The organism is Delftia sp. (genome assembly GCF_059499305.1).
On the sequence record NZ_JCABYI010000038.1, the window covers coordinates 111,781 to 166,975 of the forward strand.

Annotated in this window: 53 protein-coding genes, 1 tRNA gene and 1 other RNA gene (1 of these 55 cut by a window edge); 27 read left to right on the plus strand and 28 right to left on the minus strand. The window is 66.3% G+C overall.

The window, feature by feature from the left end; translation table 11 throughout:
* Positions 1–22, plus strand: a tRNA-Asn gene (locus AC5I49_RS27255); it begins 154 nt to the left of the window's first position.
* Between the two features lie 44 nt (positions 23–66).
* On the opposite strand, the gene AC5I49_RS27260 is transcribed toward AC5I49_RS27255, so the two are convergent.
* Positions 67–393 carry a hypothetical protein gene (locus AC5I49_RS27260; protein ID WP_016447407.1) on the minus strand — a complete coding sequence of 109 codons (327 nt, stop codon included), beginning with the start codon at positions 391–393 and terminating at the stop codon, positions 67–69.
* Between the two features lie 237 nt (positions 394–630).
* On the opposite strand from AC5I49_RS27260, the gene aat reads away from it, so the two are divergent.
* From aat to AC5I49_RS27275, 3 genes are all read left to right on the plus strand, one after another.
* Positions 631–1,416 carry a leucyl/phenylalanyl-tRNA--protein transferase gene (gene aat / locus AC5I49_RS27265; RefSeq protein WP_495790162.1) on the plus strand — a complete coding sequence of 262 codons (786 nt, stop codon included), beginning with the start codon at positions 631–633 and terminating at the stop codon, positions 1,414–1,416.
* Positions 1,413–2,162: an arginyltransferase gene (locus AC5I49_RS27270; protein ID WP_495790163.1), complete on the plus strand. Its 750-nt coding sequence runs from the start codon at positions 1,413–1,415 to the stop codon at positions 2,160–2,162. The genes aat and AC5I49_RS27270 overlap by 4 nt, the downstream gene beginning before the upstream one ends.
* Positions 2,163–2,289: 127 nt before the next feature.
* Entirely contained in the window at positions 2,290–3,114 is an 825-nt protein-coding gene (locus AC5I49_RS27275) for an IclR family transcriptional regulator (RefSeq protein ID WP_016447410.1), read from the plus strand.
* Between the two features lie 88 nt (positions 3,115–3,202).
* Here the strand turns inward: AC5I49_RS27275 and AC5I49_RS27280 are convergent, their stop codons facing one another.
* From AC5I49_RS27280 to AC5I49_RS27310, 7 genes are all read right to left on the minus strand, one after another.
* A complete protein-coding gene (locus tag AC5I49_RS27280) occupies positions 3,203–4,300 on the minus strand; it encodes a serine hydrolase (protein ID WP_016447411.1) in 1,098 nt (365 codons plus the stop codon).
* Positions 4,301–4,419: 119 nt separating this feature from the next.
* On the minus strand, positions 4,420–5,958 hold the full coding sequence (locus tag AC5I49_RS27285) for a 2-isopropylmalate synthase (protein WP_016447412.1): 1,539 nt from the start codon (positions 5,956–5,958) through the stop codon (positions 4,420–4,422).
* Positions 5,959–6,056: 98 nt separating this feature from the next.
* Positions 6,057–7,742, minus strand: a complete 1,686-nt coding sequence (gene leuA, locus AC5I49_RS27290; RefSeq protein ID WP_203400596.1) for a 2-isopropylmalate synthase — start codon at positions 7,740–7,742, stop codon at positions 6,057–6,059.
* 226 nt (positions 7,743–7,968) lie between these two features.
* On the minus strand, positions 7,969–8,802 hold the full coding sequence (pssA, locus tag AC5I49_RS27295) for a CDP-diacylglycerol--serine O-phosphatidyltransferase (RefSeq protein ID WP_012206663.1): 834 nt from the start codon (positions 8,800–8,802) through the stop codon (positions 7,969–7,971).
* Positions 8,803–9,012: 210 nt separating this feature from the next.
* On the minus strand, positions 9,013–10,029 hold the full coding sequence (gene ilvC, locus AC5I49_RS27300) for a ketol-acid reductoisomerase (protein WP_016447414.1): 1,017 nt from the start codon (positions 10,027–10,029) through the stop codon (positions 9,013–9,015).
* A 73-nt stretch (positions 10,030–10,102) separates the two neighbouring features.
* Positions 10,103–10,594 (minus strand): acetolactate synthase small subunit, encoded by a 492-nt coding sequence (ilvN, locus tag AC5I49_RS27305; RefSeq protein WP_012206665.1) that lies wholly within the window; start codon positions 10,592–10,594, stop codon positions 10,103–10,105.
* A 154-nt stretch (positions 10,595–10,748) separates the two neighbouring features.
* Entirely contained in the window at positions 10,749–12,530 is a 1,782-nt protein-coding gene (locus AC5I49_RS27310) for an acetolactate synthase 3 catalytic subunit (protein ID WP_016447415.1), read from the minus strand.
* Between the two features lie 276 nt (positions 12,531–12,806).
* On the opposite strand from AC5I49_RS27310, the gene AC5I49_RS27315 reads away from it, so the two are divergent.
* From AC5I49_RS27315 to AC5I49_RS27340, 6 genes are read left to right on the plus strand one after another with little or no spacing between them, the layout of a single operon-like run.
* Positions 12,807–13,379 carry an RNA polymerase sigma factor gene (locus AC5I49_RS27315; protein ID WP_016447416.1) on the plus strand — a complete coding sequence of 191 codons (573 nt, stop codon included), beginning with the start codon at positions 12,807–12,809 and terminating at the stop codon, positions 13,377–13,379.
* Positions 13,376–13,834 (plus strand): DUF3619 family protein, encoded by a 459-nt coding sequence (locus AC5I49_RS27320; protein ID WP_016447417.1) that lies wholly within the window; start codon positions 13,376–13,378, stop codon positions 13,832–13,834. Before AC5I49_RS27315 ends, AC5I49_RS27320 begins: the two co-directional genes overlap by 4 nt.
* Positions 13,835–13,854: 20 nt before the next feature.
* Complete coding sequence (locus AC5I49_RS27325) at positions 13,855–14,706, plus strand: DUF3106 domain-containing protein (protein ID WP_016451365.1); 852 nt, start codon at positions 13,855–13,857, stop codon at positions 14,704–14,706.
* Between the two features lie 22 nt (positions 14,707–14,728).
* Positions 14,729–15,271, plus strand: a complete 543-nt coding sequence (locus tag AC5I49_RS27330; protein ID WP_016447419.1) for an RDD family protein — start codon at positions 14,729–14,731, stop codon at positions 15,269–15,271.
* Between the two features lie 38 nt (positions 15,272–15,309).
* Positions 15,310–15,723, plus strand: a complete 414-nt coding sequence (locus tag AC5I49_RS27335; protein WP_495790164.1) for a diacylglycerol kinase — start codon at positions 15,310–15,312, stop codon at positions 15,721–15,723.
* Complete coding sequence (locus tag AC5I49_RS27340; RefSeq protein WP_016447421.1) at positions 15,720–16,313, plus strand: LOG family protein; 594 nt, start codon at positions 15,720–15,722, stop codon at positions 16,311–16,313. The genes AC5I49_RS27335 and AC5I49_RS27340 overlap by 4 nt, the downstream gene beginning before the upstream one ends.
* A gap of 88 nt (positions 16,314–16,401) precedes the next feature.
* On the opposite strand, the gene AC5I49_RS27345 is transcribed toward AC5I49_RS27340, so the two are convergent.
* Together AC5I49_RS27345 and AC5I49_RS27350 are read right to left on the minus strand one after the other, a co-directional pair.
* Complete coding sequence (locus AC5I49_RS27345) at positions 16,402–16,740, minus strand: P-II family nitrogen regulator (RefSeq protein WP_012206673.1); 339 nt, start codon at positions 16,738–16,740, stop codon at positions 16,402–16,404.
* A 71-nt stretch (positions 16,741–16,811) separates the two neighbouring features.
* Positions 16,812–18,461 carry an NAD+ synthase gene (locus AC5I49_RS27350; RefSeq protein ID WP_016451363.1) on the minus strand — a complete coding sequence of 550 codons (1,650 nt, stop codon included), beginning with the start codon at positions 18,459–18,461 and terminating at the stop codon, positions 16,812–16,814.
* Positions 18,462–18,547: 86 nt separating this feature from the next.
* Here AC5I49_RS27350 and AC5I49_RS27355 point away from each other — a divergent pair, with 86 nt between their 5' ends.
* Positions 18,548–19,774 carry a GNAT family N-acetyltransferase gene (locus tag AC5I49_RS27355; RefSeq protein WP_046988015.1) on the plus strand — a complete coding sequence of 409 codons (1,227 nt, stop codon included), beginning with the start codon at positions 18,548–18,550 and terminating at the stop codon, positions 19,772–19,774.
* A 3-nt stretch (positions 19,775–19,777) separates the two neighbouring features.
* Here the strand turns inward: AC5I49_RS27355 and AC5I49_RS27360 are convergent, their stop codons facing one another.
* From AC5I49_RS27360 to AC5I49_RS27375, 4 genes are all read right to left on the minus strand, one after another.
* Positions 19,778–21,604, minus strand: a complete 1,827-nt coding sequence (locus AC5I49_RS27360) for a methyl-accepting chemotaxis protein (RefSeq protein ID WP_016447424.1) — start codon at positions 21,602–21,604, stop codon at positions 19,778–19,780.
* A 500-nt stretch (positions 21,605–22,104) separates the two neighbouring features.
* Positions 22,105–23,865, minus strand: coding sequence for a methyl-accepting chemotaxis protein (locus tag AC5I49_RS27365; protein ID WP_495790165.1), 1,761 nt, complete (start codon positions 23,863–23,865; stop codon positions 22,105–22,107).
* A gap of 180 nt (positions 23,866–24,045) precedes the next feature.
* Positions 24,046–24,573 carry an inorganic diphosphatase gene (gene ppa, locus AC5I49_RS27370; RefSeq protein ID WP_013801496.1) on the minus strand — a complete coding sequence of 176 codons (528 nt, stop codon included), beginning with the start codon at positions 24,571–24,573 and terminating at the stop codon, positions 24,046–24,048.
* Between the two features lie 147 nt (positions 24,574–24,720).
* Positions 24,721–25,263: an Mpo1 family 2-hydroxy fatty acid dioxygenase gene (locus tag AC5I49_RS27375; protein WP_016451358.1), complete on the minus strand. Its 543-nt coding sequence runs from the start codon at positions 25,261–25,263 to the stop codon at positions 24,721–24,723.
* A 62-nt stretch (positions 25,264–25,325) separates the two neighbouring features.
* Here AC5I49_RS27375 and AC5I49_RS27380 point away from each other — a divergent pair, with 62 nt between their 5' ends.
* The 9 genes from AC5I49_RS27380 (at position 25,326) to AC5I49_RS27420 (ending at position 33,595) form a co-directional block, all read left to right on the plus strand.
* On the plus strand, positions 25,326–26,165 hold the full coding sequence (locus AC5I49_RS27380) for a Crp/Fnr family transcriptional regulator (RefSeq protein ID WP_495790166.1): 840 nt from the start codon (positions 25,326–25,328) through the stop codon (positions 26,163–26,165).
* Positions 26,166–26,226: 61 nt separating this feature from the next.
* Positions 26,227–27,660, plus strand: coding sequence for an aldehyde dehydrogenase family protein (locus AC5I49_RS27385; RefSeq protein ID WP_016447428.1), 1,434 nt, complete (start codon positions 26,227–26,229; stop codon positions 27,658–27,660).
* 73 nt (positions 27,661–27,733) lie between these two features.
* The gene (locus AC5I49_RS27390) at positions 27,734–28,333 is read left to right on the plus strand and encodes a DUF2889 domain-containing protein (RefSeq protein ID WP_016447429.1); all 600 of its coding nucleotides are present in this window, start codon (positions 27,734–27,736) and stop codon (positions 28,331–28,333) included.
* A gap of 24 nt (positions 28,334–28,357) precedes the next feature.
* Positions 28,358–29,143 carry an SDR family oxidoreductase gene (locus tag AC5I49_RS27395; protein ID WP_016447430.1) on the plus strand — a complete coding sequence of 262 codons (786 nt, stop codon included), beginning with the start codon at positions 28,358–28,360 and terminating at the stop codon, positions 29,141–29,143.
* 65 nt (positions 29,144–29,208) lie between these two features.
* A complete protein-coding gene (gene moaA / locus AC5I49_RS27400) occupies positions 29,209–30,345 on the plus strand; it encodes a GTP 3',8-cyclase MoaA (RefSeq protein ID WP_016447431.1) in 1,137 nt (378 codons plus the stop codon).
* A gap of 62 nt (positions 30,346–30,407) precedes the next feature.
* Positions 30,408–31,103, plus strand: coding sequence for a molybdenum cofactor guanylyltransferase MobA (gene mobA, locus AC5I49_RS27405; protein WP_074921390.1), 696 nt, complete (start codon positions 30,408–30,410; stop codon positions 31,101–31,103).
* 29 nt (positions 31,104–31,132) lie between these two features.
* Complete coding sequence (gene moeA / locus AC5I49_RS27410; protein WP_495790167.1) at positions 31,133–32,470, plus strand: molybdopterin molybdotransferase MoeA; 1,338 nt, start codon at positions 31,133–31,135, stop codon at positions 32,468–32,470.
* 14 nt (positions 32,471–32,484) lie between these two features.
* Entirely contained in the window at positions 32,485–32,817 is a 333-nt protein-coding gene (locus tag AC5I49_RS27415; protein ID WP_034365530.1) for a thioredoxin family protein, read from the plus strand.
* Positions 32,818–32,863: 46 nt separating this feature from the next.
* Positions 32,864–33,595 (plus strand): TetR/AcrR family transcriptional regulator, encoded by a 732-nt coding sequence (locus AC5I49_RS27420; protein ID WP_223275354.1) that lies wholly within the window; start codon positions 32,864–32,866, stop codon positions 33,593–33,595.
* A gap of 47 nt (positions 33,596–33,642) precedes the next feature.
* Here the strand turns inward: AC5I49_RS27420 and AC5I49_RS27425 are convergent, their stop codons facing one another.
* The 7 genes from AC5I49_RS27425 to AC5I49_RS27455 form a co-directional block, all read right to left on the minus strand.
* Positions 33,643–34,620 (minus strand): Bug family tripartite tricarboxylate transporter substrate binding protein, encoded by a 978-nt coding sequence (locus AC5I49_RS27425; protein WP_026062757.1) that lies wholly within the window; start codon positions 34,618–34,620, stop codon positions 33,643–33,645.
* A 54-nt stretch (positions 34,621–34,674) separates the two neighbouring features.
* On the minus strand, positions 34,675–35,496 hold the full coding sequence (locus AC5I49_RS27430) for a TauD/TfdA dioxygenase family protein (protein ID WP_016451352.1): 822 nt from the start codon (positions 35,494–35,496) through the stop codon (positions 34,675–34,677).
* Positions 35,497–35,537: 41 nt separating this feature from the next.
* Positions 35,538–37,781: a xanthine dehydrogenase family protein molybdopterin-binding subunit gene (locus AC5I49_RS27435; RefSeq protein WP_495790168.1), complete on the minus strand. Its 2,244-nt coding sequence runs from the start codon at positions 37,779–37,781 to the stop codon at positions 35,538–35,540.
* Positions 37,759–38,205 carry a (2Fe-2S)-binding protein gene (locus AC5I49_RS27440; RefSeq protein WP_017404538.1) on the minus strand — a complete coding sequence of 149 codons (447 nt, stop codon included), beginning with the start codon at positions 38,203–38,205 and terminating at the stop codon, positions 37,759–37,761. The genes AC5I49_RS27435 and AC5I49_RS27440 overlap by 23 nt, the downstream gene beginning before the upstream one ends.
* A gap of 51 nt (positions 38,206–38,256) precedes the next feature.
* On the minus strand, positions 38,257–39,342 hold the full coding sequence (locus tag AC5I49_RS27445; RefSeq protein ID WP_495790169.1) for a porin: 1,086 nt from the start codon (positions 39,340–39,342) through the stop codon (positions 38,257–38,259).
* A gap of 223 nt (positions 39,343–39,565) precedes the next feature.
* Positions 39,566–40,012: a ribonuclease HI gene (gene rnhA / locus AC5I49_RS27450; RefSeq protein WP_016447441.1), complete on the minus strand. Its 447-nt coding sequence runs from the start codon at positions 40,010–40,012 to the stop codon at positions 39,566–39,568.
* Positions 40,009–40,818: a class I SAM-dependent methyltransferase gene (locus tag AC5I49_RS27455; protein ID WP_017404536.1), complete on the minus strand. Its 810-nt coding sequence runs from the start codon at positions 40,816–40,818 to the stop codon at positions 40,009–40,011. The genes rnhA and AC5I49_RS27455 overlap by 4 nt, the downstream gene beginning before the upstream one ends.
* Positions 40,819–40,837: 19 nt before the next feature.
* Between AC5I49_RS27455 and gloB the strand changes: the two genes are divergently transcribed.
* Both gloB and AC5I49_RS27465 read left to right on the plus strand, forming a co-directional pair.
* Positions 40,838–41,611: a hydroxyacylglutathione hydrolase gene (gloB, locus tag AC5I49_RS27460; protein WP_016447443.1), complete on the plus strand. Its 774-nt coding sequence runs from the start codon at positions 40,838–40,840 to the stop codon at positions 41,609–41,611.
* On the plus strand, positions 41,611–43,149 hold the full coding sequence (locus tag AC5I49_RS27465) for a transglycosylase SLT domain-containing protein (RefSeq protein ID WP_016451348.1): 1,539 nt from the start codon (positions 41,611–41,613) through the stop codon (positions 43,147–43,149). The genes gloB and AC5I49_RS27465 overlap by 1 nt, the downstream gene beginning before the upstream one ends.
* A gap of 67 nt (positions 43,150–43,216) precedes the next feature.
* On the opposite strand, the gene AC5I49_RS27470 is transcribed toward AC5I49_RS27465, so the two are convergent.
* The 5 genes from AC5I49_RS27470 to dnaX all read right to left on the minus strand — a co-directional run bounded on the left by AC5I49_RS27470 (position 43,217) and on the right by dnaX (position 48,167).
* On the minus strand, positions 43,217–44,302 hold the full coding sequence (locus tag AC5I49_RS27470) for an ABC transporter substrate-binding protein (protein WP_016447445.1): 1,086 nt from the start codon (positions 44,300–44,302) through the stop codon (positions 43,217–43,219).
* Positions 44,303–44,386: 84 nt separating this feature from the next.
* The gene (locus AC5I49_RS27475) at positions 44,387–44,818 is read right to left on the minus strand and encodes an MAPEG family protein (RefSeq protein ID WP_016447446.1); all 432 of its coding nucleotides are present in this window, start codon (positions 44,816–44,818) and stop codon (positions 44,387–44,389) included.
* 45 nt (positions 44,819–44,863) lie between these two features.
* Positions 44,864–45,454 carry a recombination mediator RecR gene (recR, locus tag AC5I49_RS27480; protein ID WP_374007285.1) on the minus strand — a complete coding sequence of 197 codons (591 nt, stop codon included), beginning with the start codon at positions 45,452–45,454 and terminating at the stop codon, positions 44,864–44,866.
* 146 nt (positions 45,455–45,600) lie between these two features.
* Positions 45,601–45,933, minus strand: coding sequence for a YbaB/EbfC family nucleoid-associated protein (locus AC5I49_RS27485; RefSeq protein WP_012206701.1), 333 nt, complete (start codon positions 45,931–45,933; stop codon positions 45,601–45,603).
* Positions 45,934–45,980: 47 nt separating this feature from the next.
* The gene (gene dnaX, locus AC5I49_RS27490; RefSeq protein ID WP_495790170.1) at positions 45,981–48,167 is read right to left on the minus strand and encodes a DNA polymerase III subunit gamma/tau; all 2,187 of its coding nucleotides are present in this window, start codon (positions 48,165–48,167) and stop codon (positions 45,981–45,983) included.
* 100 nt (positions 48,168–48,267) lie between these two features.
* Here dnaX and ffs point away from each other — a divergent pair.
* Positions 48,268–48,364: signal recognition particle sRNA small type (gene ffs, locus AC5I49_RS27495), an RNA gene on the plus strand.
* A 64-nt stretch (positions 48,365–48,428) separates the two neighbouring features.
* Here ffs and AC5I49_RS27500 read toward each other — a convergent pair.
* Complete coding sequence (locus AC5I49_RS27500; protein WP_495790171.1) at positions 48,429–49,805, minus strand: TIGR03862 family flavoprotein; 1,377 nt, start codon at positions 49,803–49,805, stop codon at positions 48,429–48,431.
* A 271-nt stretch (positions 49,806–50,076) separates the two neighbouring features.
* Here AC5I49_RS27500 and trxA point away from each other — a divergent pair, with 271 nt between their 5' ends.
* Positions 50,077–50,409, plus strand: coding sequence for a thioredoxin TrxA (gene trxA, locus AC5I49_RS27505; RefSeq protein ID WP_016447450.1), 333 nt, complete (start codon positions 50,077–50,079; stop codon positions 50,407–50,409).
* Between the two features lie 266 nt (positions 50,410–50,675).
* Complete coding sequence (gene rho / locus AC5I49_RS27510) at positions 50,676–51,938, plus strand: transcription termination factor Rho (protein ID WP_016447451.1); 1,263 nt, start codon at positions 50,676–50,678, stop codon at positions 51,936–51,938.
* A 66-nt stretch (positions 51,939–52,004) separates the two neighbouring features.
* Here the strand turns inward: rho and AC5I49_RS27515 are convergent, their stop codons facing one another.
* A complete protein-coding gene (locus AC5I49_RS27515; RefSeq protein ID WP_495790172.1) occupies positions 52,005–53,414 on the minus strand; it encodes a CoA transferase in 1,410 nt (469 codons plus the stop codon).
* A 100-nt stretch (positions 53,415–53,514) separates the two neighbouring features.
* Between AC5I49_RS27515 and AC5I49_RS27520 the strand changes: the two genes are divergently transcribed.
* The gene (locus tag AC5I49_RS27520) at positions 53,515–54,708 is read left to right on the plus strand and encodes a citrate synthase family protein (RefSeq protein WP_074921382.1); all 1,194 of its coding nucleotides are present in this window, start codon (positions 53,515–53,517) and stop codon (positions 54,706–54,708) included.
* Positions 54,709–54,822: 114 nt separating this feature from the next.
* Entirely contained in the window at positions 54,823–55,068 is a 246-nt protein-coding gene (locus AC5I49_RS27525; RefSeq protein ID WP_012206708.1) for a type B 50S ribosomal protein L31, read from the plus strand.
* The last annotated feature ends 127 nt before the right edge of the window (positions 55,069–55,195 follow it).

A 55,195-nucleotide genomic window follows, 5' to 3' on the forward strand; every position in this document is an offset into this window, starting at 1 on the left:
TCGAGCCCAGGTTGAGGAGCCAGATGAAAAGCCCGCATGCCAGCGCATGCGGGCTTTTTTGTTTGCTCAGGCTGCGCGCACCATGCCGACAGTCGGCGTGCTCGGCGCTGCGGCAGGGGCGGCCGACTCCACGGTGACAGGCTTGCCGTGCTTGGCATGTGCGCGACGCGCACCGTGCGCAGCGCGCGCTTGCTCCACGCCCTCTTCCCATGCACGCAGCTCTTCTTCCAGCCGCGCAGCCCGCTCCGCATACATGTCCGCAGAGGACTTGTAGTATTCGGCAGCAATGGTGTGCTCCAGCATCGCCATGCGTGCCTCCTGCAGGTAGGCCCGGGTGCGACGGATATAGCGCGGCTCGGCAAGGCTTGCGCCAAAGATTTTGCTGAAAAACATCGCTCATCCTCCTTCGATGTCTTCGCAGCGAAAGCCATGCATCCGCAAGAAGACAAGCCCAGGATAGCCAACCCGGCCTGGCGGCGCTGTCCCCTGGCGGGACAAGGCCGCGTAGGAGGTTCACTTACCCCGGCCAGGCGATGCTCTCGCATCCACGCAACCCTCTTCACCATGGTTTGTGCAAGACTGCGGCTGCAGAGAAGCACGAATCCATTATTTTTCAGTCCGCACCCGATCATGTCCCACCCCCTCCCATGGCTCATTCCCCACCAGGCCTTCCCTCCTGTGGAAACGGCATGGGGCCCCAACGACCCGATTCCGGGCCTGCTGGCCGCAGGCGGCACGCTGGATGCGGCGCACCTGCGCATCGCCTACAGCCAGGGCATTTTTCCCTGGTTCAGCGAAGGCCAGCCCACGCTATGGTGGTCGCCCGATCCACGCATGGTGCTGCAGACATCGCAGTTCCGGCTGCACCGCAGCCTGCGCAAGACATTGCAGCGCTTTCGCTCCACCGCCGGCTGCGAGATCCGCATCGACAGCGCTTTCGAGGCCGTGATGCAGCACTGCGCCCAAACGGTGCGCCGTGATCAGGATGGCACCTGGATCGTGCAGGAAATTCTCGATGCCTATACCGAACTGCACCGCCAGGGTGCAGCCCACAGCGTGGAAACCTGGATCGACGGGCGCCTGGTGGGCGGCCTGTACTGCGTGGCGCTGGGCCGCGCCGTATTCGGCGAGTCCATGTTCGCGCATGCCACAGACGCATCCAAGATCGCACTGTCGGCACTGGTGGCGCTGTGCCGGCACCAAGGCGCCGCGCAAATCGATTGCCAGCAGGCCACGCAGCACCTGGCTTCGCTGGGCGCGCGCGAGATGCCCCGCTCCCAGTTCCTGCGCACCGTGGCAGAGCAAAGCCAGCTGCCGCCCATGCACTGGCAATTCGAAAACGTATACTGGAACGAGTTGATGCCGCCGTCCGGTGACGCCGGCAGCACATCACCGGCTGCCGCCAGCACACCATGACGCACCCGAACGATCTTCCGCTGCAGGCCCTGCAGTTCTACGCCACAGCCGCCTATCCCTGCAGCTACCTGGATGGCCGGCTGGCGCGTTCGCAAGTGGCCACGCCCAGCCACCTGATCCAGAACAGCGCCTATTCGGAGCTGGTCTCCCTGGGGTTTCGCCGCAGCGGAATGTTCACCTACCGGCCGTATTGCGATGGTTGCCGGGCCTGCGTGCCCATGCGCATCCTGGTCCACGATTTCCGCCCGGACCGCAGCCAGCGCCGCGCCGCCGTGCGCCACGCCGATCTCACGGCATCGATCCAGCGCCTGCATTACTCGAACGAGCATTACCAGCTGTACCTGCGCTACCAGCAAAGCCGTCACAGCGGCGGCGGCATGGACCACGACAGCGTGGACCAGTACACGCAGTTCCTGCTGCAAAGCCGCGTCAACTCACGGCTTGTGGAGTTCCGCGCACCGGCGGCCGACGGCGCAGTCGGCAGGCTGAAGATGGTCTCCATCCTCGATGTGCTGGAAGACGGGCTGTCCGCCGTCTACACCTTCTACGAGCCCGATGACCAGGCCAGCTACGGCACGTTCAACGTGCTGTGGCAGATCGATCAGGCACGCTCCATGAGCCTGCCCTATGTCTATCTGGGCTACTGGATCGTCGACAGCCAGAAGATGAATTACAAGGCGCGCTTTCTTCCCCATGAAGTGCGCGTGGACGAGCGCTGGCAGCGCGTGGATCAGTTGCCACGCTGATATGGCGCCACCGCGCCCCTTTCAGCGACATTTCTTATGCACATGGCCGCTGTTTGCAGGCGGCACATATGCCGCCAAGCCATGCCCGCCGCTAGAATGACCGAATCCCGAAATCCCCTTGCGCCTCATGAAAAAAGACGATAACGCGGCCTCGCCCAAGCCCAGCGTCCAGGTCCTGGAACGCATGTTCACGTTGATCGACGTGTTGGCCTCGCGTGAGGAAGCGGTATCGCTCAAGGAGATCAGCGAGCGCACCGGCCTGCACCCCTCCACCACGCACCGCATTCTCAACGACCTGGCCATCGGCCGCTTCGTCGACCGCCCCGAATCGGGCAGCTACCGGCTGGGCATGCGTTTCCTGGAGCTGGGCAACCTGGTCAAGGCCCGCCTGAGCGTGCGGGAAGCAGCCCTGATTCCCATGCGCCAGCTGCACAAGCAGATCCAGCAGCCGGTCAGCCTCAGCGTGCGCCAGGGCGATGAAATCGTCTATGTGGAACGCGCCTACAGCGAGCGCTCGGGCATGCAGGTGGTGCGCGCCATCGGCGGCCATGCGCCGCTGCACCTCACATCCAATGGCAAGCTGTTTCTGGCGGCCGATGATGCGCAGCAGGTGCGCGCCTACGCCACACGAACCGGCCTTCCCGGCAAGACGCACTTCAGCATCACGCGGCTTGCCGACATGGAAAACGAGCTGGACAAGGTACGCCACCATGGCGTCGCCCGCGACAACGAGGAGCTGGAGCTGGGTGTGCGCTGCATGGCCGCCGGCATCTATGACGACCAGGGCAAGCTGGTGGCCGGCCTGTCCATCTCCGCTCCCGCCGACCGGCTGGACGAAAGCTGGTTGTCCAAGCTCCAGGCCACCGCGCAGGAGATCTCGGGCGCCCTGGGCTTCAATGCGGTCCGCCCTGCAGCCCCGCCCCCCAATCCCTACGCGCGCAGCAGCCACTGATCTGCAAGCAGCCATCCGCAAGCAGCAAGACCGGTCATCAAAAACAACAAAGGCGCCCAGGGCGCCTTTGTTGTTGAGGGGAAGAAACTCAGCCCTTGACCTTGTGGATCATGGAATCGCCGGCCACCTGCCCCATGGATTCCACCCAGTGGCGTACGCGCTCGGCATCGCCCAGGCGGCTGAACTTTCCGGCGGAGTCCAGGAAGACCATGATGATCTTGCGGCCAGCCACCTGCGCCTGCATGACCAGGCAACGACCCGCTTCGGAGATGTAGCCGGTCTTTTGCAGGCCGATATCCCAGGTCGGGCTCAGCACCAGGCGGTTGGTGTTGTTGTACTGCAGCGTGCGGCGGCCCACGGCCACTTCATAGCCGGGCGAAGTGGTGTACTCACGCACCAGCGGATCACTGTGCGCCACATTCACGAGCACGGCCAGATCACGGGCGCTGGACTGGTTGCGGCTGGACAGCCCGGTGGGCTCCACGTAACGGGTATCGGTCATGCCCAGCAGGCGCGCCTTGGCATTCATCTGCTGGACGAAGGCATCCAGGCCACCTGGGAAGGTGCGACCCAGCGCATGGGCAGCACGGTTTTCGCTGGACATCAGGGCCAGGTGCAGCATTTCGGCACGGGTGAGCGTGGTGCCCACGGCCAGGCGCGAACTGCTGCCCTTTTCGGTATCCACATCATCCTGCGTGATGGTGATGGATTCATCCATGGGCAGATGGGCCTGGGAAATCAGCAGACCCGTCATCAGCTTGGTCAGCGAGGCGATGGGCAGCACGGCATGGTCGTTCTTGCTGAGCAGCACTTCGTGGGTGTCCTGGTCCATGACCAGGGCCACGCTGCTCTTGAGATCAAGAGGATCGGCCACTGCATGCAGCCCGGCCATCTGCCCGAACGACAGGCGTGGCTCGTAGGCAACGGCACGAATGGGGCTGGCAGCGCTGCGGGCGGCCACGCGGCTGGGCTGGCGCGCGCTCTTGGCAACGCGCTTGCCCTGGGGAGCCGCCGTGGCGCGCTCCTTCACGGCCTTCTTCTTGACAGGGGCCACGGCCACCTGTTTCTTGGCAACTTTCTTGGCCGGTGCGGCATGCGCGCCCGGGGCAGTGAGAGCACAACTCAGGGCCAGCAACGAGAGAACCTGAGCAAATCGACCGAGGCGGGCACGGCGTAGGGTGGGCATGAGAAATGCTCCAAGCAGCAAGAATTTGTGACTAGACCTTACATTAATCGAAAAAGTCGCACTGTGACAATAACTTGTGCGACTTTTCGATAATTTAAATGAAATTATAAGGCGAGTGCTTACCCCTGCGCAGCCACGACCTCTGCATTGCTGTGTAATTTGTTCAACGCGCTCAGATAGGCCTTGGCCGAGGCCACGACGATGTCCGGGTCCGCTCCCACGCCGTTGACCACGCGCCCGCTGCGCTGCAGGCGAACGGTCACTTCGCCCTGGCTCTCGGTGGAGCCGCTGATGGCGTTGACCGAGTACAGCAGCATCTCGGCACCGCTCTTCACCTCGGACTCGATGGCCTTGAACGAGGCATCGACCGGGCCATTGCCGTCGGACTGGGCCTTGATCTCACGGCCATCGCGGCTGAACACCACCGACGCGTGTGGGCGCTCACCCGTTTCGCTTTGCTGGGCCAGCGAGATGAACTGGAAGGGATCGGCCTGCTGATGCGCATCCTGCTCGGTCACCAGGGCCAGGATGTCCTCGTCGAAGATTTCACTCTTGCGGTCGGCCAGTTCCTTGAAGGCCGCAAAGGCAGTGTTGATCGCGGCCTCGCTGTCGAGTTCCACGCCCAGCTCCTGCAGGCGCTGCTTGAAGGCATTGCGGCCGCTGAGCTTGCCCAGCACGATCTTGTTGGCGCTCCAGCCCACATCCTCGGCACGCATGATTTCGTAGGTGTCGCGCGCCTTGAGCACGCCATCCTGATGGATGCCCGAGGCGTGGGCGAAGGCGTTGGCGCCCACGACGGCCTTGTTGGGCTGCACCACGAAGCCTGTGGTCTGGCTGACCATGCGGCTGGCAGCCACGATGTGCTGGGCGTCGATGTTGACGTCAAGGCCGAAGTAGTCCTTGCGCGTCTTGATGGCCATCACCACCTCCTCGAGCGAGCAGTTGCCCGCGCGTTCGCCCAGGCCGTTGATGGTGCACTCGATCTGGCGCGCCCCGCCAAGCTTGACGCCGGCCAGCGAGTTGGCCACGGCCATGCCCAGGTCGTTGTGGCAATGCACGCTCCAGACGGCCTTGTCGCTGTTGGGCACGCGCTCGCGCAGGTTCTTGATGAAGGCGCCGTACAGCTCCGGAATGGCGTAGCCCACGGTGTCGGGCACGTTGATGGTGGTCGCGCCTTCGGCAATCACCGTCTCGATGACGCGGCACAGAAAGTCCGGGTCGCTGCGGTAGCCGTCTTCGGGGCTGAACTCGATGTCGGCGATCAGGTTGCGCGCAAATCGCACCGACTGGCGCGCCTGCTCCAGCACCTGCTCGGGCGTCATGCGCAGCTTTTTCTCCATGTGCAGCGCACTGGTGGCGATGAAGGTGTGGATGCGCGCGCGGCTGGCGTCCTTCAGAGCCTCGGCCGCACGGGCGATGTCGCGGTCATTGGCACGGGCCAGCGAGCAGATGGTGGAGTCCTTGATGGCGCGCGCAATGGCCTGCACCGACTCGAAGTCGCCATTGGAACTCGCCGCAAAACCGGCCTCGATCACATCGACCTTCAGCCGCTCGAGCTGGCGCGCGATGCGCAGCTTTTCGTCGCGGGTCATGGAGGCACCGGGCGACTGCTCGCCGTCACGCAAGGTGGTGTCGAAAATGATCAATTGGTCGGTCATGGGAGTCTCGTCTTTCTTGTGGATGCGAATCTCCTGCCCACGGGCAGGTGATGAAAAAAGCCGGTGCGCTTGTGGCTGCACCGGCTAGGCAATGGAATTTAAGCGGCAACCGCCTCCTGCACCGTCACCTTCTCGGCAGAGGGCACGCGCTGCAAGCCCGACATGATGGCCCGGAACGAAGCGGAGACGATATTCGCATCAACCCCGACGCCGTAGCACACGTGCAACTCGTCCACGCGCAGTTCCACGTAGGCAATGGCCTTGGCATTGGCACCCTCGCCGATGGCATGCTCGTTGTAGTCCAGCACGCGCACGGTCCGGCCGCTGTGCTCGCTCAGCGCCTGCACGAAGGCATCGATGGGCCCCGTGCCTTGCGCCTCGACCGTGCGCTTGCCGCCGTCAACGGACAGATCGGCCGACAGGCTGACCACGCCGTCGTTCTCGCTCAGGCGGTAATGCGGGGCCTGTACGGATTGCAGGCCGTACTCGCGCTGGAACAGCGCCCACAGGTCGGCCGCGGCCAGCTCCTTGCCGCTGGCGTCCATCTCGCGCTGCACCACCTGGCTGAACTCGATCTGCAGGCGGCGCGGCAACTGGAGGCCATACTCGCTTTCAAGCAGATAGGCGATGCCGCCCTTGCCGGACTGGCTGTTGACGCGGATCACGGCCTCGTAGCTGCGGCCCAGGTCCTTGGGGTCGATGGGCAGATAGGGCATGTCCCAGATGTCGCCGTCCTTGCGATCGGCGAAGGCCTTCTTGATGGCATCCTGGTGCGAGCCCGAGAACGAGGTGTAGACCAGATCGCCCACATAGGGATGGCGCGGATGCACGGGCAGCTGGTTGCAATGCTCGACCGTGCTGCGGATGCCGTCGATATCGGAGAAATCCAGGCCAGGAGACACGCCCTGGATGTACATGTTCAACGCCACGTTGACCACATCGAGGTTGCCCGTGCGCTCGCCATTGCCGAACAGGCAGCCTTCAAGGCGGTCCGCACCGGCCATCAACGCCAGCTCGGCCGTGGCCGTGCCCGTGCCGCGGTCATTGTGCGGATGCACGGACAGCACGATGGAGTCGCGGCGCTGGATGTGGCGATGCGTCCACTCCACCATGTCGGCGAAGATGTTGGGCGTGGAGTGCTCCACGGTGGTGGGCAGGTTGATGATGCACTTGCGCTCGGGCGTGGGCTGCCATACATCGGTGACGGCATCGATGACGCGCTTGGAAAACTCCAGCTCGGTGTCCGAATACATCTCGGGCGAGTACTGGAAGGTCCACTGCGTCTGGGGATAGCCGGCAGCGATCTCGTTGAACATGCGGGCATTGGTGGTGGCCAGCTCGACGATCTCGTCCTCGCTCATGTTCAATACCACGCGGCGCATCACGGGCGCGGTGGCGTTGTAGAGGTGGACGATGGCCCGGGGCACGCCTTCGAGCGCCTCGAAGGTACGGCGGATGAGGTGCTCACGGGCCTGGGTCAGCACCTGGACGGTCACGTCATCGGGAATGCGGTTTTCCTCGATGAGCTTGCGCATGAAGTCGAACTCGACCTGGGACGCGGAAGGAAAGCCGACCTCGATTTCCTTGAAGCCGATCTTCACCAGCTGCTCGAACATGCGCATCTTGCGATCGATGTCCATGGGCTCGATCAGCGCCTGGTTGCCATCGCGCAGGTCCACGCTGCACCAGACCGGGGCCTGAGTGATCACCGCATCGGGCCAGCGACGGTCTTGCAGGCGGACCGGAGCGAACGGACGGTACTTGGTCGAAGGGTTTTGCAACATGGCTGAAGTGCTTTCTATCGTCTAGGTAAAAACAAGACCCACCTGCTCCAGCGACCCCACAAACGCAAAACGGCCCGTCGCTGGTGCAAACGGGCCGTGAAAGTAGGAATGTACGCGCGCGCTACTGTCTCTGCCCGTGGGACATCAGTAGTAGAGCTAGCGACAGGTATTGCATGCGGGTCACTTTAGCACAGGTTCTCAGGCGCTGTGAAGATGCTGCGGCGCATCATTTGTGCAGGCCGCGCTCTTCAGGCTCATCGGTCGAGGTGCTGATGACGCTGGTGCGCTGGCCCTTGGCCTTGCGCCATGCATAGACGCCGTAGCCCGAGAAACCGTAGAGCAGGAACACGCCGAACAGCACGATGGGCGGATGGATATTGATGATGGCGATGCCCAGGGCGATCAGCACGATGGCCGCAAAGGGCACGCTCTTCTTGAAATGCACGTCCTTGAAGCTGTAGAAAGGCACGTTGGTGACCATGGTCAGGCCCGCGTACAGCGTCAGGAAGAACATGATCCAGGTGATCTGCGTCCAGCTCAGCCAGGCATCCTGGCCGCGCAGCAGGCCCGCCTCGTCCAGCAGCCAGATGAAGCCGGTGACCAGCGCTGCAGCGGCGGGCGAAGGCAGGCCCTGGAACCAGCGCTTGTCCACGGTGCCGGTGTTGACGTTGAAGCGCGCCAGCCGCAGCGCAGCGCAGGCGCAATAGACGAAGGCTGCAATCCAGCCCCAGCGGCCAATGCCCTTGAGCGCCCACTCATAGGCGATCAAGGCGGGAGCGGCCCCGAAGGACACCATGTCCGACAGCGAGTCCATCTGTTCGCCAAAGGCGCTTTGCGTATTGGTCATGCGTGCCACGCGGCCGTCAAGACTGTCCAGCACCATGGCGCAGAACACGCCTGCGGCAGCCAGTTCAAAGCGGCCATTCATGGCCATCACGATGGCGTAGAAGCCACCGAACAGCGCAGCCAGCGTGAACAGGTTGGGCAGGATGTAGATACCCTTGCGGCGCTTGCGCACCACCACGCCTTCGATTTCGTTGGACTCATTGTGGTTTTGCATCAATCCGGCCTCCAGCACAGCGCACGCAAGCGTGAGCAGCTATTAAAACGATAGTATTCTAAGGGAGCGGACAGTGCCGCCCCGAAAGGGTCAGTGTACCTGCGCGCTGCCCCCCTTCTGTGCACGAAAAAGGCCACCCGTCGGGGTGGCCTTGTCCTGCACCTTGCGTAGGCCGCATGCGCGACCCATGCAAGATGGAATGCAGCAATCTCAGTTGCGGCTCTGGTCAACCAGCTTGTTCTTGGAGATCCAGGGCATCATGGCGCGCAGCTGACCGCCCACCTTTTCGATGGCGTGTTCGGCGTTCATGCGGCGGCGGGCCGTCATGCTCGGGTAGTTGGTGCGGCCTTCCTGGATGAACATCTTGGCGTATTCGCCGGTCTGGATGCGCTTGAGGGCAGCACGCATGGCTTCGCGCGACTTGTCGTTGATGACTTCTGTACCCGTCACGTACTCGCCGTATTCGGCGTTGTTCGAGATCGAGTAGTTCATGTTGGCGATGCCGCCTTCGTACATCAGGTCCACGATGAGCTTGAGCTCATGCAGGCACTCGAAGTAGGCCATTTCGGGAGCGTAGCCGGCTTCGGTCAGGGTCTCGAAGCCCATCTTCACCAGTTCCACCGCGCCGCCGCACAGAACGGCCTGCTCGCCGAACAGGTCGGTCTCGGTTTCTTCCTTGAAGTTGGTTTCGATGATGCCGCCCTTGCCGCCACCGTTGGCCATGGCATAGGACAGGGCCAGGTCACGGGCCTTGCCGGACTTGTCCTGGTACACGGCGATCAGCGAAGGCACGCCGCCGCCCTTGAGGTATTCGGAGCGCACGGTGTGGCCAGGGCCCTTGGGGGCGACCATGATCACGTCCAGATCGGCGCGCGGCACAACCTGGTTGTAGTGGATGTTGAAGCCGTGGGCAAAGGCCAGCGTGGCGCCTTGCTTGATGTTGGGGGCCACGTTGTTGGTGTAAACCTCGGGGATGTTCTCATCCGGCAGCAGGATCATGACCAGATCGGCGGCCTTCACGGCGTCGTCGACTTCAGCGACGGTCAGGCCAGCCTTGGCGACCTTGTCCCAGGAAGCGCCGCCCTTGCGCAGGCCGACCACGACCTTCACGCCGCTTTCGTTCAGGTTTTGAGCGTGTGCGTGGCCCTGGCTGCCGTAGCCGATGATGGCAACGGTCTTGCCCTTGATCAGGCTCAGGTCACAGTCCTTGTCGTAGAAAACTTTCATGTTGGCTCCAGGCTTCGTGTGTGTGTAGGGGTTGAAAGGGGAAGGGGACAGGTTTCAGGTGCGTTGCAGCGCATCAAACGCGCAGAATGCGTTCGCCGCGGCCGATGCCGCAGGAGCCGGTACGCACGGTTTCCAGAATGGCCGTGCGGTCCAGCGCCTGCAGGAAGGCGTCGTTCTTGGATTGGTCGCCGGTCAGCTCGACCGTGTAGCTCTTTTCGGTCACGTCGATGATGCGACCGCGGAAGATGTCGGCCATGCGCTTCATCTCCTCGCGTTCCTTGCCCACGGCGCGGACCTTGACCATCATGAGCTCGCGCTCGGTATAGGAGCCTTCCGTCAGGTCCACGACCTTGACGACCTCGATCAGGCGGTTCAGGTGCTTGGTGATCTGCTCGATCACGTCTTCGGAGCCATTCGTCTGAATGGTCATGCGTGACAGCGATGCGTCTTCCGTGGGAGCCACGGTCAGCGATTCGATGTTGTAGCCGCGGGCCGAGAACAGGCCCACCACGCGCGACAAGGCTCCCGGCTCGTTTTCGAGCAGCACGGCAATGATGTGTTTCATGAAAGAAAGATTCCTCTTTTCGCTGCCCTCCCCCGGCGCCGGTAAACGTCGGGCTTGGCAGGCAATAGATTCGTCAAGGGGTTGCCGCCTTGAAGGCGGCTACTGAAGAAGATGCGGCAGGAGCAGGCCCTGGCGAACCCGGCCAAGGGTTCGCTCAGAGGTCGTCAGCTCCCAGCAGCATCTCGGTGATCCCACGGCCGGCCTGCACCATGGGGAACACATTCTCGGTGGGATCGGTGCGGAAGTCCATGAACACCGTCCGATCCTTGAGCTTGCGGGCCTCGCGCAGGGCGGGCTCCACGTCCTCGGGGCGCTCGATCAGCATGCCCACGTGGCCATAGGCCTCGGCCAGCTTCACGAAGTTGGGCAGCGAGTCCATGTAGCTGCTGCTATAGCGGCCCGAGTACTCGATCTCCTGCCACTGGCGCACCATGCCCAGGTAGCGGTTGTTCAGCGACACCACCTTGACCGGCGTGTTGTACTGCAGGCAGGTGGCCAGCTCCTGGATGTTCATCTGGATGGAGCCTTCGCCCGTGATGCAGAACACCTCGGATTCAGGCTTGGCCAGCTTGATGCCCATGGCGTAGGGCAGGCCCACACCCATGGTGCCCAGGCCGCCGGAGTTGATCCAGCGGCGCGGCTCGTCGAAGCGGTAGTACTGCGCGGCCCACATCTGGTGCTGGCCCACGTCGGACGTGATGTAGGCATCGGCGTCGCGGGTCATGTTCCACAGCGTCTCCACCACGTACTGGGGCTTGATGACCGAGCCGTCGCCACGGCTGTACTGCAGGCAGTCGCGGCTGCGCCAGCCTTCGATGGTCTCCCACCACTGGCCCAGGGCCGCAGCGTCGGGACGGGCGCTGGCCTCGCGGATCATCGAGATCAGCTCGGTCAGCACTTCCTTGACGTCGCCCACGATGGGCACGTCCACCTTCACGCGCTTGGAGATGGAGGAGGGATCGATGTCGATATGGATGATCTTGCGCTCCACCGACATGAAATGCTTGGGGTTGCCGATCACCCGGTCGTCAAAGCGCGCACCCACGGCCAGCAGCACATCGCAGTTCTGCATGGCGTTGTTGGCTTCGATGGTGCCGTGCATGCCCAGCATGCCCAGGAACTTGCGGTCGCTGGCCGGATAGGCACCCAGGCCCAGCAGCGTATGCGTGACCGGGTAGCCCAGCATGTCGACCAGGGTGCGCAGCTCGTTGCAGGCATTGCCCAGCAGCACGCCGCCACCCGTGTAGATATAGGGACGCTTGGCAGCCAGCAGCAACTGCAGCGCCTTGCGGATCTGGCCGGCATGGCCCTTGCGCACCGGGTTGTAGGAGCGCATCTCCACCTTTTCGGGGTAACCGGTGTAGAGAGCCTTCTTGAAGGACACATCCTTGGGGATGTCCACCACCACGGGGCCGGGGCGGCCGGTGCGCGCAATGTGGAAGGCCTTCTTCATGGTGTCCGCCAGCTCGCGCACATCCTTGACCAGGAAGTTGTGCTTGACGATGGGGCGGGTGATGCCGACGGTGTCGCACTCCTGGAATGCATCGGTGCCGATGTAGGCCGTCGAGGTCTGGCCGCTGATCACGACCAGGGGAATGGAATCGGTGTAGGCGGTGGCAATGCCGGTGACGGCGTTGGTCAGGCCGGGACCCGAGGTCACCAGGGCCACGCCGACTTCACCCGTGGCACGGGCAAAGCCGTCTGCCGCATGCACAGCCGCCTGCTCGTGGCGCACCAGCACATGCTGAATGGTGTCTTGCTTGTAGAGGGCGTCGTAGATGTACAGGACCGCACCGCCCGGATAGCCCCAAAGCTGCTTGACGCCTTCGGCCTGCAGGGACTTGACGAGGATCTCGGAGCCCATCAGCTCCTGGGATGCATGGGACTGCGACGCCGCTGCTGCCGCGCTGGAGTACTCGGCTTTGGAAATTTCCATGATCAACCTTTGTGAATTTCTCTAACGAAAAACCTTGGGTGCCCCTTGCCTGAAGCCCTTGTGAGGCCGGTGCGGGACTTAGGACCAACAGACATGGGCGAGTGAGTAAACGCCGGACCGTGACCCGTTTGCCTTTTTGAATTGCAGCAGACATTATCGCACTGCAACAAGCCTGTGCGCCATCGTGCGAAAAAAATTGACACTGCGGTGCGATAATCGGGTCCCGCGTCCGTTCAGCCCCCCTCAACGAGCCCCTCATCCGGGCCTGCGTTCCTTTTGGCAACCGAGCAAGAACTATCCGACTTCCTCAAAAGCGTAGAAAAGCGTGCCTTCAAGCGCAGCTTTTTCCACGTCCGGGACGAGGAGGCGGCGCTGGACATCGTGCAGGACAGCATGCTCAAGCTGGCGCAGCACTATGGCGACAAGCCCATCACCGAGCTGCCCATGCTCTTCCAGCGCATCCTGTCCAACAGCACCCTGGACTGGTTTCGCAGGCAAAAGACGCAGAACGCCCTCTTCACCCGCATGAGCGATCTGGAGGCCTCGGCCGGCGACGATGCGGACTTCGACTGGCTCGAGACCTACGCCGACTCCGCACAGAACGGCGAAACCGCCCGCAGCGCCGAGGATCTGACCGAGCGGGCGCAGATTTTGCAAAGCATTGAAAAAGAGATACAGGAGCTGCCGGCGCGTCAACGCGAAGCATTCCTGATGCGTTATTGGGAAGAGATGGACGTTGCGGAGACCGCTGCCGCGATGGGGTGTTCCGAAGGAAGTGTAAAAACACATTGTTTCCGCGCCATCCAGACATTGAGCAAGGCACTGAAGGCCAAAGGAATCGAGCTATGAAGACTGCGCCCACTCTCACTCTCCACAGCGAAATGGCGGCCGACCGCATCGCACGCCGGATCACCGCGCGCCTGGGTGACGGCGAGGCGTTGCTGCCATACGACATCACCGAGCGGCTGCGCGCTGGGCGCGAGCGCGCCCTGTCCGTTCGCCGGCGCGAACTGCGCGCTGCGCCCGTGCAGGCTGCCAGCGCAACCCAGGCTCAGGGTGGCGCCATGACGCTGGGCTCTGGCGACGAAGGCGGCACCTGGTGGCGCGCGCTGATCTCGGCCGTGCCGGTGCTGGCCCTCATCATTGGCCTGGTGGTCGTCAACGTGCAGACCGATCAGATTGGCCTGACCGAGGTTGCCGAGGTCGATACGGCCCTGCTGACCGATGACCTGCCCCCTGCCGCCTATGCCGACCCCGGTTTCATCCAGTACCTGAAGACTTCGGCCACCAACACGGAACGCTGATACCCGCCTTGCCTGCCTGCATGCCCACTGATTCACGCGCCGCGTTCCACCGATCACCCGCCGCCATCCTGGCGGCGGTGCTGTTGATGGCGCTGGCCTGGACCGGCTGGCGCGTCGTGCAACAGGTGCGGCTGGCGCCCAGCACGGTGTCGCCGGCCACCATTGCGGCCTCCAAGACCCTGCATGGCGACGCAGCCACGCGCCAGCGCGCCACGGCCCTGGCCTCAGGCCCACGCTGGGCCGAGCTGACGCCTGCGCAAAGCAGGGTGCTCGAGCCCCTTTCCGAGCGCTGGTCCATGATGGACGCGCTGCAAAAGCGCCGCTGGATGGCATTGGCCGAAGGCTGGGACAAGCTCAGCGAAAAGGAGCAGGAAAAGCTGCGCGACCGCATGCAGACCTGGTCCAGCCTCAGCGCCCAGCAGCGCAGCCAGGCCCGCCTGAATTTCGCCCTGACCAACCGCCTTGCCACGGACAAGCGAGCCCAGTGGGAGGCCTACCAGGCGCTCAGCGACGAAGAAAAACGCCTTCTGGCTGCACGCGCCGCGCCCAAGGTCAAGGGCGCCGCCAACGCCATACAGCCCGTGGCGCCCAAGCGTCTGGCGCGGATTCCTGCGGCCTCGGTGGCACCGGCCACCATTCCGAATCCCCCCAAGATTCCACCAGCCACCATCTACAATCCGCCGCCTCCGGTTCCACCGGTCGCGCCGCCTTCGGCCGTGGAAACCCATCCCGTGCGCCCGCCTGCGCTGGTGGAGACAGCCCCGGTGGAAGTGCCTTCGGCCACACCCATGCCCTTGCCGCCCATGGAACTGCATGACGGCGCCGAGGCCACCCCACAGCCCTCGCACGGCGAAGCAGCCCCTTCGCATTGATGCAGCGCCCCGACACGCCCGCATGACGAACGCCACCTCCCCCGCCTCCACGGCAGCCGGCTCCGCCGCCGATCCACGGATGGCCCCGCGCCTGGCCCGGCGCATGGCCTGCTGGCTATATGAGGGCATGCTGCTGTTCGGCGTGGTCTTCATCGCCGGATATCTGTTTGGCACCTTGTCTCAGACGCGCAACGCCATGGACAACCGCCATGCGCTGCAGGCCTTCATGTTCGTGGTGCTGGGCATCTATTTCGTCTGGTTCTGGTCCAAGGGGCAGACATTGGCCATGAAGACCTGGCACATCCGCCTGGTGGATGCTGCAGGCCAGCCCGTCAGCCAGCTGCGCGCCCTGCGGCGCTATGTGCTGAGCTGGATCTGGCTACTGCCACCGCTGGCGGCCTACTCCACCGGCGTGCCGGCCTTGACCACCTTGGTGCTGCTGGTGCTGTGGGTGGCACTTTGGGCCCTGCTCAGCCGCCTTCATCCGCGCCGCCAGTTCTGGCATGACGCCTGGGCCGGCACACAGCTGATCCACCAGGCCCCGCCGCCCAGGAAAAAACGCTGAGCGGCAAAGGCAGCATCGCATCTCCTACACTCCCCAGCATGCCCGCCGCTTCACCCAAGCCCAACGACAGCACGCCTGTCAATCCCCAGAAAAGCCGCACGGGCCTGAACCGTGTCTGGCACGCTGCGGGTTATTCGCTGTCCGGCCTTCGTGCCGGATGGAATGAGAAAGCCTTCCGCCAGGAAGCGCTGGCCGCCATCGTGCTGGTCCCTGCCGCTTTCTGGCTGGGACGCAGCTGGATCGAGGTCTCGCTGCTGGCGGGCACGGTCTTGCTGGTGCTGATCGTGGAATTGCTCAACAGCGGCATCGAGGCCGTGGTCGATCGCATAGGCCCCGAATGGCACGCCCTGTCCAAGCAAGCCAAGGACATGGGCAGCGCCGCCGTGCTGCTGGCGCTGCTGCTGTGCACGGGTGTCTGGCTGGCGGCTCTCTATCAACGGTTCATTGCATGACAAATCCCACGTTTTCCATTTGTGTGTATTGCGGCTCGCGCCCCGGCGACCAGCCCGGTTTCATCGAGGCCGCCCGCGCCACCGGCCGCTGGATTGGCGAGCACGGCGGCCAGTTGGTCTACGGCGGCGGGCGCAGCGGCCTGATGGGCGAGGTGGCCGAGGCCACGCGGCAGGCCGGTGGCCGCGTCGTGGGAGTGATCCCGCAGGCGCTGGTGGACAAGGAGCTGGCCAACCATGCCTGCGACGAACTGCACATCGTCCAGACCATGCACGAGCGCAAGGCCATGATGGCCGAGCGCAGCGATGCCTTCGTCGCCCTGCCCGGCGGCATAGGCACCTTCGAGGAATTGTTCGAGGTCTGGACTTGGCGCCAGCTGCGCTACCACGACAAGCCCATCGGCCTGCTCAATGTGGACGGCTACTACGACAGCATGCTGCAGTTCCTGCAGACCTGCGTGGGCCATGGCTTCATGGGCGAGTGGCAGATGGGACTGATAGAAAGCGGCAGCGACATCCCCGCACTGCTGCAATCCCTGGTGCAGAACGCGGGCACGGGCCTGGAAACGGCCCCCTTGCGCGCCGTGATCTGAAACGGAAACGGCCACCCGTTCAGGGGTGGCCGCTGGAATCCGGATGTCGAGCCCAGGGCGCCGCGTGCGCCCTGCACTGCTGCCGGGTTCAGATGGCTCCGTCGTCGAGTTCGCCGGTACGGATGCGCACCACGCGCTCCACGGCGGTGACGAAAATCTTCCCGTCACCGATCTTGCCCGTGCGGGCCACGTTGACGATGGCATCCACGCAGCGGTCCACGTCTTCCGTGCGGACTACCACCTCGATCTTCACCTTGGGCAGGAAGTCCACCACGTACTCGGCGCCACGGTAGAGCTCGGTATGGCCCTTCTGGCGACCAAAGCCCTTGACCTCGGTGACGGTCAGGCCGTTGACGCCGCAGTCGGCCAGTGCCTCGCGGACCTCTTCCAGCTTGAACGGCTTGATGATGGCGGTGATCATTTTCATGGGGTGAACTCCTCAGTGCATGCAATACGGGGCAAGACGGCTGGCCAGGAAACCCCGCCGCCTCAGGTGCTTCAAGCGCGAAAGCGGTTGGTGATCGGGTAGCGCCAGTCCTTGCCGAAGCTGCGGCGCGTCAGCCGCGGCCCCACGGGCGCCTGGCGGCGTTTGTATTCGTTGATCTGGATGAGGCGCGTCACTCGCTCCACATCGGCGCCGGCATATCCGTCGGCCACGATGGAGGCGATGCTTTCGTTATTTTCCATGTATCGGCGCACGATGGCGTCGAGCACCTCATAAGCGGGCAGGCTGTCCTGGTCTTTCTGGTCCGGGCGCAGTTCGGCGCTGGGCGGGCGCGTGATGATGCGATCCGGAATGGGGTCCAGCCCCGTGCCGAACGGATCGTTGGCATTGCGCCAGCGCGCCAGCGCAAAAACCTCGGTCTTGAGCACGTCCTTGATCACGGCAAAGCCGCCGGCCATGTCGCCATAGAGCGTGCAGTAGCCGGTGGACATCTCGCTCTTGTTGCCGGTGGTCAGCACCACGGAGCCGAACTTGTTGGACAGGCCCATCAGCAAGGTGCCGCGGATGCGGGCCTGCAGGTTCTCTTCGGTCGTGTCCTCGGCGCGGCCCGCGAATGCCGGGGCCAGGGCAGCCTTGAAGGCCTCGAACTGGGGCGCGATGGAGATTTCGTCATAGCGCACGCCCACACGCTCGGCCATGTCGCGCGCATCGATCCAGCTGATGTCCGCCGTATAGGGCGAAGGCATCATCACCGTGTGCACCTTGTCCGCGCCCAGCGCATCGACCGCAATCGCCAGCACCAGGGCAGAGTCGATCCCGCCCGACAGGCCCAGCAGCGCGCCGGGGAAACGGTTCTTGCCCACGTAGTCGCGCACGGCCAGCACCAGGGCGGACCACAGCGCCGGCAGGTGCTCCACCGGTGGCTGCACATCGGCGGCCAGCGTCAATTCCTGCGCGCCGGCACGCACTTCCACCAACGGCAGCGCCTCGGCAAAGGCCGCCGCGCGTGCGGCAATGCTGCCGTCGGCGTGCACGGCAAAAGAGCTGCCATCGAAGACAATTTCATCCTGGCCACCGACCAGATGTGCGTAGACCAGGGGCAGGCCGGTCTCACGCGCACGTGCAGCCAGCGTGGCTTCACGTTCGGCCTGCTTGCCCTCATGAAAGGGCGAAGCATTGATCACGGCCAGCAATTGCGCACCCGCCGCGGCAGCCGCGCTTGCCGGCCCGGGATGCCAGGCGTCCTCGCAGATCAGCAAGCCCACGCGAACTGCCTGGACCTCGACCACGCAAGGCGACTGGCCGGCCACAAAGTAGCGCTGCTCGTCGAACACGCCGTAGTTGGGCAGGCATTGCTTGGCGTAGCTGCATTCCACGCGCCCGTCGCGCAGCACGCTGGCTGCATTGCGCAACGCGCCACCAGCGCCGGGGTCGCGCCAGGGATGGCCCAGCACCAGCGCCAGGCCCGGCCATTGCGCGGTCTCCAGCGCCAGCTGCTGCACGGCCTGATCGCAGGCGTCCAGAAAGGCGGGACGCAGATAGAGGTCTTCGGCCGCATAGCCGCACAGGGCAAGCTCGGGAGTCAGCAGCAAGCGCGCTCCCGTGGCATAAGCTTCACGGGCTGCGGCAATGATTTTCTGGACATTGCCGGGCAGATCGCCCACGACAAAGTTGAGCTGGGCAGTGCAGATGGAGAGCGTCATGGAATGCAATGGAGCCAACAGGGCCGACAAGGCCACCCCACAGCGCAAGGCGGCAGCGCGCGTCACACGGGCCTGCAAGGAATGGCATGGCTGAAACCGCAATTATCACCCGCGTGCTGGACAGCGTGCAGCAGCTCGATGCCCAGGCCTGGAATGCGCTGCTGGCATCGCAGGCTGCGCCCACCCCCTTCATGCGCCACGAGTACCTGAGCGCGCTGGAATCCAGCGGCAGCGCCGTGCCGCAAACCGGCTGGGCCGCCCGCGTGGTCACGCTCTGGCAGGGCGGCGAGCTGGTCGCCGCCTGCCCGGTCTACGCCAAGGCGCATTCCTATGGCGAGTACGTGTTCGACTTTGCCTGGGCGCGTGCCTACGCCCAGCATGGGCTGGATTACTACCCCAAGGGCGTGCTCGCCGTGCCTTTCACGCCTGTGCCGGGCAGCCGGCTGCTGGCACGCACGCCGCTGCTGCGTGCGGCCCTGGTGCGCGCCGTGCGCGAATGGGCCCAGGCGCAGAAGCTGTCTTCCCTGCATTTGCTGTTCAGCGATGCCGAGGATCTGGCAGCCTGCGACGCCGACGGCTGGATGCAGCGCAGCACCGTGCAGTTCCACTGGAGCAACCAGAACGCCGGGGGTGCGGGCCACCGGGACTTCGACCACTTTCTTTCCACGCTGAACCAGGAAAAGCGCAAGAAGATTCGCCAGGAACGGCGCAAGGTGCACGAGGCCGGCGTGCGCTTTCGAGCAGTGCACGGCCCCGACATGAGCGCCCAGGACTGGGCCTTCTTCTACCGCTGCCACGAACGCACCTATCTGGAACACGGCAACGCCCCGTACCTCCAGCCGGCCTTCTTCGAGGCCATGGCGCACCAGATGCCCGAGAACTGGCTGATGTTCGTCGCCGAGCGCGACGGCCAACCCATGGCCTGCAGCCTGATCGCACTCGACGCGGCAGCCGCACGGCTTTCGGCCGGCAGTTGCGACCGCGACACGCCGCAGATCCCGCACATCCCGCAGGGCACGGCCTACGGCCGCTACTGGGGCGCGCTGGAGCGCGTGGACTGCCTGCATTTCGAGGCCTGCTACTACCAGCCTATCGCCTGGTGCATAGAACGCGGGATTGCGCACTTCGAGGGAGGCGCCCAGGGCGAACACAAGATGGCGCGGGCGCTGCTGCCCGTGGTGACGCCCAGCGCCCACTGGATTGCCCACCCGTCCTTCGCCGACGCCATCTCGCGCTTTCTGGACCGCGAGGGCGAAGGCATGGCCGGCTACCTGCAGGAGCTGCAGGCGCACAGCCCGCTGCGCCAGGACTGAGGCTCAGAAGGTTTCCCAGTCGTCATCGCCCTGACCGGGCTGGCGCGGAGCCGGCTTGCCTGTTGCTGCGGGCCCAGGGCGTGGCTGGATGGGAGGCGTGGCATCGCGCTCAAGCCGGCGGGCCAGTGTCTCGCCACCCGCTGCAGCACCGCCGCCCCCCAAGGCCGCAGGCCGTGCGGGGCTGGCCGGCGGGTTCGGCCGGACAGGCTGCGCTGCGGCGCGTGGCGCGGCGCTGGCCTGCGCCACCATCCTGTTGGGCACATGCGCATGGCTGTCCATGGCACCGCGCGGCAGCTGGAACACGGCCACGGCCTCGACCAGGTCCTGCGCCTGCTTGCGCAGCGAGGCAGCGGCGGCCGCGCTTTCCTCGACCAGGGCAGCGTTTTGCTGCGTGGTCTGGTCCATTTGCGTGACGGCTTCGCTGACCTGGGCGACGCCGGAGCTCTGCTCGGTACTGGCCGCGCTGATCTCGCCCATGATGTCGGTGACCTGGCCGATGGCAGCCACCACTTCGGTCATGGTCGTGCCTGCGCGGTCCACCAGTTGCGAGCCCTGCTCCACACGCTCCACGCTGGCCGTGATCAGCGCCTTGATTTCCTTGGCCGCCTCGGCGCTGCGCTGCGCCAGCGAGCGCACCTCGCCCGCAACCACGGCAAAGCCCCGGCCCTGCTCACCGGCACGCGCAGCCTCCACCGCGGCATTGAGCGCGAGGATGTTGGTCTGAAAGGCAATGCCGTCGATCACGCCGATGATGTCGCCGATGCGCCGGCTGCTGTCATTGATGCCCTTCATGGTTTCCACGGCCTCGGCCACCACGTCGCCGCCGCGGCGCGCAACGCTCGATGCATTGAGCGCCAGCTGATTGGCCTGGCGTGCGTTGTCGGCGTTCTGGCGCACGGTGGAGCCCAGCTCTTCCATGGATGCCGCCGTCTGCTCCAGCGCGCTGGCCTGCTCTTCCGTGCGACTGGACAGGTCGGCATTGCCGGAGGCAATCTGCGCGCTGGCCGAGGCCACGCCTTCGGCGTTCTGGCGCACGCTGCGCACGGTCTGCACCAGGCTCGATTGCATGCGCTGCAGCGCGCCCAGCAGCAGGCCGGTTTCGTCATGGCGGTCGATGTGAATGGTCCCGCCCAGATCGCCATTGGCCACGCGGTCTGCGGCATCGACCGCATGGGCCAGCGGCGTGCGGATGGAGCGCGTCAGCCACAGCCCGGCCAGCACGGCCAGCAGCACGGCGGCCAGCGCCGCCACGCTGAGGACGACGACCGAGCGCCCATAGACAGCCTCGGCATTGCGGCTTTCCTGCACGGCCGCATCGCTGTTGAGCTTGACCAGCAGGTCCAGCGTGTTCGACGAATCGTTGTAGAGCTTCAGCGACTCGCCGCCCAGCACGGCCTGGGCCTTTTCCTTTTCGCCCTGGCGTGACAGCGCCAGCACCTGCTGGCTCAGTTGCTGGTAGCGCTCGCGTTCCTGGAGCAGTTGGGCGTAGAGCCTTCGCTCTTCGTCGGAGGACAGCAGCGGCTCGTAGGCCTTCTTGCGCTCGGCCAGGCGGCGCTGCAGTTGCTCCAGCTGCTTTTCCGAATCGGTCTTGTAGGCGACATCATCATTGTTGACGTGCCGCACCTCCAGCAAACGGGTACGCACGACATCGGTGCCTATCTGGTTGATCACTTCCACGCTGGGCATGGCATTGCCGGTGATGACTTCCATGCTGGTGCGCATGGAGCGCAGTTGCACCAGGGCCGCGGCCACCACGGCCAGCAGCAGCAGCACCAGCAGGCCGAAGGTGCCCAGCATGCGCGTTGAAATCTTGAGGTTTTTCACATTCATCTCTCTTGTAGAGGTCCCGTCATCTTGTTGCGTCTTGCTCTGTCTCGCGCCATGGGCAGGCTATCAGCCAGGCCCGGCGCGAACCTTGCAGAAACAGGCCAGCCGCACCGGCCGATGGCAGCTGGCAGGCAAGGCTTGGAGAGGGGGAGGACGGGACCCCGCGGGAGCGCGGTCTGCTGGATGGCCGATGGCCGCCAGGCCAGGCGGCCATGAGAACAAGGTAATCATGGGATATCCCTTCGTTCCGAGCGAACGAGGCCAGGAGCGGCCGTTCCTCAATCTGTAAGAATAGGACTACATCTATTTACATTCTGCCAGTATCCAAGCATTGTTCAGGACAAGTTCAGGTACTTGCAGTAGGCAGAAACCTTCACTGGAGGATTTGCGCCACAGCCTCCTGCCACCCGGCGTGCGCAAGCTCAACGCAGCACGCAAAAAGAAAGCGGCCCCATGCAGGGCATGGGGCCGCCAGAGGATGGGGCGCAGCTGCGGGCAAGGCCTCAGAACGCGGCCCACTCCTCGTCGTCGGCGGTCGCGGTCCTGCTGACCTGGGCTGGCGTGGCATGTTTCGCTGGCCGGGCTGCGATGGGCGCCAGGACCGGCGGTGATGCCAAAGGGGCGGTCGCCGTTGCGCGCGGCGCCGCCACGGCCGCCTCAGCCGCCTCGGGGACCGCTGTCGAGTCTCCCGGCGCCGTGCGAAACACCGATACCGATGCCACCATGGCCCGCGCCTGCTGCTGCAGCGACTGGGCAGCGGCCGCACTTTGCTCGACCAGGGCGGCGTTCTGCTGGGTGGCCTGGTCCATTTGCGTGATGGCATCGCCCACCTGGGCCACGCCCGCGCTCTGCTCGCTGCTGGCGGCGCTGATCTCGCCCATGATGTCGGTCACGCGCCGGATGGCGGCGACGATTTCGGACATGGTCTCGCCGGCCTTGTCCACCAGCTGCGTGCCCTGCTCCACACGCTGCTCGCTGGCCTGGATCAAGGCCTTGATCTCCTTGGCCGCCTCGGCACTGCGCTGGGCAAGCGTGCGCACCTCGCCGGCCACCACGGCAAAGCCCCGGCCCTGCTCGCCTGCGCGGGCCGCCTCCACGGCGGCGTTCAGCGCCAGGATATTGGTCTGGAAGGCAATGCCGTCGATCACGCCGATGATGTCGGCGATCTGGCGGCTGCTGTCGTTGATGCCCTTCATGGTGTCCACCACCTGGGCCACAACCTCGCCGCCACGCGCGGCAATGCCCGAGGCGGAGGCAGCCATCTGGTTGGCCTGGCGCGCGTTGTCCGCGTTCTGGCGCACGGTCGCGCCCAGCTGCTCCATGGAGGCCGCGGTTTCTTCCAGAGCACTGGCCTGGCTTTCGGTGCGCGCCGACAGGTCCGCATTGCCCTGGGCGATCTCGCCAGCGGCCAGCGCCACGCCGTGCGCATTGCCGCGCACATCGCCCACCAGCTCGGCGAGCTTGCGGCGCATGTCCTCCTGTGCGTTGATGAGCTGGCCCATTTCATCCCGGCGCCGGCTGGTGACCGGCTTTTCCAGATGGCCGGCCGCCACATTGCGCGCCACGGCCACGGCCTGGGCCACCGGGCCGGTGACAGCACGCGTGATGGCCCAGCCCACCAGGGCCGCAATCGCCACCACCGCGGCCAGCGTGCCCAGCACCCAGATGCGGGCCAGGTCAAAGCCTGCCTGCGCCTGCTGTCGCGCCCGCTCACCCGCCTCGCGCTGCAGGGTCAGCAGGCGGCCGGCGCTTTCGGCCAGCTTGCCGAACTGCGCCTCGGACTCGCCGGCGAACATCAACCCCATCTCGTCGGCCATGAAGGCCTGCTCCTCGGTGGTCGAATAGTTGCCGGCACGCGCGCGCTCCAGCAGGCGCGCATGCATGGCCAGGAACTGCTGCTTGAAGCCGAGGTAGTCGTCAAAGGCCGCGCGCAGGGCCTGCTGGTCGATCAGCGCACGCAGCGCCGTCTCATGCTCGCCAATGGTCTGCAGCCGGTCCTGCACCTGCTTGGCAAAGCCATCGACCTCGGCCAGACTGCGCGCGGAGGCAATGCCGGCCTCGTGGCGACGCAGGCGGTTGTACTCGGAGCGCATGGCGCCCGCATGGAACATGCTGGGCAGGGCCACATCCGACAAATGCAATGCGTTGCGGTGCATCTGCGCCAGTTGCAACCAGGCTACCGCCCCCAGAACCGCCGAGAACAGGACCATGACGAGGAATCCCATGCCCAGCTTCGTGCCCATGCGCCAATCTGCCACCTTCATTTGCTCGCTCCCGGGCCGATGTCCCCATCAGCGCCTGATTGATCTGTCCAAACCCTGATCCATGACAAAACAAAAAACGCACCCGGCGCCTAGGTACCGGGTGCGTTTCAAATTGTATCAACTGCGAAGCGGGCATTTACCTCAGCGCAGTTGAGACTCCCTCGACGGGAGTGAAAGGGATCAGCCCTTGTAGTTGGCGATGCCGTCCACGACTTCCTTCTTGGCCTCGTCCACGCCCTTCCAGCCCAGAACCTTGACCCACTTGCCCTTTTCCAGGTCCTTGTAGTGCTCGAAGAAATGCTGGATCTGCTTGAGGGTGATCTCGTGGATGTCTTCCAGCGTGTTGATCTTGTCGTAGGCGGGCAGCAGCTTTTGCGTGGGCACGGCCAGGACCTTGCCATCCACGCCGGACTCGTCTTCCATGAGCAGGATGCCGATGGGGCGGCAGGCCACGACCACGCCCGGGGGCAGCGGGAAGGGCGTCATCACCAGCACGTCCACCGGATCGCCGTCGCCGGACAGCGTCTGGGGCACATAGCCGTAGTTGGCCGGATAGTGCATGGCCGTGCCCATGAAGCGGTCCACGAAGACGGCGCCGCTTTCCTTGTCCACTTCGTACTTGATGGGATCGGAGTTGGCCGAGATCTCGATCACGACGTTGAAGGATTCAGGAGCGTTCTTGCCCGGTGTGACTTTGTCGAAAGACATGATGGATAAGCAGAGTTGAAACGAAAGAGCCCCCGCAGGGGATAGCAGCGTGATTTTAGGCGCAGGCACACGCCCCCACGGATGGCTCCGCAGGAACGCCCGCCATGCTAAGGGCGCAAGCCTGCGCCAAGCTTGCAGCGCCCGGTCTCAGGCGTGTGCCCCGCCCGCGCGCCGGCGCACGGGGCCGCTGCGCTGCTCCACCGCATGCTGCACTTCGCGGCGCAGGCCCAGTGCAAAGCCCAGCTCGGCCAGCACGAACAGGGGTCCGATGACCAGGCCCAGGATGTCGTCCAGGAAGGCTGGCTTGCGGCCCTCGTAGTAGTGGCCCACGAACTGGATCACCCAGCCCACGGCAAAGATGCCCAGCCCCCATCCCAGCCAAGCCCCCAACGGCAGCATGGCGATGGGCTGTGCCAAGGCCAGCATCAGGGCAAGCACCACAGCCATGGCAATGCCGTAGCGCAGGTCCAGCAAACAGTAGTAGATGCCTGCCGCCAGCGCCGCCAGCAAGGCCAGGCTCAGCGGCAGGGCAGGCAGGCCGTCGCCCAATGGCATCGCCCATTGCAGACGTGCCAGCAGGATCACCACGGCCCACATGATCAGCGGCACGCCAAAGAAGTGCGTGAGGATGTTGCGTGGATCACGGTGATAGTCCGCGTACTGGGACAGTTGGTCGATGAGGGTTTTCATAGGCTGCACCGGCAGTGGATGTTGCGCAACCATGGTGGTGTCATCAAGGATTGGCGTCTGTCATGGATCCGACACAAGCCTCATCGCACACCTCGGGCTTACCCGCACCGGCAGCTCCGGCAGCCACGGCAACTGCCGCCGCCACGCGCGGCGTACGGCGCCGCGCAGTGGCCGGTCCGCCGGGCATGGCCGATCTCTGGGCCACCGTCGAGGCAGGCCGCTGGTTCCACGCCCTGCCGCCAGAGCTGGCCGCGCAGCTCAAGGCACTGGCCCAGCCCCGCACGCTGGCCGCAGGCGACTGGCTGTTTCGCCGGGGCGACCCGCCCTGTGGCCTGTACGCGGTGGCGCGTGGCGCCCTCAGCATCTCGGGCACGGCCGCCTGCGGCGAGCAGGCCCGCACGGCGCTGCTGGCCCTGGTGGAGCCGCCGATGTGGCTGGGAGAGATTGCCCTGTTCGATGGCGCACAACGCACGCACGACGCCCAGGCCGCCACGGCCTGCATCGTGCTTCACGTGCCCCAGGCACCGCTGATGCAGTGGCTGGCCGCCCACCCCGGACACTGGCAAGCGCTGGCGTTGCTGCTGACGGACAAGCTGCGCGTGTGCCTGGTGGCGCTGGAAGAGCACACGCTGCTGCCGGCCCCCCAGCGCCTGGCGCGGCGCCTGGTGCGCATGGCCGAAGGCTTTGACCAGTGGCAGCCCGACGGCCAGGGCCGCCAGCGTTGGCGGCGCGAGCTGGATGTATCCCAGGAGCAGCTGGCGCGCATGCTGGGCCTGTCACGCCAGACCACCAACCAGATCCTGCAGGAGCTGCAACTGGCCGGCTGCCTGCAGTTGCGGCGCGGCAAGATGGAGGTGCTGGACCGCCAAGGCCTGCGCGACGCGGGCTGGCCTGCGCAGTAAGCAGGCGCGCTGCAACGCCCGGGACTGGACAAGCGTCCCGGGCGCCCCACAATCGGGCTCCATGCAATACCACCACATCGGCAATGCGTCCGTGCCCACGGAATCGGGACGCACGATCCCCGTGCTGGACCCGTCGGACGGGCAGGCTTTCGACGAGCTCCAACGCGGCTCGCCCCAGGACATCGACCTGGCCGTGCGCTCTGCGCGCGAATGCCAGGACAGCGTCTGGAGCAAGCTCTCGGCCGCCGAACGCGGGCGCCTGCTGATGCGCCTGTCGGGCAGCGTGCTGCAGCATGCCGATGAACTCACGGCCATCGAGCAGCGCGACTGCGGCAAGCCCACGCGCCAGGCCCGCGCCGATGCGCTGGCGCTGGCGCGCTACTTCGAGTTCTATGCAGGCGCCTGCGACAAGCTGCACGGCGAGACCCTGCCCTATCAGCAAGGCTACAGCGCCCTGACCTGGCGCGAGCCCCACGGCGTGACCGGTCATATCGTCCCCTGGAACTATCCCATGCAGATCCTGGGCCGCAGCGTGGGCGCGGCGCTGGCCGCGGGCAATACCTGCGTGGTCAAGCCCTCGGAAGACGCCTGCCTGTCCGTGCTGCGCGTGGCGCGGCTGGCCACCGAGGTCGGCTTTCCGGCAGGCGCCTTCAACGTGGTCACCGGCCTGGGGCACGAGGTGGGCGAGGCCCTGGCGCGCCATCCAGGAGTGGACCACCTGAGCTTCACGGGCAGCCCTGGCGTGGGCACGCTGATCCAGCAGGCTGCGGCCGAACGGCACTGCCCCGTCACGCTGGAGCTGGGCGGCAAGAGTCCGCAGATCGTGTTCGCGGATGCGGACCTGGACGCCGCCGTGCCGGCCATCGTCAACGCCATCGTGCAGAACGCCGGCCAGACCTGCTCGGCAGGCTCGCGCGTGCTGATCGACTCGCTGATCTACGAGCCGCTGCTCGAACGCCTGGGCCAGGCCTTCGAGGCGCTGCGCGTGGGTCCGGCCGCCATGGACCTGGACCTGGGTCCGCTGATCCGCGCCAGCCAGCAGCAGCGTGTCTGGGATTTCCTGTCCGACGCCCAGGTGGCAGGCATTGCCGTGGTGGCGCAGGGCCAGATCGTGGAGCATGCGCCCGACAGCGGCTTCTACCAGGCGCCCACCCTGCTGCGCGACGTGCCACCCGAGCACCGGCTGGCGCAGGAAGAGATCTTCGGCCCCGTGCTCTGCGCCATGCCCTTCCATGACGAGGACCATGCCGTGCAACTGGCCAACGGCACGGCCTACGGCCTGGTGGCCGGCCTGTGGACCCGTGACGGCGCGCGTCAGCTGCGCCTGGCGCGGCGCCTGCGCTGCGGCCAGGTCTTCGTCAACAACTACGGGGCGGGTGGCGGCGTGGAGCTGCCCTTCGGCGGCGTCAAGTCCAGCGGCCATGGCCGCGAAAAGGGCTTCGAGGCGCTCTATGGCTTCACCACGCTGAAGACCGTCGCCATACGGCATGGCTGATCCTGGCGCATGACGGAAAATCGCAAGGTGCCCGGCGCCAGCCGGCCGCACGCGACAGAAAGAAGAATTCCCCATGCCCTTGTCTCCCGTTCCCGACCGCACGCCCCAGCATGAACGCGACGTGCGCTACCGCAGCTACGCCCGCGCCGATGGCCTCTGGGACATCGAAGGCGAGCTGCGCGACAGCAAGACCCATGACATCGAACTGAGCGGCGGCCGCCACATGCCGGCCGGCACGGCCATACACCACATGTGGATACGCACCACGGTCGATGCCCGCCTGGCGGTGCAGGCCATCGAGGTCGTCATGGACTCCCATCCGCTGGGCCACTGCCCCGAGGCCACGCGGGCCCTGCAGAAAATGGTCGGCTGCAGCATGGCGCGCGGATGGCGCAAGGCCATCAACGAGAACCTGGGCGGCGTGGCCAGCTGCACGCATCTGCGCGAGCTGCTGTTCAACATGGCCACGGCCGCCTTCCAGTCCGTGCCCGGCGTCTTTGGCGATGCCGACCCCAGCCAGCCGCCACGCCACCTGGGCCAGTGCCTGGGCTGGGACTTCAATGGCCCCGGCGTGGCGCGCTACTACCCGCAGTTCGTGGGCTGGCAGCCCGGCACAGGCGGCGTGGCCCCGACCCCGGCGACCACAGCCACCACCGAAACCCAGGGGGCCTGACCCCCGACCGAGGAGCAAAGCCCGATGCGTGTCCAGGACAAATCCATCATCGTCACAGGCGCCGGCAGCGGCATAGGAGCCGGCATCGCCATGCGGCTGGCCGCCGAAGGCGCGCATATCGTCGTCAACGACATCGACCGCGAGGCCGGCACGCGCGTGGCACAGGCCATCAACGCCGTGGGCGGCCGCGCGCTCTATGTGCAGGCGGACATGACGCAGGGCGAACAGGTCAAGGCCCTGGTGGCCGCCACACTGCAGGCCCACGGCCGGCTCGATGTCTTCGTCAACAACGCGGGCTGGACGCACCGCAACCGTCCCATGCTCGAAGTCAGCGAGGCCGAGTTCGACCGGGTCTATGCCATCAACGTCAAGAGCATTTATCTCTCGGCCATCCACGGCGTGCCGGCCATGCGCGCCAATCCGCCGATGGCCGATGGCCGCCCCGGCGGCGGCAGCTTCATCAACATCGCCTCCACGGCAGGCCTGCGCCCGCGCCCGGGGCTGACCTGGTACAACGGCTCCAAGGGCGCCGTCATCGTGACCAGCAAGTCCATGGCCGCGGAACTGGGCCCGGAGAACATCCGCGTCAACTGCATCAACCCCGTCTTCAACCCCGACACAGGCCTGGCCGCCGAGTTTGCCGGCGGCCCCGTGGACGAGGAGCGCCGCGCGCGCTTTCGCGCGACGATTCCGCTGGGCCGCTTTTCCACGGCGCTGGACGTGGCCAATGCCGCGCTGTATCTGGCCAGCGACGAGGCGGCCTTCATCAGCGGCACCTGCATCGAGGTGGACGGAGCGCGCTGCGTCTAGACGCAGATCAAGATCTGCAGGCTTGCGCAGAGCCTGGACATAGGCATTCGGGCAAAATCGCGGGCATGGCAGAACGAGTGATCCCCCTGGTCGACGAGCGCGCCCCCACGCGCCCGGCCACCGTGCCAAGACTGCTGCAGGCGCCCACCGGCGATCTGCGTGACAGGCTTGGCCGGCCGCTGCGCGACCTGCGCATCAGCATCACCGACCGCTGCAACTTCCGCTGCAGCTACTGCATGCCCAAGGAAGTCTTCGACAAGAACTACCGCTACCTGCCGCACGGCTCGCTGCTGAGCTTCGAGGAGATCACGCGCACGGCCCGCCTGTTCGTGCAGCATGGCGTGCGCAAGATCCGCCTGACCGGCGGCGAGCCGCTGCTGCGCAAGAACGTGGAAACGCTGGTGGAGCAGCTGTCTGCCCTGCGCACGCCCGACGGCCATCCGCTGGACCTGACGCTGACCACCAACGGCTCGCTGCTGGCGCGCAAGGCCCGGGCGCTCAAGGCGGCCGGCCTGAACCGCGTCACCGTCAGCCTGGACGGGCTGGACGACGCGGTGTTCCGCAGCATGAACGACGTGGACTTCCCGGTCTCCGACGTGCTGGCCGGCATCGAGGCGGCCCAGGCGGCAGGCCTGGGCAACATCAAGGTCAACATGGTGGTCAAGCGCGGCACCAACGAGGACCAGATCCTGCCCATGGCGCGCCACTTCCAGGGCACGGGCGTGACCTTGCGCTTCATCGAATACATGGACGTGGGCGCGACCAACGGCTGGCGCATGAACGAGGTCCTGCCCTCCGACGAAGTCATCGCCCGGCTGCGCGCCGAGCTGCCCCTGGTGCCGCTGCAGGCCAGCAGCCTGGGCGAGACCGCCGTGCGCTGGGGATATGCCGATGCGCAGGGCCTGCACGATCCCTCGCTGGGCGAGGTCGGCGTGATCAGCAGCGTCACCCACGCCTTTTGCGGCGACTGCAACCGTGCGCGCCTGTCCACCGAGGGCCGGCTGTACCTGTGCCTGTTCGCCTCCGAAGGCTGGGACCTGCGCAGCCTGCTGCGCAGCGGCGCCAGCGACGAGGAAGTGGCAGCCGCGCTGGCCCCCATCTGGCAGCAGCGCACCGACCGCTATTCCGAACTGCGCGCCAGCCTGCCGTCCAGCACGGACACGCAGCGCAGGCGCATAGAGATGAGCTACATCGGCGGCTGAGCCCGCGCGTCGCGCGCGGCTCCCTTTCCCTTTCCCCTCGGTTTCTCCATCACAAGCCACACATGCCCGTTTCCTCTCTGCCCGACACCCTGCCCTTGAGCGACATCACGGGCTGCGTGCTGGCAGGCGGGCGCGGCATGCGCATGGGCGGCATCGACAAGGGCCTGCAGCCCTTTCTGGGCCAGCCGCTGGCGGGCCACGCGCTCAGCCGCCTTGCGCCCCAGGTCGGGCATCTGATGCTCAACGCCAATCGCCATACCGAGGCCTATGCGCAACTGGGCGCCCCCTATGGCGCCCCGGTCTGGCCCGATGCCGAACCCGACTACCCCGGCCCGCTGGCCGGCTTTCTGAGCGGCCTCACCCATTGCCAGACACCCTGGCTGGTCTGCGTGCCCTGCGACACGCCGCTGTTCCCCCAGGACCTTGTACAGCGGCTCGCGCAGGCTGCGCTGGCGCAGCAGCCTGCGGCCGACATCGTCGTCGCCCATGGCTGGGAACGCTCGCTTGATACAGATCAATCCAGGCTGCGTGCCCAGCCCGTGTTCTGCCTGATGCGGTCATCGCTGCGTGATAGCCTGCAGTCCTTCATACGTTCGGGCGGCCGCAAGATCGATGCCTGGACGGGCCAGCACCGCTGCGCCACCGCCCTCTTCGATCGCGCGGACGACAGCCCGCTGGCCTTTGCCAACGCCAACACGCAGCAGGAGCTGCAGGCCCTGGCGCAGGCCGCGGCCTGTGTGCCCGTGACGCCGCCGTGACCGGCCTTGCCCCACCGGATTCCGTTCTGATGACCGCCACCTTCCAGCCCGCCTCCGCCCCCATCGCCTCCGCCCAGGACCTGAGCGTTGATCAGGCACTGTCCCAGCTGGCCAGCCTGATGCAGCCCCTGGGCCCGGTGGCGGATGTGGAAACACTGGCGCTGGCCGACGCGCTGGACCGCATGCTGGCCGAAGACATCGTCTCCCCCATCGACGTGCCCGCACATGACAACGCCGCCATGGATGGCTATGCCTTCGACGGCAGCCAGCTGCAGGCCGGCGCCCCGCTGGTGCTGCGCGTGGTCGGCCAGGCCCTGGCCGGCAAGCCCTGGCATGGCACGGTGCGGGCGGGCGAGTGCATCAAGATCATGACGGGCGCCGTGCTGCCGCCCGGTCTGGACACGGTGATCGCGCACGAACGCACCGAGCCCGCCGATGCGGCCTCGCCCGACCATGTACGCATCCCCGCCGGCAGCGTGCGCACCGGAGACAACCGCCGCAGGCGCGGCGAGGATCTGAGCCAGGGCTGCGTGGCGCTGGCGGCGGGCCAGCGCCTGCATCCGGCAGCCCTGGGCCTGATCGCCAGCCTGGGCCAGTCTCAGGTGCATGTTCGCAGGCGGCTGCGCGTGGCCTATTTCTCCACGGGCGATGAAATCCTGCACCCCGGCACGGCGCTGCGCGAAGGGGCGGTCTACGACAGCAACCGCTTCAGCCTCATCGGCCTGCTGCAGCGCATGGGCGTCAAGGTGCTGGACCTGGGCGTGGTGGCCGACCAGCCCGAAGCCTTGCAGGAGCGCCTGCGCGAAGCCGCCTCCCTGGCCGACGTGGTGCTGACCAGCGGCGGCATCAGCGCGGGCGAGGCCGACCATACGCGCGCCATGCTGCAACGCATGGGCAGCGTTCATTTCTGGCGCCTGGCCATGCGGCCGGGCCGGCCGCTGGCCGTGGGCCTGTTGCAGCCCGATGCGGGCACGCCATTTGCCGCCAGCCGGCCACCGGCACGCACCACGGTACTGATCGGCCTGCCCGGCAATCCCGTGGCTGCCATGGTGAGCTTTCTGGTCTTTGTACGGCCGGCGCTGCTGCAGCTCATGGGCGCCGCCGCCGTGGACGGTGAACCGGCCGCCCTGCCCCAGGCTGTGGCTGCGCAGGCCCTGTCCAAGCGGCCAGGCCGCACCGAGTACCAGCGCGGCATTCTGTCCAAGGGCGCCGATGGCCTCTGCATGGTGCGCACCACGGGGCCGCAGGGCTCGGGCGTACTCAGTTCCATGGCCGAGGCCGACTGCCTCATCGTGCTCGAACATGAGCGCGCTGCCGTGCAAGCCGGCGAAACCGTGTCCATCCTGCCGCTGCAGGCCTTTCCCTGACAGGAGATTGCCCCATGCCCTTCCAGTCCAAGCACCTGACCGACGCCCCCGATCGCAGCACCGTCGATACGCTGCCCGGCGCTACCTTGCTGGAGTTCGGCACCGCCTGGTGCGGCCACTGCCAGCGCGCGCAACCGCTGATTGCCCAGGCGCTGGATGCCGCCCCGCAGGTGGCCCACATCAAGGTGGAAGACGGCCCCGGCAGGGCCCTGGGACGCAGCTACCGCGTCAAGCTCTGGCCCACCCTGGTCTTTCTGCGTGACGGGCAGGAGGTGCAAAGGCTGGTGCGGCCCCAGCAGGCCCGCGAGATCGAGGACGCGCTGGCCCGCATCACCGCCCAGCCCTGACACTTGCGGCGCAGCCGCTGCCTGTGTATCGCCGACAATGGCCCGCATGCCGTCCCAAAAGAAGCCTGCCGATTCCGCGCCCAAGAAGCCCCGCCGCAACAGCGGCCGCCCGCTGGCCGACGATGCCGTCGGCCGGGACATCATCCTGCAGACCACGGTCAACCTGCTCAAGACCCGCACGCCGGAGCAACTGAGCATTCTGGAAATCGCGGCGGCGGCCGGCGTCACGCGGGCGCTGGTGCGCTACTACTTCAGCAGCCTCAAGGGACTGCTGCAGGAAGTGACGGAGTCCCTGATGCGCGAGTTGCAAAACCGCATGGAAGTGGCGCTCAGGACGCAGGGCACGGTGGAAGAGCGCGTCTACCAGCGCCTGCTGCTGCGGCTGGATTTCATGCGCGAGCACCCGCAGTTCGAGCGGCTGGCGCTGTCCGAGATCTACCACTATGAAAGCGAAGAAGAGCCTCCGCCCTCGGGCACGCCGCTGCAGCGCATCACGCGGCGCGGGCTGGAGCTGACCTCGACCATGCTGATGGACGGAGCGCAGGCCAGCCACCCGGCACAGGTGGACCCGCGCTTCATCCACCTGGCCATCCTCAGCATTTCGGCCTTCCTGCCCACAGCACGGCCGCTGCTGGCCGAACTGTTCGGGGAAGGGCCGCAGGCAGACCAGCAGGTCGAGCACTATCTGCGCTTCATGTCCCACCTGCTGGCCGAGCGCATCAGGCAGGATGCGCCGGCGCAAGACCACCCACCACACCCGGGCCACCACCCGGATTGACTTGCGCCGGCGCCCGCTGCTCCCTCCTTTCGTCCGGTGCGCTGCCCTCAGTCGGACTGTATGCCCAGCTCCTTGACCAGCCGCCCGAAGCGCTCGAAGTCGCTGGCATTGGTCTTGCCCAGGCGCTGCGGCGGGCCGCCCACAGGGACGGTTCCCAGCGTGGCCATGCGTGCCACCACGTCGGGCATCTTGAGGACCTCGTTCAGGTGCGTATTCAGCAGCCTGACCACGTCGGCAGGCATGTTCCTGGGGCCGAACAGGCCGTACCAGGCCGTCAGCTCCACGTCCTTGTAGCCCAGTTCGGCCAGCGTGGGCACGTCGGGCGCAAGCGGCGAGCGCTGGGCGTCGGCCACGGCCAGCGCCACCAGCTTGCCGCCGGGCAGGTAGGGCGCGATGGAGCCCAGCGTGCTGTAGGTGAAGGGCACATGGCCGCCCACCACGTCCGTGACCGCAGGCGCCACGCCCTTGTAGGGGATGGACTCGAAGCGGGCGCCCGTGGCGCGCCGGACCATCTCGCCCAGAAAGTGCATGGGCGAGCCATTGCCCGGGGTGGCGTAGCCCAGCGAACGGCCCTGGCTCGCGGATACGGCCTCCTTGAGCGTGCGCACGCCCGCGCCGGGTCCGGCGACAAGGAACAGCGATGTGGAGCCGACCTCGATCACGGGCGTGAATCCGTTGAGCACGTCATATCCGTGGCCTGCGCCCAGCTTGAGCACCAGCTGGGCCATGGCAAAGGTATTGGGCGCCAGCAGCAGCGTATAGCCATCGGCCGGCGCCTTGGCCACATAGCTGCTGCCGATGGTGCCGCTGGCGCCTGCGCGGTTGTCCACAAGCACCGACTGTCCGATGCGGGCCGACAGCTTCTCGCCCAGCAGGCGCGCCAGCGCATCGGTGTCACCGCCTGCGGGATAGGCCACGACGATGGTGACGGGCTTGTGGGGATAGGCCTGCGCCTGGGCAGGACCGGCCAGCAGGGCCATGGCCAGGGCCATGCCTAGGGCAAGCGTTTTGCGTTTCGCTTTCATGGGATGGGCTTTCATCGTGGGTTTTGTCATTTTCAGCAAAGGCCGGGGCCGGGCTCACGCCTGGCGTATCGCCACGCGGTGCATGCGCCGCGCCGCGGGGTGGTAGTCGTTGACCGCGTAATGCTGCGTGGCCAGGTTGTCCCAGATGGCCACCGAGCCCTTGCGCCAGCGAAAGCGCACCTGCCATTCAGGCACCTTGGCCAGGCCGCTGAGCATGGCGATCAGCGCCGCGCTCTCGTCGCTGGTGACGCCCTCGATGTGCGTGGTGTAGAGCGAGTTCACAAAGGCCACGGGCAGGCAGGTCACCGGGTGCACCAGGACCACGGGCTGCTCCAGCGGCGGATGCTTGAGGCGCGTGGCGCGATAGGCCTCGCCCGAGGGATCGCGGCGCATCAGGCTTTGCCTCAGGGCCGGCGCCTCCCAGTTGTGGGTGGCGCGCAGCGTGCGCAGATAGGCCTGCAGCTCGGGCGCCAGCGAGGCGAAGGCCGTGGTCATGCTGGCCCACATGGTGTCGCCGCCCGTGGGCGGCACGTCCACGGCGTAGAGGCAGGCACCGGCGGGCGGCTTGGTCTGCCAGGTCAGGTCGGCATGCCAGATGTCGGTGCCGGTGCGCGTGCCCTGGCTGATCAGCAGCTCGACATGGGGATCGTCCGGGTGCGAGGGAAAGGTGGAGGACACGGGCTCGACCTTGCCGAACACCTGGGCCACGCGCACCTGCTGCGCAGGGTCCAGCGTCTGGTCGCGGAAGAAGATGACCTGGCGCTCGGCCAGCAGCTTGCGCAGCGCGTCCGCATGGTCATGCACCTGCGCCGGGTCCGAGAGATCGATGCCGTATATCTCCGATCCTATGCACGGGGTGATGTGTTCGACTTGCATGAAATTCCTTTTCTCAAAAAAAGCCGGGGTTGGGGTGGTGATCAGGTGGACGCGATGTCCTGCGGCAGCGGCATGGAGCGGAACCGGCGGCCCGTGGCATGGAACATGGCCGTGGCCACGGCAGGCGCCGTGGGGCCCAAGGCCACTTCGCCGCAGCCCTGGGGCGGCCGGTCGCTTTCGACCAGGACCACCTCCACGCGGGGCATTTCGGACAGTTGCAGCAGCGGGTAGTCGTGGAAGTTGCTTTGCTGTACCGCGCCCTTGTCGAAGTCCAGCCGGCTCTTGAAGGTGTTGGTCAGCGCAAAGCCGATGCCGCCTTCCACATTGGCCTTGACCAGGCCCGGATTGACCACGCGGCCCGCATCAATGGCGCAGATGGCACGCTCCAGCCGCACGCGGCCTTGCACAACACGCAATTCCATGACCAGTGCGACGAAGGTCTGGAAGCTCTCGCCCCGCCCCGTGTAGACGTTGAAGGTCATGGCGCGGTGCAGGCCTGCCGGCGCGGGCTGCTCCCAGCGCGCGGCGCGCGCCGCCGCATCCAGCACGCCCAGCGCCAGCGGCTGGCCGGCCAGCAGGCGGCGCCGGTACTGGTAGTCGTCCACGCCTGCGGTGTGGGCCAGCTCGCTGATGAAGCTTTCCAGGAAGAACACGCTGGACGTGGTGCCCACGCTGCGCAGGTAGCTCAGCGGTATGGGCTGCTGCACGTCCACGGCATCCACCAGCAGGTTGGGCACGCCGTAGATCAGGTCGTAGATGGACTCGACCATGGTCTCGTCCCAGCCGCCGGCATCGGCCATCTTCTTGGGGTTGATGGCCCCGTACAGCGACTGTCCCGAGATGCGCGCATGCAGCGCGGCCGGCATGCCGTCGGCGCCGAGCACGGCGCTCAAGCGCCCCGATGCGCCGGGCCGGTAGTAGGAATGCCGTATGTCGTCCTCGCGCGAGCGGATGACCTTGACGGGCCGGCCCACGGCCTTGGATGCCGCCGCCGCATGCAAGGCGAAGTCGGGCATGTACTTGCGCCCGAAGCTGCCGCCCAGGAACGTGGTGTGCACGATCACCTTGTCTGCAGGCACGCCGCAGGCCTTGCCGAGTTCGCCACGCAGGAAGTCCTGGCCCTGGTAGGGCCCCCAGGTCTCGACCTCGCCGTCGCGCACATGCACGGTGGCGGCCAGCGGCTCCATGGTGGCGTGCGTGATGTAGGGCGAGTGGTAGTCGGCCGTGATGGTCTTGCCGGCCGCCAGCACTTCACGCGGCTTGCCCAGGCTGCGGGCAACGACGGCCTTGTCGTTCGACAAGCCTGCGACGAACTGCGCATGGATGCGCTCGCTGTCCACGCCGGCCGCCGCGCCGGCGTCGAATTCGATGTCCAGCGCATCGGCAGCCTGCTTGGCAATCCAGTACGAGTCGGCCACCACGACCACGGTGCTGGGCTCGGGGTCGGGCCACTGCGTGGTGCGCACGACGGCATGCACGCCGGGGCGCGCGCGCACCTCTGCCTCGTTGTGGATGCGCACGATGCGCCCCGTCACGCTGGGCGCCATGCGCACGGCGCCGATCAGCATGCCGGGCACCTCGACATCGATGCCGAACACCGCGCTGCCGTCGACCTTGGAAGGCGTATCCACACGGCGCAGGTTGCGGCCGATCAGGCCCTGCTCGGAAGCCGACTTCATGCGCGGCCGCGCGGCCAGGGGCAGCCTGGAGGCATCGGCCACGATCTCGCCATAGCCCACGCTGCGGCCCGTCGCGGGGTGCAGCACGCGGCCGGCACGCGTCATGCACTGGGAGGCACGCACACCCAGGCGGCTTGCGCCGGCGCGCAGCAACACATCGCGCGCCTGGGCGCCGGCCAGGCGCATGCGTTCATAGAAATAGTTCATGGACATGGAGGCACCCACGAACTGCTGGAACGGCATCTCGCCCGCATCGTTGCGATAGGCGTCGCGCCCCGTGACGAAGCGCACGGTCACGCTGGCCCAGTCGGCATCCAGTTCATCGGCCAGCACCTGGGGCAGGCCTGTGTAGATGCCCTGGCCGACCTCGCACTGCGAAACGCCGATCACCACCTGGCCCGAAGGCTCGATCCAGACCCAGTCGCCGATGGCTGCTGCCGCCGCCGCACCGGCTGCCGGCGGCGCGGCCTGCGCCAGCGGAATCAGCAGGCTGCCTGCAGCAGGCGCCACCAGCAGCGCAGCGGCACTCTGGAGCAGGTGCCTGCGCCGCAGCGAGGTGGCCGAATCGGCCACGCGGCCCCGTTCATTGCTTGGACGCTGCGGCATGGATGGCCTCCCGGATGCGGTGGTAGGTGGCGCAGCGGCACAGATTGGTCATGGCCTCGTCGATCTGCGCATCGGTGGGCTGCGGATGGGCCTTGAGCAGTGCTGCAGCGGCCATGACCATGCCGGACTGGCAGTAGCCGCACTGCGGCACGTCCTTGTCCATCCAGGCCTTCTGGATGGGGTGGGAACGGTTGCTGGACAGTCCTTCGATGGTCGTGACCGCCTTGCCGCCCACCGTCGAGACGGGCAGCACGCAGGAACGCACGGGCTCGCCATCGACATGGACCGTGCAGGCCCCGCACATGCTGATGCCGCAGCCGAACTTGGTGCCCGGCAGCTTGAAGTGGTCGCGCAGCACCCACAGCAAGGGGGTCTGCCCGTCGCCGTCAAAGGCCACGCTTCGGGAATTGAGGGTGAATTTCATCGTGGGGTCTCCAATGCGCCCGCATCGACCGGGCTGCATGTCTCATGCCTCTCAGAACGAGTGGTGTATGCCTGCTGCAATCACGGTCTGCGTGCGCCCGCTGGCAACGCCCACGGAATTCATCGCCGCCACGCCATCGGAGGCGCGCTGGTGCGTGACCGAGGCATGCAGCTGAGTGCGCTTGGAGAAGGCGTAGCGCGCGCCCAGGTGGACCTGGTTCCACTTCGTCTGCTCGAAACGGCTGAAGGAGTAGCCGGTGTTGATGGTCACCGCCTGGCTGGTCTGCCAGGCCAGGCCCAGGTCTAGCGCGCTCATGTGGCTGGAGGCTGCGCCGTACTTGAGCGTGGAGCGCGTGAGCAGCGCGTTGAGCCGGACCGGAAGCGCATCGAGCTGGTAGCCGCCGCCGATGCCCAGCACCTGGAAGGTATCGAGCACCAGCGGCCGGCCCGCCACCAGGTCCTGGCCCAGCGCGTTCGCCAGGCCCGTGCGCCCGGCGATATCGAAGGCACGGCCACGCGCATCGGTGTAGGCCACGGCCAGATTGAGCTTGGCACTGGAATAGCTGCCCATGACGCTGTAGGTGCGGTTGGCCTGCGAGCGGCCCGGCACCTCGCCAAATCCATACTGCGCGCCGAACTGCATCCCGCCCATGCGCGGCGTCAGGTAGGCCACGGAGTTGTCCACGGGGAACTGGCTGGACAGGCCGTCCAGGTTGCCCGGGTGGTACAGATAGAAGTTGTAGAGCTGGTAGCCATTGCCCCATTGGCTCAGCGTGCCGGCCGTGAAATCGACCTGGCGCCCCAGCCGCAGCGTGCCCAGCGAAGCACTGTCCAGGCCCACCCAGGAAGCCCGGTTGAAGTAGCTGGTGGGCGAGATCGGCGAGCCGATGTCCGTGAGGAATCCGTTTTCCAGCTGGAACGAGGCCTTCAGGCCGCCCCCCAGGTCCTCGGAACCGCGCAGGCCCCAGAGGTCAGGCTGGGAGATGGCCGAATCCATGCGCGTGAGCCGGCTCCCGCGCACATCGCTGATCCAGGGCATGGTCAGGTCCATGCTGCCGTACAGCGTCACCGAACTCTGGGCCAGCGCCGCTCCCGCGCCGCCCAGCATCGCCAATGCGGCAATTGCTTTGTATTTCATCGCAAGGCTCTTTCATCGTGAGATGGTTTAAAAATTCCACAAGTGGCAATTTCAAACACCACACCACGGAAGATGCCTGGCAGGGCGTGCATTAATTTCCACTTATGGAAATATTAGCTGCACCCATCGAGTCCTGTGTCTGGGGTTTTCATCTACCGCGTTTGAGGTAGTCCTCGGGAAGAGGAGCAAGGGACAGGCATTGCACCTGTCCCGCACAAGGCGTTCAGCGTCCCAGCGCCTGATCCACGCCCATGTTGGCCAGCGCGTCGGCGCGCTCGTTGCCGGGATCGCCCGCATGGCCCTTGACCCAGCGCCAGTCGATGCGGTGCCCGCCACCCTGCACCAGGGCGTCCAGCCGCTGCCACAGCTCCACGTTCTTGACGGGCTCCTTGGAGGCCGTCTTCCAGCCCTTGGCCTTCCAGCCGTGGATCCACTCGGTGATGCCCTTGAGCACGTACTGGCTGTCGATGTAGAGCACCACGTCGCAGGGCCGTCTGAGCGCAGACAGCGCCTCGATCACGGCCATCATCTCCATGCGATTGTTGGTGGTGTTCAGCTCGCCGCCGAACAGCTCCTTCCTGGCGCTGCCAGCCTCCAGCACCACGCCCCAGCCGCCAGGACCCGGATTGCCCTTGCAGGCACCGTCCGTATAGATAACAACTTGATTCAAAAAAAATCCTTGATATGAATGGCCCGGCCGTCAGGCCGGTTGGAATGCAGATCACCGTCGGGCGCGGCCTGTGCCGGCATGCGACGGGCGACCGGCACCGTGGCGCCCGACACGACCGCGCGGCCGCGCCAGGCAGGCTCCAGCATGCGCGCACCCGGCACACGCTTGACGGCCACCACGCAGTACACACCGCCCAGCATGGGCCAGCCCAGCCGTCCCACGCGGTCCATGAACTGCCAACGGCGCAGCCAGCGATCCGTCTGCACGGCGGGACGATAACAGCCGAATTGCACGGCCTCGATCTCGAAGGCCAGCAATCGCAGCCAGTCGCGCAGCCGCCAGTAACCCACGCCCCAGCCCACATCGGGCAGGTACACGCCACGCTCGGCACGCCGCTGCACGCCCAGCAAACTGGCAGGATTGAGTCCGCACACCACGATGCGGCCTTCAGGCATCAGCACCCTGGCCGCCTCGCGCAGCACGGCATGCGGGTCCGGCGAGGTCTCCAGCGTATGGGGCATCACGACCAGGTCGAGGCTGGCCTCGGGAAATGGCAGCGCGGCGGGATCGGCCAGCAGCGCCACGGGAACCTCCAGCGGGGCGGCGCCGTCCGCTGGCGCTGCATCCTGCGTGGAATCCAGCGCCAGCCAGCGGTGCGGCATGCGGTTGGCACGCAGCCCCTGGAGCATGGGCATGCCCAGCTGCAGGCTGTGATAGCCGAAAATATCGGCCACCGCCTCGTCGCAGCGCTGCTGCTCCCATTCCAGCAGGTAGTGGCCGAGGGCAGATTGCGTCCAGTGATGCATCCCTATAATTTTGCTGCTCATGAACCTGTTGCCCATTCCTGCTTTTTCCGACAACTACATCTGGCTGCTGCATGACGCCGGGCAGGCCCTGGTCGTCGATCCCGGCGATGCAGCGCCCGTGCTCGCCACGTTGCACCGGCTGGGCCTGCAGCTGCAGGGCATTTTAGTCACCCACCACCATGCCGATCATGTCGGTGGCGTGGCCCAGCTGCACCAGGCCACGGGCGCCCAGGTCTGGGGTCCTGCCTACGAGCAGTTGCCCGAACCCGTTCAGCGTGTGCAGGGAGGCGATGCCGTGCAGGCACTGGGCGGCCCCTGGCAGGTCATCGATGTGCCAGGCCATACCAGCGGCCACATTGCCTTCTACAGCACGGCGGCACAGGCACAGCCCGTGCTGTTTTGCGGCGACACGCTGTTTTCCGGGGGATGCGGCCGCCTGTTCGAGGGCACTGCGCAGCAGATGCAGCAATCGCTGGACGATCTGGCCTCGCTGCCGGGCAATACACTGGTGTGCTGCGCACATGAGTACACAATGTCCAACCTGCGCTTTGCTCAGGCCGTGGAACCAAACAACGAAACCCTGGCTCACTACCAGCGGCATTGTCAGGCGTTGCGCGAGGCCGGTCGGCCCACGCTGCCATCCCTGATGGAGACCGAGCGCTCCATCAATCCCTTTCTGAGAACGCGCGAATCCGCGGTGGCCGCGGCCGCCGCAGGCTTCGACGCACAGGTGAGACAGCAGGACCCTGCCAGCGTGCTGGCCGGCCTGCGCCAATGGAAAAACGTCTTCTGATGAAACTGCTACACACCCTGCTGCTGGGCAGCCTGCTGGTTCTTGCCGGCTGCGCCACCACCAGCGGCCCGGACTTGGCCGGTACGACGGATCCCTCCCCCAGCCCCGCACCCCACTCCCCCATGTATCCCAAAGGGCCGCTGAGCCCGCTGGGCACAGGCAGTGCCAGCAACGGCGACGTGGCCTCGCTGGAGACCACGGGCGATCTGTGGGTACGCATCCGCCAGGGCTTTGCCATGCCCGACCTGGACCAGGATCTGGTCAAGGACCGCGAGCAGTGGTACGCCAGCCGTCCCGACTACATACAGCGCATGACCGAGCGCTCCAGCAAATACCTGTTCCACATCGTCGAGGAACTGGAGCGGCGCAACATGCCCACCGAGCTGGCGCTGCTGCCCTATATCGAGAGCGCCTTCAACCCGCAGGCCGTCTCCACCGCCAAGGCGGCCGGCATGTGGCAGTTCATGCCGGCCACCGGCACCTATTTCGACCTCAAGCAGAACGCCTTCCGCGACGACCGCCGCGACGTGCTGGCCTCCACGCGCGCCGCGCTGGACTACCTGCAAAAGCTCTATGACATGTTCGGCGACTGGCACCTGGCCCTGGCCGCCTACAACTGGGGCGAAGGCAGCGTGGGCCGCGCCATCAAGCGCAACGAGAAGCTGGGGCTGCCCACGGGCTACACCGACCTGCAGATGCCGGCCGAGACCCGCATGTACGTGCCCAAGCTGCAGGCCGTCAAGAACATCGTGGCCAACCCCGATGCGTTCAACACCGAGCTGCCGGTGATCGAAAACCACCCCTACTTCCAGACCGTCACCATCACCCGCGACATCGACGTGGAACTGGTGGCCAAGCTGGCCGACGTATCGACCGAGGACTTCAAGGCGCTGAATCCCAGCTTTCGCAAGCCGGTGATCTTTGCGGCCGGCACGCCGGAGATCCTGCTGCCCTGGGACAACGCCAAGGTGTTTCGCCGCAACATGCAGGCCTTCGACGAAGGCCAGTACGCGAGTTGGACCGTCTGGACCGTGCCCTCCACCATCAGCGTGGCCGAGGCGGCCCAGCGCGTGGGCCTGGGCGAGTCCGACCTGCGCGCCCTCAACAACATTCCGCCGCGCATGCTGATCAAGGCCGGCTCCGCACTCATGGTGCCGCGCGGCGCCAACGTGCGTGCCGACGTGGCCGGCCACGTGGCCGACAACGGCCAGATCAGCTTTGCCCCCGAGATCATCACGCGCCGCACCACCATCAAGGCACGCAAGCGCGACACGCTGATCAGCGTGGCCAACCGCTACGGCGTCAGCGTGTCCAACCTGGCGGACTGGAATGACCTGAAGTCCTCGGCCACGCTGCATGCAGGCCAGTCGCTGGTGGCCTATCTGCCGGTACGCGCCAGCAGCGGCGGCAACGCCCGCGCAGCCAAGTCCACGGGAACCGCACGCAAGGTGGCCGTTCAGCCGCAAAGCCGCAACGCCAAGACGGCCGTCACCACGGCACAGCGCGGAGGCAAGCCATCCAAGGTGAAAAAGCGCTGAGGAATCCCTCTGGCACCCGCGTCACGGAGCCCGCTTTCGCGGGCTTTTTTGCGTGCGGCCGCCGGGCTCAGGTGTGAAAGCGCTGGCGGGACTGGCGCACGAATTCGTTGGTGTACGAGCGCTCCAGGTCAATGCCGCCGCGCGCCAGCGCAGGGTCGAGCCGGACCAGCGCACGCAGGGCCGTGGCGGGCCCGTCATCGGGCATCATCCCATCGGGCGAAATCGTGGTGCGCATGTGCTCGAATGCCGACAGATAGGCGCGCCGGGAGCCCAGCAGATAGGGCGCAGGCACGGCCCGCAGCACATCCATGGGCGCGGCAGTCTGCAGCCACTTGAGCGAGCGCACCATGGCGTTGCTGAGCGCCTGGGCCTTGGCCGGGTTCCTGCGCAAGAAGGCCTGTGTCGCATACAGCGTGCCCGAGGGCATGGAGCCGCCGTACAACTGCGCGCTGCTGCGCAGATCACGCAGGTCCCGCACGATGCGCACGGCGCCCTTGTCCTCCAGCACGCTCATCAGCGGGTCCGCATGGCACAACGCATGCACACGCCCGGTGCGCAGCGCCTCCATGGCATCGGGCCCCGAGCCCACGCCCACCAGTTGCACCGCAGCGGGATCCAGGCCATCGCCCAGCAGCATCAGCTGCATGGCCCGGGCCGTGGATGCGCCCAGCGAGGAAACACCCACGCGCCGCCCGCGCAGATCGGCCAGCGTCTGGTAGCGTGGCATCCAGCGCGCAGCCACGCCCAGCGCGATCTGGGGTGCACGCCCCTGCACGACGAAGGCCCGCAGCTGGCTGCCGCGCTGCTGGGCAAGAAGCGTGTGTTCATAGGCGCCCGCGCAGACATCGGCGGCGCCCGACTCCAGGGCCTGCAGCGACTGCGATCCGCCTGGATAGTCCTCAATGCGCACGGCCAGGCCTTCGGCCTCGAAATAACCCAGCTGCTGCGCAATCACCAGCGGCAGGTAGTACAGCAGGCCCTGGCCGCCCACGGCAATCGTCAGCAGCTCGGCCGAGCCGAGCACAGGGAGCGACCAAAGAGGAGCCAGCCCCAGAAGGCTCAACAAGGTTCGGCGATCAAGCACGTGGGAAGACATGATGGTTATTTTGCTGCAGTGCAACACGATCATGCCCAGAGCCCGCATACGCAGCATCGGTGCTTGCCCGTACGTGAAACACCGCAGGGCCTGTGGTGCAGGCCCTGCGCGGGACGAGGGCGCCGGATGCGGCCGCAGGCCTCAGCGGTAGCCTGCGAAAAACAGCAGCAGATTCACCACCAGGGCCAGGGCCCAGGCCAGACTGCGCAGCGTGGCGCGGTCCATCACATAGAAGGCTATGTAGGCGATGCGCAACACCACGAAGGCCACGGCAAGGCCATCGACCCGCGCCGCTGGCGCGCCCAGTTGCCAGGCAACCAGCAAGGCGCCAATGAAGAACGGCAGGCACTCGAAACTGTTGGCCTGCGCCGCATTCGCCCGCGCCTGGTAGCCGGTCTGCTGGGCGAGCCAGGCGCGGGGGTCGTGGTTGTCGAAGCCGCGCTGCCCCGGCCGGTGCTTCATTCCGGGCGCCTTGGCGATGTAGGCGCAGACCAGCGGCAGCAGGGCCGCCACCAGCAGGCACCAATGGGCAAGGGAAAAACCGCCGGGCGGCAGGACGACAGAGGTCGGCATACGGGCTCCTGATGAAAAGACAAGGAATGCTGGCCGCCTCCACCACTACCGGCGATCCACCAGCGCATGGGCGATCGTACCCAGGTCCACGTACTCGAGTTCGCTGCCGATGGGCACGCCGCGCGCCAGCCGCGTCACATGGATGCCGCGCGCTTTCAGCGCCTCGCTGATCGCATGGGCCGTTGCCTCGCCCTCGGCCGTGAAACTGGTGGCCAGGATCACCTCCTGCACCTTGCCGTCGCCGGCGCGCTCCAGCAGGGATGACAGATTCAGGTCGCGCGGACCTATGCCGTCGAGCGGCGACAGCCGCCCCATCAGCACGTAGTAGTAGCCGTTGTAGGCCCCCGTGCGTTCCATGGCCCCCATGTCGGCAGGCGCCTCCACCACGCACAGCCGGGCCGCGTCGCGCCCTTCGTCCTGGCAGATGGAGCAGATGCGGCCTTCGGTGAAGGTATGGCAGCGCTCGCAATGGCTTACCGACTCCACGGCCGTGGTCAGGGCACGGGCCAGCTGCCGCGCGCCGTCCTGGTCGCGCTGCAGCAGGTGAAAGGCCATGCGCTGCGCAGACTTGATGCCCACGCCCGGGAGCCTGCGCAGGGCTTCGACCAGACCATCGAGCGATTGCACATCCGACATGGCGGCTTCCTTTCAATGAAGAAGATTCTCAGAAAAAAAGCGACCTGCAAGGGCAGATCGCTCGATGGCCTCTCAACGCAATTGAGTGGCTGGGGAAACCGTCACGGCCTCTCCCGGCTGTTCGGCACAACCTCTCGGGGCCAGCCTCAGAAAGGGAACTTCATGCCGCCCGGCAGGCCGGGCATGCCGGCCGTGAGCTTGCCCATCTTTTCGTTGGAGGTTTCTTCTGCCTTGCGCACGGCAGCGTTGAAGGCGGCAGCCACCAGGTCTTCCAGCATGTCCTTGTCTTCGGCCAGCAGGCTGGGGTCGATGGTGATGCGCTTGACGTCGTGCTTGCAGGTCATGACCACCTTCACCAGGCCCGCGCCGGACTCGCCTTCCACCTCGATGTTGCCCAGTTCATCCTGGGCCTTCTTGAGGTTGTCCTGCATGGCCTGGGCTTGCTTCATCAGGCCGGCCAGTTGTCCTTTGTTGAACATGTGAGTTCCTTCTTCTGTAGGGTAAAAACGAAACGCTCTAGAGCGTGTCAGGGCTGAATGGATACGGGCTTGATACTGCCAGGCACGATTTTCGCGCCATGGCTGCGGATCAGGGTCTGCACCAGAGAATGATTCATCACGATGTCTTCGGCAATGCGCTGGCGCTCATGGCTGGCCACCGCATTGCGCCGCGCGGGGCTGTCCACCACGGCGCCCTGCTCGACATGCAGCTGCCGGGCCAGGCCGGCAGCCTCCAGCGCCACACGCAGGCGCTCGCGCGTGGCGGGCTGGGCCAGCGAGCTGCTTTCCACACGCAGCGTCCAAGTATCGCCCTCGCGCGCCACCAGCTGCGACTGCAGCGCCAGCTGGCGCGCCAGCGCAGTGACGGCCTCGGCCTGCACCAGTTGCTGGACGGCAGCGTGCCAGACATCGCCCTCGGCCGTGCGCTCCACGGTCGGCGCGGGAGGCGCATCCGGGGACTGGCGGCCACGTTCGGGAGCGAAGTCCTGCACATCGATCTGAGTGTCGATCTGCGGTTCGGACTGCCGTGCCACGGCAGCGGCAGGCGGCTCCAGGGCCAGATCTCCGTCATCGCTCCAGCGGCCTTCGTCGGCCCAGCCTTCATCGGGCATCCCGGCCCAGGCACCCTCGTCCGGCGCATCGGCATCCTGCACCTGCGGCGCCTCATCGGCAGAAGAGTCTGCGTCTTCCTGCACATCGTCCACGGGCTCATCCACAGGCTCGTCCAGGGGCTCTTGGGCGACACCGGCGGCCGGCTTCACCTCTGGAGCAGCGGAAGGCCTGGCCTCTTGGACAGGCGCAAGCACAGGTTCCGGCCTGGCAACTGCGGCCACGGCCACGGGCGCCTGAACAGGCGCTGGAGCCGCAACGGCTTGCACCACGGGAGCGACCACGGCGGGCGCAGCGGTCACGGGAGATGCGACAGGCGCGACAGGAGCAGGAGGCGCGACCGGGACGGGCATGGCCGCCTTGGCTGGGACAGCGGGGGCCTCGGGCACAGCGGGCTGTGCAGGCCGCGTCTGCGCAACGGGCGCGGGAGATTCAGGCTTCGCCGTGGAGGGGGTCAGCGCTGGAGTTTTTTTTTCAGCCGCGCCCGGGGCGGGCTCTGCAGATTGCGGCTTGAACGCCAGCAGCCGCAGCAGCGCCATGGTCAGCGCCGCATACTCATCGGGCGCCAGGCCCAGTTCGGCCCGGCCGTGCAGGCAGATGCTGTAGAGCAACTGGGTTTCATCACGCGGCATCAGCAGCGCAAGACGGGCAATTTCAGCGGCCTCCGGATCGCTGGCGTCGGCGGCCATCTGTGGCACAGCCTGCGCCACAGCCATGCGTTGCAGCACGGCGCACATCTCCTCCAGCGTGGAGGCTGCAGACAGGCCGTTGCGGCGCAGCGCCTCGGAGGTTTCCACCACCACCTGGCCATCGGCCTGGGCGAGTGCCTCGATCAGGCGGAACACATGGCTGCGGTCCACGCTGCCCAGCATCTGGCGCACCATGGACTCCTGCAGCTGGCCGCTGCCAAAGGCAATGGCCTGGTCGGTCAGCGACAGCGCATCGCGCATGGAGCCGCGCGCGGCGCGAGACAGCAGGCGCAGGGCCTGGGGTTCGGAAGCCACGCCTTCCTGGCCGAGCACCTGGCCCAGATGCTCCAGCACGGTCTCGGGCGCCATGGGCCGCAGGTTGAACTGCAGGCAGCGGCTGAGCACGGTCACGGGCACCTTCTGCGGATCGGTGGTGGCCAGCACGAACTTCAGGTACTCGGGTGGCTCTTCCAGCGTCTTGAGCATGGCGTTGAAGGCCGTGTTCGTGAGCATGTGCACTTCGTCGATCATGAAGACCTTGAAGCGTCCCTGCACCGGCTTGTAGACGGCCTGCTCCAGCAGGCTTTGCACCTCGTCCACCCCGCGGTTGGAGGCGGCGTCCAGCTCGGTGTAATCGGGAAAGCGGCCGCTGTCGATTTCGGTACAGGCCGCACAGACGCCGCAGGGCGTTGCCGTGATGCCGCCCTGGCCATCGGCGCCCTGGCAGTTGAGCGACTTGGCCAGAATGCGCGAGACCGTGGTCTTGCCCACGCCGCGCGTGCCGGTGAACAGATAGGCATGGTGCAGGCGCTGCTGCGTCAGGGCATTGGTGAGCGCCTGAACGACATGCTCCTGCCCCACCATTTCGGAGAAATTGCGGGGGCGGTATTTGCGGGCCAGCACAAGATAAGACATCCCGCGATTCTACGGGGCTGAGCACCCTCGCCCGGTGCGCCCCGGGTTTGGCCGGCCTTGTCGCCCGGGCAGCCCGGTGTTTGCCCCTATAATCGAGAGTGACGGGCCTCCTCGCATGGGGAAGCGGCCAACCGGGTCAGGTGGGGAACCAAGCAGCCCTAACCGTGAAACCAGTGCCGAGGGCAAGGCTCGTCACCTTCCATTGAACAGCAGGCCCTGCGGGCGCCTGCCCCGTCCACGCCCGCAGCGGCCCTTCTCTCCTCAACGCGTCTCGCCATCCACCTTCAGATAGCGGGCAACGCCCTGTGCCGCGTGCACGCCGCTGGCCATGCATGCCGTCAGCAGGTAGCCACCCGTGGGAGCCTCCCAGTCCAGCATTTCGCCGGCACAGAAAACGCCGGGCGCAGCCACGCACATGCCATTGGCATCCAGCGCCTGCAGCCGCACGCCACCTGCGGTGCTGATGGCCTCGTCGATGGGCCGGGCCGCCACCAAGGTGATGGGCAGGGCCTTGATGGCCTGGGCCAGCCGCGCGGGATCGGCCACGCCGTCCTTGCCCAGCACCTCATGCAGCACGGCGGCCTTGATGCCGTCCAGGCCCAGGCGCCCCTTCAGATGGCTGGCCAGGCTGCGTGAGCCACGCGGATGGCGCACCTCCGCCAGCACGCGCTCGGGTGTCAACTGGGGCAGCAGGTCGAGATGGACGGTGGCATGCCCGTCGCGCGCAATGGCTTCGCGCAGCGCGGCAGAGACGGCATAGACCAGGCTGCCCTCCACGCCCGTGGTCGTGGCCACGAATTCGCCCTTGCGCGAGAAAACGTTGCCCTGGCCATCATCAAAGGACAGCGCCACCGACTTGAAAGGCTGGCCGGCAAAGCGCTCGGTGAAATAGGGGCTCCAGCCGCGCGCAGGCTGGGGGCTGGCCCCCAGCAGCTCGGCCATGAATTCCCGGCGATCGATCTGCCCGCCCGGCGCCGCACCGCCCAGGCCCACATCGAACCCGCAGTTGGAGGGCTTCAACGCAGCGACTTCCACGCCGCGCTGCTCCAGCCAGGGCATCCAGGCGCCATCCGAGCCCAGCCGCGCCCAGCTGCCGCCGCCCAGCGCCAGCACCACGGCCTTCGCGCGCACCTGCAGCCCCCCTTCGGGGGTATCAAAGCCCAGCGCATCGCCATCCTGCCAACCCAGCCAGCGGTGGCGCGTGTGCAGGACCACGCCCTGGGTCTGCAGACGCACCAGCCAGGCACGCAGCAAGGGCGCAGCCTTCATGTCCTTGGGGAAAACGCGGCCCGAACTGCCCACAAAGGTTTCCACGCCCAGCTCGCCGGCCCAGGCACGCAGCTGATCCGGGGGCAGCAGCTCCAGCCAGCGCGACACCTCGGCACTGCGCTCGCCATAGCGGGAGACAAAGGCGGGCAGGTTTTCGGAATGGGTCAGGTTGAGCCCGCCCTTGCCGGCCATGAGGAACTTGCGTCCTGCGGAGGACTTGGCCTCGAACACATGGACAGTCAGCCCCTTGCCGGCCAGCCCTTCGGCCGCCATCAGGCCCGCAGGCCCCGCGCCGATCACCGCCACATCGCAGTCCATCGTGCGCGCCGCCGCGCTGTGTTCAAAAGCATCCATCACATCAGTTCCCATTCCAAGCTCGCATTCAACTTTGCGCTGCCGGCAGACTCATATGCCTGCAGCGCGGGCGCGCAGAATACCCTGCCGCAGGCCGGCCTGCGCGCAGGCGCCACTAATTCCCGATGACCCCGCAACCCTGCTGCCGCCCCGTAAACAGCTATGACAGTCATAGCATCCAGCTACCGCCCATACGGTGCAGCAGGTGATAGGTTTCTGTCACAATCATTTCGCGGTGCGGATTTTCCTGCGCCTTCCTCATTGCGAAAAATCAAGGACATCACCCATGGCCAGCGAACTGATCAAACACATCTCCGACGCAAGCTTTGAAGCTGACGTCTTGCAACCCGGCTCCACGGTGCTGGTCGATTACTGGGCCGAATGGTGCGGTCCCTGCAAGATGATCGCCCCCATCCTCGACGAAGCAGCCCAGACCTACAAGGACAAGCTGTCCATCGCCAAGATGAATGTGGACGAGAACCGCGAGATCCCGGCCAAGTTCGGCATCCGCGGCATCCCCACGCTGATGCTGTTCAAGGACGGCCAGCTGGCTGCCACCAAGGTCGGCGCCCTCAACAAGGCACAGCTGTCTGCTTTCCTGGACCAGCACCTGGCCTGATTCTCCTGGCTGCCCCTACACCGGGGCAGCCAAACATGCGGCCCGGCGCTGACCGCTGCACCGCATCGCACTGGCGCACAAACCCTGCGCCAGCGCAAATTTCCCTATGACCTGCGGATTTTTTCCTGTCATAATGCCCTTCATCACCGGCCTTATGCATCGAAGGCCGCGCTGAGACCCTCAGGCAAGCCAGCCCACTTCCACAGTGTTTCGCTTGGCTCAACGCCTCCCCCTGGTTTCTTTCCACTCCGTTCTGGAGTCTCTCCATGCACCTTAATGAACTCAAGGCACTGCACGTGTCTGAAGTCCTGAAGCAGGCCGAAGCGCTTGAGATCGAAAACGTCGGTCGCATGCGCAAGCAAGAGTTGATGTTCGCCATCATCAAAAAGCGCGCCAAGGCCGGGGAACAAGTGTTCGCCGACGGCGTGCTGGAAATCCTGCCGGATGGTTTCGGCTTCCTGCGCAGCCCCGACACCAGCTACACGGCCAGCACCGACGACATCTACATCTCGCCCAGCCAGGTCCGCCGCTTCAACCTGCACACCGGCGACATGATCGAAGGCGAAGTGCGCACACCCAAGGACGGCGAGCGCTACTTTGCCCTGACCAAGCTCGACTCCGTCAATGGCGGCTCGCCCGAGCAGAACAAGCACAAGGTGCTGTTCGAGAATCTGACCCCCCTGTTCCCCACCCAGCAGCTGCGTCTGGAGCGCGAGATCAAGGGCGAGGAGAACATCACCGGCCGCATCATCGACATCATCGCCCCCATCGGCCGCGGCCAGCGCGCACTGATCGTCGCGCCGCCCAAGAGCGGCAAGACCATGATGATGCAGAGCATCGCCCACGCCATCACGGCCAACCATCCCGACGTTCACCTGATGGTGCTGCTGGTCGATGAGCGCCCCGAGGAAGTGACCGAGATGCAGCGTTCGGTCAAGGGCGAGATCATCGCCTCCACCTTCGACGAGCCCGCCACGCGCCACGTGCACGTGGCCGAGATGGTGATCGAGCGCGCCAAGCGCCTGGTCGAACTCAAGAAGGACGTGGTCATCCTGCTGGACTCCATCACCCGCCTGGCCCGCGCCTACAACAACGTCGTGCCCTCGTCGGGCAAGGTGCTGTCGGGCGGCGTGGACTCCAACGCGCTGCAGCGCCCCAAGCGCTTCTTCGGCGCGGCGCGCAATGTGGAAGAAGGCGGCTCGCTGACCATCATCGCCACGGCCCTGGTCGATACCGGCAGCCGCATGGACGAAGTGATCTTCGAAGAGTTCAAGGGCACGGGCAACAGCGAACTGGCCCTGAACCGCCGCCTCTACGAAAAGCGCGTGTTCCCCGCCATCGAACTCAACAAGAGCGGCACGCGCCGCGAAGAACTGCTGCTGGCTCCCGAGATCCTGCAGAAGACGCGCATCCTGCGCCAGTTCATGTACAACATGGACGAGATCGAGGCCATGGAGCTGATGATCAAGAACATGCGGGCCACCAAGACCAACGTGGACTTCTTCGACATGATGCGCCGCGGCGGCTGATCTCAGAGATCCAGCCCACGGCACCTCTGCGAACGCCTCGCTCACGCGGGGCGTTTTGCATTCAGCTCACCATGCAGCGGCAGCCGTACCCAGGGCGCAAGCCGCACGCTCCCAGTGCATGGGGGCGCCCGCCACCTCCACCGGCGCCCGCAGGCGCCGCGCGGGCCCCCAGGAAGTGGCCTCGACGGCCGCGCCGAAATCCGCACAACGGTCCACCGGCGCCAGCGTGCAGGAGTCCGGATCACCGACGCCCTGGCCCGCCAGGAGATGGGCCGTGCGCGCCAGCGAGGCTTGCACCGTGCTGCCGCCCAGCCCCTGGCTGCGCCGCACCAGCGCCATCACCACGGCGGCCGCCATCAGATAACCCGTTGCATGATCCAACGCCTGCAGCGGCAACGGCGTGGGCCGGTCGCGACCCAGCTGACGCATGCCCGCATCGGCAATGCCGGCGCTCATCTGCACCAGACTGTCGAAACCGCGCCGCTGCTGCCAGGGCCCGCTCCAGCCATAGGCATTGAGCGACACGTCGATGAGCGAAGGATTCACCTGCCGACGCCACGCGGCACCGAATCCCAGGCCTTCCAGCGCGCCGTCCCGGTAGCCATGGACCAGCACATCGGCCCCGGCCAGCAGTTGCGCGAACACGGCACGATGCTGTGGCGCCCGCAGGTCCAACCGGGCACAGCGCTTGCCCAGCGTGACCTCGGGCACCGTGCCGGGCTCCTCCCAGCCCGGCGGATCGATGCGCAACACCTCGGCGCCGTGACCCGCCAGCCATCGCGTGGCAGCGGGGCCGGCCAGAATGCGCGTCAGGTCCAGCACGCGCAGCCCCTGCAGCGGCCGCCTGGCCGATGGCTGCCAGGCACCCGCATGCCGGCTCGATTGCGGATGCGGATGTGGATGCATCTGCCACGCCAGCAAGGGCTCCCGCTGCACTGCGCGACCCTGCGGGTGCGCGGCCCATTCAGACAGCCCGCGCATGGCTGCAGCACAGCCGCCTTGCGCCACAACGGCCGACTCCAGCTCTTGTGCTGCCCAGCGCTCGACCGCGGCAGCCACGGCCTCGCGTTCGGCGGGCGCATCCAGAACGGCCAGTGCCGCTGCACGGTGATGGGGCGCATTGGTATGCAGGCGAATCCAGCCGTCCGCCGTGCGGTAGTCGCCGGCCACGGAATCCCACAGCGCGGGCATCTCCCAGCCCTGCGGATGCAGGCTATGGCCAAACCACAAGGAGGCAAGCCTGCGATCCACCACCACACGCGGCGCTGCAGCGTCGAGCTGCGCGATCAACTCGGATAGGCAAAGGCCTGCCACGCCCAGGCTGGCGGCCGCCAGATCGGAGACCGGGAACACGGAGGCCAAGGACCCACGACCTCGCTGCTCCAGACGTTGGAGCGCCACCGGATCACCATCCAGCGCCTCCCAGATCTGGCCGGTGCAATGGTCGAAAGCGCAGGAAAAAGGGAGACGGGACATGGAGCACTCCTGGCAGCTGAAACAAGTCTTGGAGCTCGTACCATAGGTTGCTGGTAAATATTGTCAATATTGATTCAATTAATCAACATATGATCGACCCATGCCCGACTACCTGAACTCCACCGAGGCCACCGCGCTGCTGGGCGTGAGCCGTGCCACGCTGTACGCCTATGTCAGCCGAGGCCTGCTGCAGGCCCACGCCGCAGACACGCCGCGCCAAAGCCGCTACCTGCGCGAAGAGGTCGAGCAGCTCGCACGCCAGCGCGGCCAGGGCCGCAAGCCGCGCGAAGTGGCGCAGGCCGCGCTCAACTGGGGCCTGCCGGTGCTGGAGTCCTCGATCACATTGATAGAAAAGGGCCGCCTGTACTACCGGGGCGAGGACGCCGTGCACTGGGCGCGAACCCGCACGCTGGAGGAGACAGCCGCCCTCCTGTGGCAATGCCCGACCCAGGCAGCCTTCGCTGCAAACGCCGTGGAGGCCGCGCCTTTGCTGTCCGACCTGCAGCAGCGCATGGCAGGCCAACCGTGCGAAAACACATTGCTGCCCCTGTTCACCGTCGCCAGCGATGACACGGCCACCGCGGCCTGGCAGCAATCGCCCGAACGGCTGGCGGCAGGCTGCGGTGCGCTGTTGCGCCTGCTGGCTGCCTGCCTGCTGGGCACCGTGCCGGACAAGGCCGCCATCCATCTGCAGTGCGCACGGGCCTGGAAACTGGATGCGCCAGGCGCGGACCTCGTGCGCGTGGCCCTGGTGCTGTGCGCCGACCATGAACTCAATGCATCAGGCTTCACGGCGCGCTGCGTGGCCTCCACGGGCGCAAGCCTGCGCGCTGCCGTGGTGGGAGGCCTTGCCGCCTTGACAGGCGGGCGCCACGGCGGCACGACCGCGCGCGTGGAAGCGCTGTGGGACGAGGTGGGCGAGCAGCAGATCGCCACCCGCCTGCGCCAGCGTCTGGCGCGCGGCGAATCCCTGCCCGGCTTCGGCCACCACCTCTACCCTGATGGCGACGTGCGTGCCGCCCTGCTGCTTGACATGCTGCCGGCGCATGGCCCGGCAACGATGCTGGCCAAGGAGGTGATGGCGCTGACGGGGCAGGCGCCTTCGGTCGATTTCGCGCTGGTGGCCCTGCGACGGCATCTGCAGCTGCCGCCGGGCAGCGCCTTCGGTCTGTTCGCGCTGGGCCGCTGCGCCGGCTGGCTGGCGCAGGCGCTGGAGCAGCGTGCCACCCGGCAAATCATCCGTCCGCGCGCGGCGTACACGGGCCCCAGGCCTGCCGGTTTGGCACGGAACTGAGCACTATGCGATAATGCAGGGCTTTTTCTTGCGGAAAGTACGCTTGATTTGAACCGCTACAAAGGTTGCAGCGGGTCAGGCACGGCTACCGCACTTGCATCAGAAGGAAAGATCATGAAAGAAGGCATCCACCCCAACTACCGCGAAGTGCTGTTCGTGGACCTGTCCAACGGCTTCAAGTTCGTGACCCGCTCCTGCGTGAACACGAAGGAAACCGAAACCTTCGAAGGCAAGGACTACCCCCTGTTCAAGCTGGACACCTCGTCCGAGTCGCACCCCTTCTACACCGGCACGCAAAAGTCGGTGGACAACATGGGCGGCCGTGTGGAGCGCTTCCGCAACCGTTTCGGCAAGAAGTAAATCCTGCTTCTCCGGCCAGAAGGGCAGCACGGGCAACCGCGCTGCCCTTTTGTTTTTCGCAGTCCGGCCAATCCATGCCGGCCAGGCATGCCCCATTCTTTTCGAGGCCCTTGCTTCGCGTATTCTT

What these genes read in the sequence shown, in the direction of transcription:
- leuA (WP_203400596.1), bottom strand. Translation starts at nt 7,742, where the DNA reads ATGTTGCAAAACCCTTCGACCAAGTACCGTCCGTTCGCTCCGGTCCGC.
- gloB (WP_016447443.1), top strand. Translation starts at nt 40,838, where the DNA reads ATGAACCTGTTGCCCATTCCTGCTTTTTCCGACAACTACATCTGGCTG.
- ilvC (WP_016447414.1), bottom strand. Translation starts at nt 10,029, where the DNA reads ATGAAAGTTTTCTACGACAAGGACTGTGACCTGAGCCTGATCAAGGGC.
- dnaX (WP_495790170.1), bottom strand. Translation starts at nt 48,167, where the DNA reads ATGTCTTATCTTGTGCTGGCCCGCAAATACCGCCCCCGCAATTTCTCC.
- AC5I49_RS27520 (WP_074921382.1), top strand. Translation starts at nt 53,515, where the DNA reads ATGCCCGACTACCTGAACTCCACCGAGGCCACCGCGCTGCTGGGCGTG.
- AC5I49_RS27465 (WP_016451348.1), top strand. Translation starts at nt 41,611, where the DNA reads ATGAAACTGCTACACACCCTGCTGCTGGGCAGCCTGCTGGTTCTTGCC.
- AC5I49_RS27485 (WP_012206701.1), bottom strand. Translation starts at nt 45,933, where the DNA reads ATGTTCAACAAAGGACAACTGGCCGGCCTGATGAAGCAAGCCCAGGCC.
- recR (WP_374007285.1), bottom strand. Translation starts at nt 45,454, where the DNA reads ATGTCGGATGTGCAATCGCTCGATGGTCTGGTCGAAGCCCTGCGCAGG.
- AC5I49_RS27330 (WP_016447419.1), top strand. Translation starts at nt 14,729, where the DNA reads ATGACGAACGCCACCTCCCCCGCCTCCACGGCAGCCGGCTCCGCCGCC.
- AC5I49_RS27365 (WP_495790165.1), bottom strand. Translation starts at nt 23,865, where the DNA reads ATGAAGGTGGCAGATTGGCGCATGGGCACGAAGCTGGGCATGGGATTC.
- AC5I49_RS27275 (WP_016447410.1), top strand. Translation starts at nt 2,290, where the DNA reads ATGAAAAAAGACGATAACGCGGCCTCGCCCAAGCCCAGCGTCCAGGTC.
- AC5I49_RS27500 (WP_495790171.1), bottom strand. Translation starts at nt 49,805, where the DNA reads ATGGGAACTGATGTGATGGATGCTTTTGAACACAGCGCGGCGGCGCGC.
- AC5I49_RS27390 (WP_016447429.1), top strand. Translation starts at nt 27,734, where the DNA reads ATGCCCTTGTCTCCCGTTCCCGACCGCACGCCCCAGCATGAACGCGAC.
- AC5I49_RS27515 (WP_495790172.1), bottom strand. Translation starts at nt 53,414, where the DNA reads ATGTCCCGTCTCCCTTTTTCCTGCGCTTTCGACCATTGCACCGGCCAG.
- AC5I49_RS27270 (WP_495790163.1), top strand. Translation starts at nt 1,413, where the DNA reads ATGACGCACCCGAACGATCTTCCGCTGCAGGCCCTGCAGTTCTACGCC.
- AC5I49_RS27385 (WP_016447428.1), top strand. Translation starts at nt 26,227, where the DNA reads ATGCAATACCACCACATCGGCAATGCGTCCGTGCCCACGGAATCGGGA.
- AC5I49_RS27360 (WP_016447424.1), bottom strand. Translation starts at nt 21,604, where the DNA reads ATGAATGTGAAAAACCTCAAGATTTCAACGCGCATGCTGGGCACCTTC.
- AC5I49_RS27470 (WP_016447445.1), bottom strand. Translation starts at nt 44,302, where the DNA reads ATGCTGCGTATGCGGGCTCTGGGCATGATCGTGTTGCACTGCAGCAAA.
- AC5I49_RS27325 (WP_016451365.1), top strand. Translation starts at nt 13,855, where the DNA reads ATGCCCACTGATTCACGCGCCGCGTTCCACCGATCACCCGCCGCCATC.
- AC5I49_RS27475 (WP_016447446.1), bottom strand. Translation starts at nt 44,818, where the DNA reads ATGCCGACCTCTGTCGTCCTGCCGCCCGGCGGTTTTTCCCTTGCCCAT.
- AC5I49_RS27375 (WP_016451358.1), bottom strand. Translation starts at nt 25,263, where the DNA reads ATGAAAACCCTCATCGACCAACTGTCCCAGTACGCGGACTATCACCGT.
- AC5I49_RS27455 (WP_017404536.1), bottom strand. Translation starts at nt 40,818, where the DNA reads ATGCATCACTGGACGCAATCTGCCCTCGGCCACTACCTGCTGGAATGG.
- AC5I49_RS27430 (WP_016451352.1), bottom strand. Translation starts at nt 35,496, where the DNA reads ATGCAAGTCGAACACATCACCCCGTGCATAGGATCGGAGATATACGGC.
- trxA (WP_016447450.1), top strand. Translation starts at nt 50,077, where the DNA reads ATGGCCAGCGAACTGATCAAACACATCTCCGACGCAAGCTTTGAAGCT.
- AC5I49_RS27350 (WP_016451363.1), bottom strand. Translation starts at nt 18,461, where the DNA reads ATGACGCTCTCCATCTGCACTGCCCAGCTCAACTTTGTCGTGGGCGAT.
- AC5I49_RS27310 (WP_016447415.1), bottom strand. Translation starts at nt 12,530, where the DNA reads ATGGAAATTTCCAAAGCCGAGTACTCCAGCGCGGCAGCAGCGGCGTCG.
- AC5I49_RS27345 (WP_012206673.1), bottom strand. Translation starts at nt 16,740, where the DNA reads ATGAAAATGATCACCGCCATCATCAAGCCGTTCAAGCTGGAAGAGGTC.
- pssA (WP_012206663.1), bottom strand. Translation starts at nt 8,802, where the DNA reads ATGCAAAACCACAATGAGTCCAACGAAATCGAAGGCGTGGTGGTGCGC.
- rho (WP_016447451.1), top strand. Translation starts at nt 50,676, where the DNA reads ATGCACCTTAATGAACTCAAGGCACTGCACGTGTCTGAAGTCCTGAAG.
- aat (WP_495790162.1), top strand. Translation starts at nt 631, where the DNA reads ATGTCCCACCCCCTCCCATGGCTCATTCCCCACCAGGCCTTCCCTCCT.
- AC5I49_RS27280 (WP_016447411.1), bottom strand. Translation starts at nt 4,300, where the DNA reads ATGCCCACCCTACGCCGTGCCCGCCTCGGTCGATTTGCTCAGGTTCTC.
- AC5I49_RS27425 (WP_026062757.1), bottom strand. Translation starts at nt 34,620, where the DNA reads ATGAAAGCGAAACGCAAAACGCTTGCCCTAGGCATGGCCCTGGCCATG.
- AC5I49_RS27440 (WP_017404538.1), bottom strand. Translation starts at nt 38,205, where the DNA reads ATGAAATTCACCCTCAATTCCCGAAGCGTGGCCTTTGACGGCGACGGG.
- ppa (WP_013801496.1), bottom strand. Translation starts at nt 24,573, where the DNA reads ATGTCTTTCGACAAAGTCACACCGGGCAAGAACGCTCCTGAATCCTTC.
- AC5I49_RS27335 (WP_495790164.1), top strand. Translation starts at nt 15,310, where the DNA reads ATGCCCGCCGCTTCACCCAAGCCCAACGACAGCACGCCTGTCAATCCC.
- moeA (WP_495790167.1), top strand. Translation starts at nt 31,133, where the DNA reads ATGACCGCCACCTTCCAGCCCGCCTCCGCCCCCATCGCCTCCGCCCAG.
- AC5I49_RS27525 (WP_012206708.1), top strand. Translation starts at nt 54,823, where the DNA reads ATGAAAGAAGGCATCCACCCCAACTACCGCGAAGTGCTGTTCGTGGAC.
- AC5I49_RS27260 (WP_016447407.1), bottom strand. Translation starts at nt 393, where the DNA reads ATGTTTTTCAGCAAAATCTTTGGCGCAAGCCTTGCCGAGCCGCGCTAT.
- AC5I49_RS27380 (WP_495790166.1), top strand. Translation starts at nt 25,326, where the DNA reads ATGGATCCGACACAAGCCTCATCGCACACCTCGGGCTTACCCGCACCG.
- moaA (WP_016447431.1), top strand. Translation starts at nt 29,209, where the DNA reads ATGGCAGAACGAGTGATCCCCCTGGTCGACGAGCGCGCCCCCACGCGC.
- AC5I49_RS27285 (WP_016447412.1), bottom strand. Translation starts at nt 5,958, where the DNA reads ATGACCGACCAATTGATCATTTTCGACACCACCTTGCGTGACGGCGAG.
- AC5I49_RS27435 (WP_495790168.1), bottom strand. Translation starts at nt 37,781, where the DNA reads ATGCCGCAGCGTCCAAGCAATGAACGGGGCCGCGTGGCCGATTCGGCC.
- AC5I49_RS27415 (WP_034365530.1), top strand. Translation starts at nt 32,485, where the DNA reads ATGCCCTTCCAGTCCAAGCACCTGACCGACGCCCCCGATCGCAGCACC.
- AC5I49_RS27420 (WP_223275354.1), top strand. Translation starts at nt 32,864, where the DNA reads ATGCCGTCCCAAAAGAAGCCTGCCGATTCCGCGCCCAAGAAGCCCCGC.
- ilvN (WP_012206665.1), bottom strand. Translation starts at nt 10,594, where the DNA reads ATGAAACACATCATTGCCGTGCTGCTCGAAAACGAGCCGGGAGCCTTG.
- AC5I49_RS27395 (WP_016447430.1), top strand. Translation starts at nt 28,358, where the DNA reads ATGCGTGTCCAGGACAAATCCATCATCGTCACAGGCGCCGGCAGCGGC.
- AC5I49_RS27445 (WP_495790169.1), bottom strand. Translation starts at nt 39,342, where the DNA reads ATGAAATACAAAGCAATTGCCGCATTGGCGATGCTGGGCGGCGCGGGA.
- AC5I49_RS27340 (WP_016447421.1), top strand. Translation starts at nt 15,720, where the DNA reads ATGACAAATCCCACGTTTTCCATTTGTGTGTATTGCGGCTCGCGCCCC.
- AC5I49_RS27355 (WP_046988015.1), top strand. Translation starts at nt 18,548, where the DNA reads ATGGCTGAAACCGCAATTATCACCCGCGTGCTGGACAGCGTGCAGCAG.
- AC5I49_RS27320 (WP_016447417.1), top strand. Translation starts at nt 13,376, where the DNA reads ATGAAGACTGCGCCCACTCTCACTCTCCACAGCGAAATGGCGGCCGAC.
- mobA (WP_074921390.1), top strand. Translation starts at nt 30,408, where the DNA reads ATGCCCGTTTCCTCTCTGCCCGACACCCTGCCCTTGAGCGACATCACG.